This window comes from Xanthomarina sp., from assembly GCF_035306605.1.
Taxonomy (GTDB): Bacteria; Bacteroidota; Bacteroidia; order Flavobacteriales; family Flavobacteriaceae; genus Xanthomarina.
Genome location: NZ_DATGNR010000001.1, coordinates 1 through 49,202, shown reverse-complemented (window position 1 = coordinate 49,202; position 49,202 = coordinate 1). Strand labels below are relative to the sequence as shown.

Sequence of the window (49,202 nt, the reverse complement as noted above, 5' to 3'; positions counted from 1 at the left end):
TCTGTAGTTACAGAAACCGAACTCATACTACAAATTAATAATCTGCCTTAATTTAACCTTGAGAAAAGCGATGGTTGTAATGACCATCGCTTTTTGTATTTTAGCAAGGACCTAATTGTTCAAAATCATGAGAACCTATTTAATTTTTTCATTCTTTTGCTGTAGTTTTCAATGGCTTTTAGCTCAAAAAATCTCATCTCAAGATTCAATTTCTCGCGTAGCAACAATTAAACATCAAGTTGACGGAGCCGCTATTCAGTTCTTTCCAGACGCTCCACCATTAGAACAAATTGCCGGAGCACCAAAAGCTTTCTATTCTTATTATTGGGAGTTTGATGATGGCAGTTTTAGTAAAGAAGAAAACCCGAAACACCAATACAAAACACCTGGTAATTACGAAGTAAAACTTTGGGCTACCAATAATTACGACACGGGAAAACCTCCTAGTTCTAGACCCAAAAAAATTACGGTTAGTAAAACCGATCCCTCGTTAAAAGATGAAGCTTCCATGAATGAGGATTTCATACTTCAACGTAATAGAGAACCTATGCCAAATGAGGAAATGATCTTAATTGTTAGTTATAAAAACTATTTAAACTACAAAACAAACGGTAAACTTTTCCTCTTCTATAACGAACAAAAATATAAGGCCAACAATTTTAATGTTGAAGACATTAGAGCCTACAATAATGAAAAACATTTATCTAAAACCGATTTTGTTTACACTAATATTATAGACGATTCCAATTATACACTATTAGCATCACTGAATAACGATTTACTTAGTTTAAAAGGAAAACCACAGGATTCTACCATTAAAACCAACCTACCCTTAACTTTAGAATCATCAAAAGCATACTATAAAAATTACGAGGAATTTGAGATTAACAACATGGAACCTAACGAAGAACGAAATTTGTTTTTCACCTTAAGAACCCCTCCTGAAATGCTTAAAGATACGAGCGCCATAATTTCTGTCCGAGGCGTGTACGTACCCGATGTTAATTACGACAATCATAAAGTAAAAGACATGGAAATGGAAATAGTAACTTCTCATGACCCAAATAAAATGTCTACCAATAGCACCTTTATGAACTATAGATTGGTTCGCTTTAAAACCTTAAAGTATAAAATTAAATTTCAAAACAATGGCGAAGGTCCTGCAAGAACCATTCGTTTGGAAACCGATATCCCAGACATGTTAGACAAGTCGACCATAGTGGTTACCGACATGTATCCTAAATGCGAAATTTGTCCAAAAGAAGAAGTTAAATACAGTTGCCTAGATACCACCTTTACAGATACTCAAGCTATTTTTACTTTTAAAAACATTTATTTACCAGGCAGTGAACAAAAAAATGTAAAAGAGTATGATTCTACCAAAGGCTTTGTAAAATACAACATCAAATTTGCTAAAGATTTTCACAAACAAAAAACCAAAAGTCGAACAGCTATTATATTTGATAAAAATGAACCCATCATTACCAATTATTCTACAACTAGATTTATGCCTGGAATTTCTATTGGAGCAAAAGCAGGTTATAATTTATTCTCAGACTTGAATAGATCCGAAAGTTATTTTTTAGGAGCAACCATTTCACCCTATAAATCGTATCGCTGGTATTGGCAAATAGAATTACTAAACAGCTTTCATAAGTACAAAGGCAAAACAAAAATTGAAGAAACTTTAGTTTCCGGACCTCAAGGATTTCAGTTTGTTCAACGTACTACAACCAACACCAGTTATAAAAACATTGATTGGGAAATACCCATACTTATGCGCTACAACCTCAACAATTACATAGGCCTAGGAACTGGTTTCCAAGGCATGTTTTCTATTAGTGAAAAACAACAACAAGAGGTGTTAATTGAACAGTTTGAAGGAGACAGGGATGGTATGTTAATGAACAGTGCTGAATCCAGTAATGAATACTCCAATACATTTACCAACTTTAGAACCGGCTTACTGTTTGAGGCTACGGTGGGTTTTGCTCGTATAGGACCAAGTCTTGGTGCACGTTATGTACTTAATTTTAAAGAGGATTATAATTATTTACAATTGTATGCTATATGGAAATTCTAAATTTTAAAAACTCCTTTTGCAGTTCTTTCTCATGAAAAAACACCTATTTCTATTACTTCTCTGTATTGGAAATTTTGCTTTTTCGCAGAATTTAGAAGAAACTATTTATACGGCTACCGAAAAATTTATTGCAAACAAAACCCTTCAAACCCTAGAAACATTAAGCCAACAAGAAACATTATTTAAAACTCAAATCTCAACGAAGGAGGAACAATTGGCTTTTATATTCTTATTATGTAACAAAGGCTATTATTTAAAAGATTTAAACAGATTCCAAACGGCTATAAAAGCTTATGAAACAGCATGGACGTATTATAACGAGAACCAAATTTCTAAAATTTCCAATTACGATATTATTGAATATTGCTTAAAACCTCTTGGAAACCTATACACCAAAACCAATAATTACACAGATGCTGAAAATATCATAAAACAGTACCTTTCCATAGCAAAAAAAACTAAAAACAATGAACAATACATAGCAGGAATCATCAACCTTTCTGTGTTGTATCAAACTCGAGGCATGCATCAGTCGGTGGTTGATTTAATTAATCAGAATCTAGAATTTTCAGGAATTGCTCCCAAGCAAAGAGAGAAATTATACACCCTAAAAACTTCTAGTTTAATTTCTTTAAACAGCTCAAAAGCCTACTTTATAGAGAATGATTTTAAACTTCCCGAGTCGAAAAACCAATACCGTAAACACCAACTAGAATATGAATTGGCCCTAAAACAAAAGGATTACAAAACAGCTTTAGTACATTTTAATAGGTCCCAGCTATTTCAAACTAAAGATTCACTTACAAAAAGAGAACTGGCAAAAAATTATTTAAAAAAAGCACAGTTACATTATTTACTGAACGATTTTGATAAAGCTAATACTGACTTACAAGAGGCTCTACATACCTTGCTTCCAAATTTAGAACAACCCGCCTTGCCTGACAAAACTTCTTTATATGCCGAAAATACCTTTATTGATATTTTCGACATCTTGGCAAGGTTACAATCTCACCCAGAAGTAGCCATTAAATATTACGATTTAAGTTTTTACGTGTCGGATTTATTAACTGAAAACTTGACCTCCCAAGAGTCCAAAATTGCCAATCAAGTAGATAATAGAATCAGGTCTGAACACTGCATTGAATTGCTTTTTAAAATTTATCAAGAAAACTCAGATCCCGAAATTTTCAATCGCGCATTAACCTATGCCGAAACACATAAAGCATCTGCTTTAAAAGATATTTTTAAAAAGAAATCTTTATTACAAAAACATCCTAACGATAGTCTTTTATTAAAGGAACAAAAACTTTTAAGATATCAAGAACGCTTAACAGAAACACTTATTAAAACACAATTAGGCTATCAAACAACAACAAACGACAGTCTTAACAAAGAGCTTCTAAACCTAAGTATCGATTTAAAAAATCTTCGAAATAAAATTGAAGTCGCATATCCTCAAGCTATAGACAGTATAAATGTTGAGGATGTTCAAAAAAAACTACTACAGGATAAGGCCAATCTAATTGTCTATTTTTATGGCAAGAATGCTATCTATCAGTTTATTGTTTCTCAAAAAAATACAAGCTTTTTAAGAATTAATTTAACTAGTGAAACAAAAAACAGTCTCATTAATTTCATTCATTTATTTGATGGACCTTCAGCTATTAACAACAACATCAAATTGTTTAGCAACCAAGCATATAACTTGTATAAACTACTAAATATAAATGAGGTTGCTACCGCAAAAAACCTCATCGTTATTCCGGATGGTTTATTAAATTTCATTCCTTTTGATGCCTTATTAACAGCACCAACTGAAACTAGTAATTTCATGGAAATGCCTTTTTTAGTAACCCAACAAACTATAGCTTACAATTCCAGTCTTACTTTCTATTTGGAAGCGCAGTCTAATTCAAAAAACACAGGTCTATTGGGTGTATTTCCTGTATTTGAAAACACGAATCAAGTCCTTAGTTATTCTGTAAACGAAGCCCAAACACTTAAGGACGAAACAAACGGTAATATTTTAATGCATGCCAAAGCAACAAAGAAAAACTTTATTGAATCGGCATCAAAATATGCCATTTTACATTTATCCACACACGCAACTGGTGGCGATTTCACAAATCCAGCCAGCATGGCTTTTTACGATGAACCCATGATGCTAAATGAGTTGTACAGTCTAAACCTCAACCCGAAGCTTGTAGTTTTAAGTGCTTGTGAAACGGGCATTGGTAAGCTTCAAAAAGGCGAAGGCGCTATGAGTATTGCTAGGGGATTTCAATATGCTGGAGCTAAAAACCTATTGTATTCCTTGTGGCAGATTAACGATGCCTCCACGGCCCAATTAATGAGCTTGTTTTACAAAAGTTATCAGAAAACTAGGTCGCCTTTTATGGCTAACAGACAATCCAAACTCAACTACTTAAATAGTAGTTCTATAAGTAATATAAAAAAGTCACCTTACTATTGGAGTGCCTTTGTTTACTATGGAAACCTAGATCCAGAAAGAAATTCAACGCCAATATTATATTATATTCTTATCGGCTTAGCTGCTTTAATTATTGTATTTTTATGGTACAAATACAAAAGGTAATTATGAGTGATGTTCAGAGTTTAGAGTTAAAAGACTTTCTTTTAAAAAAAGGTTACGCAAAAATCAAACTTAAGCTAACCAAAACCAATCATTTTGAGATAAAAGCCACCATTAATGGCGTTAAAGGTCTTTTTATTCTTGATACAGGAGCTTCAAGTTCTTGTGTAGGTTTTGATTCCCTTGAAACCTTTAAACTAGAAGCCAAGGACTCTGAAATAACAGCAGCTGGAGCTGGTGCTACAAATATGATCACTCAGATTTCTAAAAAAAATCAAATCAAAATAGGAAAATGGAAACAAGAAAAAGTTGCTCTTATTCTATTTAATCTAAGTCATGTTAATTCTGCTTTAATAAGCCACAATGCCCAACCTGTAGACGGTATTATTGGTGCAGATATATTAAAAAAAGCAAAAGGAATTATTGACTATGAAAAAAGGTACTTATACCTGAAATTATAATATTTTATTTTTATTAACCAAAGACTCGAATTAAACAACCCCATGCAATCATCCATTATTATTGCCGATGACCATCCTCTAATCCTGAAAGGCTTAAACGATTTCCTCTTAGAAAAAAAATACAACGTTATAGCCAGTGCTGTAAATGGAAAAGAGGCCTTTGAACTTATTGAAACCCACAAACCAGAGATAGCCATTCTTGACATACAAATGCCTTACCTATCAGGCCTAGAGATAGCAGCAAAATGCCAAGAAAAAAACTACGAGACTAAAATAATCCTAATCACTTTCGAAAAAGATGAGGCTATATACAAACAAGCAAAATCTTTAAGTATTTACGGTTATGTTTTAAAAGAGTTTGCCCTTGCTGAGATTGAACATTGTTTAGAAGCTGTATCAAAAGACATACCTTATTTTAGTCAAGAATTGCTTTCCTTTTTAGAAGTTGATGAAGCTCCAGAAGAAATTGCTAGCTTAACTCCTACTGAAATAGAAGTTTTAAAACACATCTCCGAAGATCTAACGGCAAAAGAAATTGGAGAAAAGATGTTTATATCTTTCCGAACAGTTGAAAAACATAAAAGCAATATAAATAAGAAACTTAATCTAACCCCTACAAAATATAGCCTCCTATTTTGGGCAAAGGAAAACAAGAACCATTTACTATGAAATATACGTAGTACTACGTATTGTATGCTCTGTTATTAATCCCGATATTTGTGTTGCTATTAATTAATTCTTAGGGAGAATTATGGAAGCTCTTGGTAATTTATTTTATCTAGAGCTTTCTTCGTATATAGAGATTTCATTAAACACCCATCCATTTAGTTGTTTTGGACAAGCCATGGCTTATATTATACCTATAGGTATAGCGTATGTATAGCGTATATTCTATATAGATAGTCCATACTTAAGCCATACCAACCTTATGCCATCCTTAGATTCTTTTCTTGAAAACAGCTTGATAGATCTAAATACCTCCTTTATTTTTTATTAAATTAAAGTTGGTTCCTTTTGCAATGGTCCTAAAACCCTCATAAAACCTAAGAATTCTTCTACAAAACCGAAGGCTAATTTAATGCAAACCACTCAATAACACATATTTAAACCAAAAATACGTAGTAGTACGTATTGTTTCACCTGTTTATAATTCTGATATTTGTGTAGCTATTAATCATATCTCTAAGGGATAACCAACAACAACTCTGTGTGATTAAAAGGATAGAGTTGTGTTTTCCCTTAAGGGTATCAACAAACCCTAAATTTTTACAACATGGAAAATGAATCTGAATCTATTAACAAATATGCAGTTATTGGATTAATAATTTTAATCATAACCGTTATTTCACTCAATATTATTGTTAGTTTCTTTTAATTAGTTATTTATTTTAAAAAAAAAAGCGCAATCGGTAGTACCGATCGCGCTTTTCACTTTTATTAGTTTCTTTATAACTATAGCTCTAAAGCTTTTTTAATGTCGTTATTCATTAATAACTCTGTAGGATTCTCTAGTGCTTCTTTTACAGCTACTAAAAACCCTACAGACTCCTTACCATCAATTATTCTATGATCGTAAGATAACGCTACAAACATAACTGGTCTAATCTCAACTTTGCCATTTATAGCCACTGGACGCTCAACAATGTTATGCATTCCTAAAATCCCACTTTGTGGAGGATTGATAATTGGAGTTGACAACATACTTCCAAATACTCCACCATTAGAAATAGTAAAAGTACCTCCAGTCATTTCGTCTACCGTAATTTGTCCATCACGTGCGCGTAGAGCCAAACGTTTCACTTCAGACTCAACACCTCTAAAAGTTAAGTTTTCAGCATTTCTAATTACTGGCACCATAAGTCCTTTTGGTCCTGACACAGCAATTGAAATATCTACAAAATCGTAAGTAATCATTTCGTTTCCATCTATCATTGAATTAACATCTGGATACATTTTTAACGCTCTTACAACAGCCAAGGTAAAGAAAGACATAAAGCCTAGTCCTACTCCGTGTTTGTTTTTAAAAGCTTCTTTATACTCATTACGTAAAGCAAAGATTGGTGACATATCTACCTCGTTAAAAGTAGTTAGCATGGCAGTCGTGTTTTTAGCTTCTACCAAACGTTCTGCTACCTTACGACGTAACATAGACATTCTACTTCTAGAAGATCCTCTGTTCCCTCCTGTTGGTGTTCCCATTGAAGGTACAGCTTTAACAGCATCGTCTTTAGTAACACGTCCATCTTTTCCGGTACCAGCAATAGTTGAGGCATCAATACCTTTTTCAGCTAAGATTTTTTTAGCAGCAGGACTTGCCGTACCAGTTGCATAAGTTGTTGTTTCAGCCGCAGCAACAGCAGGTTTTTCCTCTTTTTTAGGAGCTTCTGCTTTTACATCTTCTTTCTTTGGAGCTGAACCTCCTTCTGGTTTAGATGCACTTGTATCGATTAAACAAACAACAGCTCCAACAGCAACAGCATCACCTTCTTCAGCTTTTAGTGTAATAATTCCACTAGCTTCAGCTGGTAATTCTAATGTAGCTTTGTCGCTATCTACCTCAGCAATAGCTTGGTCTTTCTCTACATAATCTCCATCTTGCACTAACCAAGTTGCTATTTCTACTTCTGTAATTGACTCTCCTGGTGAAGGAACTTTCATTTCTAAAATCATAATTATAATTTTATTTGTAACCTATTTGCTTACGTTGTTTTTGTTCTATTTTTTTGCCCTTCTATTATGCATCATTTAAAGTATCGGACAGGAATCTTTAAATTGTTTATTCTACTTTAGACAACCTTCTAAAGTGTATTGTAAATATCTGAAAAATGTTTTTGTTTTTTAAAAGGCAATACCTTCTTCGTGTCGTAATTATATGTGCTAGACATAGCGTCGTAATTTTTGTCGTTATTAAACGATTGAAATTCTGAAGCCACTTTTTTATAGTTATCTTTTTCTAATGAAAAATCAGCTATCGATACAAGCAATAAAAAAACGAACAAACTTTTTTTCATTTAACGTTGATTGTTTTTAGTTTTATCAAAAACAAAATCTATCACTTCTTTATGTCGTTTTTTAGAACGTACTGCGCTTCCTGCAGCTGGAGCTCCATAAGGTCTTCTTGATGCAACTCTGAAGGTTTTAGTTTCTTCCAAGTGCATTAACATATGACTGTATGCTCCCATGTTTCTTGGTTCTTCTTGAGCCCAAACAACATCGTTGGCATTTTTATATTTCTTTAAAACAGCTTGAATATCTTCTACTGGTAATGGGAATAATTGCTCAATTCTTACCAAAGCAACATCATCTCTTCCAAGTTTTTCTTGTTCTTCAAGTAGATCGTAATAAAATTTACCAGTAACAAATACTAATGTTTTAACCTTATCTGCTTTAGCCTTTGCATCGTCAATCAACATTTGAAATTCACCATTTACAAATTCATCAACACTAGATACAACTAAAGGATGACGTAATAAACTTTTTGGAGTAAATATGATTAATGGTTTTCTAAAGTTAGATTTAACCTGTCTTCTTAATATATGGAACATATTTGCAGGAGTTGTACAGTCTGCAATAAACATATTGTCTTTCGCACAAAGTTGTAAATAACGCTCCATTCTTGCTGAAGAATGCTCTGCTCCTTGCCCTTCATAACCATGAGGTAATAACATAACCAATCCGTTTTGGATTTTCCATTTATCTTCGGCCGCCGAAATATATTGGTCAATCATAATTTGAGCTCCATTACTAAAGTCTCCAAATTGGGCTTCCCAAATAGTTAAAGTTTTAGGGCTTGCCATAGCATAACCATAATCAAAACCTACAACACCATATTCTGAAAGCAACGAGTTATAAATGTAAAATTTACCTTGCTTGTCACTAATAGAGTTGTGTAATATAATTTCTTCTTCGCTGTCTTCTACTTTTACTACCGCATGTCTGTGAGAGAAGGTTCCTCTTTCCACATCTTGACCAGAAATTCTAACATCAAATCCTTCTTCTAAGATAGATCCATAAGCTAAGTGTTCGGCCATTGCCCAATCTAACTTATCATCGTTAAACATATCCTGTCTAGATTCTATTAAACGAGATATTTTACGAATAAACTTTTTGTCTTTTGGTAAAGTTGAAAGAACTTTCGTAATTTTAGCTAAGCCTTCCTTAGGATACGTAGTGTCCACAGGTTTTAACATTTTATCTTCGTCTACCGTTAAGTAGTCTTCCCATTCATTTTGCATAAATGGAGTGATTACCGTTTTTTCTACTTTACGGGAGTCTTCTAAGTTTTCTTCTAGTAAATTTTTATAATCTTTTTCTAGCTTTTCAACATAACCATCAGTAATTACACCTTCCGCTAATAACTTCTTAGCATAGATATCTCTAGGGTTATCGTGTTTTGAAATAGCTTTATATAGTTTTGGTTGTGTAAAACGAGGTTCATCACCTTCGTTATGCCCGTATTTTCTATACCCTAATAAATCGATAAATACATCACGCTTAAATTTCATTCTAAAATGAAGCGCAAATAACATGGCGTGAACTACAGCTTCAGCATCGTCTGCATTAACATGTAAAACAGGTGACAAGGTTACCTTTGCAATATCAGTACAGTAAGTACTTGACCTAGCATCTAGATAATTAGTTGTAAACCCAATTTGGTTGTTTACTACCACATGAATGGTTCCATTAGTTTTGTAGCCATCCAACTGCGCCATTTGAACAATTTCGTACACCAACCCTTGTCCTGCAATTGCCGCATCTCCATGAACAATTATTGGTAATACCTGGGATGGATTATCTGCGTACTTATCGTCTTGTTTAGCTCTTGCTATTCCTTCTACTAACGCACCAACAGTTTCAAGATGCGATGGATTAGGAGCAATATTTAAATTTATCTTTTTACCGGAATTTGTTATTCTATCGCTCGTCCAACCTAAATGGTATTTTACGTCACCATCAAACACTTCCTGCTCGTAATCTTTACCATCAAACTCGCTAAAAATATCCTTGGCAGATTTACCAAAAATATTTGTTAGGGTACTTAAACGCCCTCTATGCGCCATTCCCATAACAAATTCTTTTACATCATAATCTGCAGCAGTTTCAATTAAAGCATCTAAGGCTGGAATTAAAGACTCCCCTCCTTCTAATGAAAATCGTTTTTGACCCACATATTTAGTATGTAAAAAAGTCTCGAAAGAAACAGCTTGATTTAATTTTTTAAGAATATATTTTTTCTGATCAGTTGTAAAGTTCGGATGATTGTCGTTAACGTTTAGTTTTTCTTGGAACCACTGTATTTCCTCTGGTTGTCTTATATACATGTATTCCACCCCAATGGAACTACAGTATATTTTTTCTAAGTGAGCAATTATCTCTTGTAGGGTTTTAGGGCCACCGGTTCCAATTACTTTACCTGCGTTAAATACAGTGTTTAAATCAGCTTCAGATAAACCAAAGTTTTCCAAAGCTAAAGTAGGCGCGTATTTTCTGCGGTCTCTTACAGGGTTTGTTCTGGTAAACAAATGCCCTCGCGTTCTATAACCATCAATAAGTTTTATAACCTGAAACTCCTTTGTAAGGCTTTCCGAAACATGATCGCAAGAAATTGGCTCTCCCGATTGCTCGAGATTACCAGAAGACTCGCTACCAAAATCGAAACCTTGGAAGAATGCTCTCCAACTAGGTTCAACGGAATCCGGGTTTTGTAAATATTGATCGTATAATTCAGCGAAGTAAGCTGTATGCGCTGCATTTAAAAAGGAATACTTGTCCATATAAAATGAAAAACTAAAGCGTTTAAACTAATATTTATACAAAAGTACAACATTTAGTAAAATTAGGAATGGTTTTATTACATTTATAAGGTAGTAATTTTAATGAAAATCTCAAAATGAAAAATCTAAAGTCTATTTTCAGAAATTATAGTCTATTCACCATTGCATTTTGCCTTTTTACATCTTATTTAATGGCACAGGAAAATACGTATAATCATAAAAGCGACTTTTGGGATCATGTACGTTTTGGAGGTGGCATTGGTTTAAGCTTTCAAAATAACTATTTTAGTGGAACTTTGTCGCCAAGTGCTATTTATCAATTCAACCCACAATTTGCTTTAGGGGTTGGACTAAGTGGAACTTATAACTCTAGAAAAGACTATTACAAATCTACTATTTTAGGCGGGAGTATTATTGGACTTTTTAACCCTATTAGAGAGATTCAAATCTCGGCAGAACTTGAAGAAAACAATGTAAACATTAACTGGGACAACAGAACCGGACTAACAAATGAAAACTACTGGTATACATCATTATTTTTAGGAGCGGGATACCGCACCAAACATGTAACAGTTGGAATTAGATATGATGTATTGTACGACAAGGAGAAAAGCACATATACCGATCCATGGATGCCTTTTATACGTGTATATTTTTAAAAATTTTGAATTAATATCGTAGCCCCTAACTATATTGATGTTTAAACCATACTTTTTGCCACTCTCTTTGTAGTAATAAAAAGGTAACCTGTTCTGAAAGTAAAAAAACATCACTTCCGTCCAATTGTTTAATTTTAGTTTCTGAAACATCTATAATGTATAGCAAATTTAAGTAATCCATAAATTTCTTTTGGATCAACTTATAAAGTGTTTCATGCAACATTAGTTTTAAACTAGATGGCAATACATCATCATCAAAACTTAAATCGACGTTAGCAGACAAGAAATCCTTATTCAGTTGTTGTACTAGTTTTTTATACAAATCAACTTGTTGAGAATAATCTAATATATCTTGTGTTGAACTAAGTTCTTTCATGATTACACCTTTTCTTAATAAAAACTACACTTCTCTACTCATTAACTCTTTCCCAAAAGCAATGAGTTCAAACTTTTTATGTTCAGGAACTTGTAGATTATCTAATACTAAAAAGGCTTTATTGGTGTAGTTTTCAATTTCTTTTTGTGTAGCTTCTGCTGAACCACTAGAAACAAAAATTTGCCTTGCAGTTTTAATTTTTTCAGAATGATCAGTTGTGGTTAAACTAAATAAGTGTAGTAACTCAGTTTTTTTATCTGGTTGCGCAAACTCTACGGCTTTTAAATACAAGTATGTTTTTTTGTTTTCTATAATATCGCCACCAACCTGTTTACCGAAGGTTTCTGGATTTCCGAACACATCTAAATAATCATCTTGTAATTGAAATGCAATACCTAGATTTCTACCAAACTCATAAATTATATCTTGATCTGCTTCTGAAGCTCCAGCAACGATAGCTCCCATTTTCATAGCTGCTCCAACTAGAACTGCTGTCTTATATTCAATCATTTTTAAATATTCTGGAATAGAAACATCGTCTCTTGTTTCAAAATCAACATCAAATTGCTGTCCTTCACAAACTTCTAAAGCTGTTTTGCTAAATAATTTTGCTAGAGCTTGAAATGTATTAGGGTCGTAAGTTTCGAATAACTGATAAGCTAGAATTAACATAGCATCCCCAGAGAGAATCCCTGTATTTAAATCCCATTTTTCATGAACCGTTTCCCTACCTCTTCTTAATGGTGCGTCGTCCATAATGTCGTCGTGCACCAAAGAAAAATTATGAAACATTTCTATACTTAAAGCAGCATTCAAAGCTGCTTTATACGATCCGTTAAAAATCTCTGCCGACATTAAAGTCAATACCGGACGTAAACGCTTACCTCCTAATTGGAGAATATAGTTTATTGGATTGTAAAGAGACTCTGGTTGTCTTTTCTTCGTAAAACCGTCTAAATATGAAGTAAAAACTTCTTGATAAAATGATACTTGTTGCATCGAACAAAAATAGTGTAAATGCAGTTACTTAACCAATAAGTTTTTATAATATTAACAAATCTAAAAACCCTGGAAACTATTTTGGTTTTTAAAGTTTCCTATCGTACATTTGTCCCTCATTATGAGAGACAAAATACTTATTAATTCGGCAGATATGTTTTTAAACTTTGGGTTTAAAAGTGTAACAATGGATGATATTGCCAACAAAATTGGTATTTCTAAAAAAACCATTTACCAACATTTCGAGACAAAAACAAAGTTAGTTGAAGCTACAACTCTATATATGTTTGAGTTTATATCTCATGGCATAGATTGTATTTGTGCTTTAAACAAAAATCCAATTGATGAAATTTTTGAAATCAAAAAATTCACTATTGAGCATTTAAAATATGAGAAATCATCGCCTCAACATCAGCTTCAAAAGTATTATCCAAAGATTTTTTCTAAGTTAAGAGCCAATCAGTTTCACATCATGTTAGACTGCATTGCCAACAATTTATCTCGAGGTATAAAAGAAGGTTATTACAGAGACTCTTTAAACATTGATTTTATTTCAAGGCTATACTTTAACACGATGTTAAGCTTAAAGGATCCTGAAGCATTTCCTATAAAAGATTTTTCATTGAATTCACTTATGGATAATTATCTAGAATACCATATTCGCGGAATTAGCACGGATAAAGGAATTACAAAATTAAATAGCATACTCAACATCAATCAAAATTCATATTAGACTAGTATATTTATGAAAAACGCAACGTTAATCCTTATAAGTTTTATTTACACTTCATTTATGTTTTCGCAAGAAACTATAAATAAGTTTAGCTTACAGGAAGCCATCGATTTTGCTTTGGAAAACAACCGAACAGCTAAAAATGCCGTTCGAAACATTGAAGCCGCAAAAAAGCAAAAATGGGAAACCACAGCCACAGGGTTACCACAAATTAGTGGAAATGTTGATTATACAAATTGGCTAAAAAATCAAGTATCGATGCTTCCTGGAGAATTAGCAGGTGGAGAGCCAGGTACTTTTATTCCCGTTACTTTCAGTCCAAAACAAAGCATGAATGCTACAGCAACTTTAAACCAACTCCTTTTTGATGGCTCGTATATTGTAGGATTACAATCTGCAAAGGTGTATCTGGAAATTTCTCAGAATGCAAAAACAAAAACAGAGTTAGAAGTTCGTAAAGCTGTGATTAATGCTTATGGAAATGTATTATTGGCAGAAGAAAACTTAACTATCGTAAATAGAAACATTGAAGTTCTTCAAAAAAACTTAGATGAAACTACCAAAATTTATGAAAACGGACTAACAGAGGAAGAGAGTGTGGAGCAATTACAAATTACACTCAGTAGTTTGGAAAACCATTTAAACAATGTAGTAAGAAGTAAAAATTTAGCCTACAAAATGTTTAATATAACTCTAGGGATAGATTTACAAGAAAACACGGTATTAACCGATAATCTAGAAACCTTAACCCTTCAAAATATCTCTTTAGAATTACTTAAAACCGATGACCATATTGAAAACAACATCGATTATCAAATAGCAAAAAACCAAGAAGTATCTAAAGAACTTCTACTAAAACTAGAAAAAAGCAGTTTTCTTCCACGCCTTAGTGCTTTTGTTAATGCCGGTTATAACAGTTTTAGCGATAAATTCACCTTTACAAATAACAATCAAGAATGGTATGGCTCGTCGCTTTTAGGAGTTAGTCTATCAATTCCTGTTTTCAGTTCAGGTATGCGAAGTGCAGCTACACAACGTGCACAAATAGATGTAGAAATAGCTAAAGAAGAACTAACAGAAACAGAACAACAATTAAAATTTCAAATAGCAGCCGCCAAAAGCGATTATCAGTTCGCTATTGAAGAATATGAAAACAAACGTCAAAGTTTAAATTTAGCTGAGCGAATTGAACAAAAAAACCAAACAAAGTTTTTTGAAGGTATTGCCTCTAGTTTTGATTTAAGGCAAGCACAAACACAGCTGTACGCCACGCAACAAGAATTTCTACAATCTATGTTTAATGTTATAGCCAAAAAAGCAGAGTTGGAAACCATATTAAACACCATAAACTATTAAGCCAATTAACTATTTTATCACACCCATGAAAAACATAACAATCCTAATCATTTTAGCCTTTATCATCTCGTCTTGTGGCGACAAAAAAGCAAAGTCTTTTGATGCTGTGCTATCTTCAAATGATTTAACCGTATTAAAAGAAAAACGTAACGAAATTGATATCGAACAACAAAAACTAAATGATCAAATTGCGTTACTCAACAAGAAGATAGCAGAATTAGATACTATTAAAAGAATTCCTTTAATAACAACTTTTCAGGCTAAAACAGAGGTTTTTAATCACCAATTAGAAATCCAAGGTAATGTTACAACTAAAAGCTTAATTGTAATTACTCCAGAATACAATGGTATTTTAACCAATGTTTATGTAAAAGAAGGTCAGAAAGTAAAAAAAGGACAACTTTTAGCTAAAATTGACGATGGAGGATTAAGTCAGCAATTAGCACAACTGGAAATTCAAACCAATTTAGCTAAAACTACTTTTGAACGACAAAAACGTTTATGGGATCAAAATATTGGTAGTGAAATTCAATTTCTACAAGCTAAATCTGCTTACGAATCGCAAACAGAAGCTATTAATCAATTAAAAGAGCAAATAGCAAAAACTAACATTACAGCGCCATTTTCTGGAACTATTGACGATATTCTAACTGAACAAGGAAGTGTTGTAATAGCTGGTCAATCGCAAATCCTACGGATAGTAAATCTGGAAAACATGTATATAGAAACGGAAGTTCCAGAAAAATACATTTCAGATATTACCATAGGAAAACATGTGGTGGTAGACTTTCCTATATTAGGAAAAACCATAGAAACAAAAATCCGCCAAGTTGGGGATGTTATCAATCCGGCTAACAGAACTTTCAAAGTTGAAGTTAGTATTCCAAACGAAGACCAATCCATCAAACCAAACTTAACAGCACGCCTTAAAATTAACGATTACACCAACCCGAAAGCCATATTGATTCCTCAGAGTATTATTTCTGAAAATGCCCAAGGCGAACAGTACATTTATACCATTACCAATAAAAATTTAAAGGATGAAGGAGAGGTAAAACGTATAATTATAAAAACCGGCAAAACTCAAGGGGATGACATTGAAGTCCTTGAAGGTATTGAGGACGGTGCTGAAATTGTCCAAGAAGGAGCTAGAAGTGTTAAAGACGGACAAACAGTAAAGGTTATTGAATTGTCTAATGAAACAACAAAAAATTCTAACGACTAAAACTTTCCATAAATGACTAATAAAAAGAAAAAACAAGTCGATAAAGAATTTGGTTTAGCATCGTGGGCCATACACAACAAAACTACCATGTACGTGCTAATTCTAGTGATTTTTTATTTAGGGTTAGCGGCTTTTTTCGACATGCCTCGTGAAAGTTTCCCAGAGGTAAACGAAACCAAAATATATGTCAGTTCCATTTATCCTGGAAATACAGCAGAAGATGTTGAAAAACTAATTACTGATCCTCTCGAGGATGAGCTAAAAACAGTTAGCAACGTAGTTGAAATAACCTCAACATCACAAGAAGATTTTTCCATGATTATTGTGGAATTCGACGAGCATCTTTCGGTAGAACAAGCCAAACAAAAAGTAAAAGATGAAATAGATACCAAAACAGCCGGTGAAGATTGGCCCATGTCTAACGGAGCCAAAGTAAAACCAGATGTATTCGAATTAAGCCTTTCAGAAGAAATGCCTATTTTGAATATTAATATTTCTGGAGATTATACCGTTGAAAAGCTTAAAGAATATGGCGAATACCTTCAAGAAGAAATTGAAGATTTACTAGAAATCAAAAAAGTTGATATTCGTGGTGCTCAAGACAAAGAAGTAGAAGTTGCTGTAGACATATTTAAAATGATGGCTGCCGAAGTAACTTTTAGCGATATAATAAATGCTATTAATAACGGAAACGTAACCATGTCTGCTGGAAACTTAATAGCAAGTGGACAACGACGCACCATTAGAATTTTAGGTGAAATAGAATCTCCCGACGAACTTAAAAACTTTGTTGTAAAAGCTGAAAAAGGTCATGCTATTTATTTAAAAGATGTAGCAACAGTTACTTTTCATGAGCAAGACAAAACCACCTTTGCACGTGAATTTGGCGACCCTGTAGTAATGCTAGACGTTAAAAAACGTGCCGGAAAAAACATGGTAGCAGCAGCCGAACAAACACGCGCCATTGTTCAAAAAGCTGTAGACAATGTGTTTCCTCAAGACTTAAAGGTTACCATAGCCAACGACCAATCCTCAGTTACCATTGGTCAGGTTGATGATTTAGTTAACAACATAATTTTTGGGGTTATTTTAGTAGTAACAGTATTAATGTTCTTTTTAGGATTTAAAAACGCCATTTTTGTTGGTTTTGCTATTCCTATGTCTATGTTCATGTCGCTCATGATTTTAAACCTACTAGGCCATAGTTTAAATACTATGGTACTTTTCGGATTAATTATGGGTCTTGGAATGCTAGTTGACAATGGAATTGTAGTCGTAGAAAATGTCTATCGACTAATGGACGAAGAAGGCATGAGCAGGTTTGATGCTGCAAAATTAGGTATTGGAGAGATTGCCTTTCCTATTATCATATCTACAGCTACAACAGTTGCAGCTTTTATTCCTTTGGGCTTATGGCCAGGTATAATGGGAGAATTTATGATGATCCTACCCATTACTCTATCTATTGTTTTAGGCTCCTCTTTATTCGTTGCTATATTTTTTAACTCGGTTTTAGTATCGCAGTTTATGAATATCGAAGACAAAAACATGCCTTTAAACAAAATTATTAGAACCACTGTTATTATAGCAGTCATAGGAATTTTAATTTTCATTTTTGGAGGAGATTACCGCGCACTTGGATCTTTAATGGTTTTTACAGCCATCATGCTTTGGGTTTATCGCTTATTCTTACGTAAATGGGCTAATAGTTTTCAAACTAAAACATTGGTTAAATTAGAACGCTGGTACGAAGGCCAATTACGTTGGGCTTTATCAGGTTGGAGACCTTATGCCTTAACCATTGGAACTTTCTCCCTATTAATATTTGCTTTTGTTGCTTTCGGAATTTCTTTAAAAACCCAACGTACCAAAGTGGAGTTTTTCCCTGATAACAAACCAAACCAAATTATTGTTTATATAGAATACCCTCAAGGAACTGCCATTGAGAAAACCAATGCCATCACCCAAGAAATAGAGAAAATTGTATATAGTGTAATAGACAACGAACAATATAAAGATGGCGACTATAATTTTATGGTGGAAAGTGCGGTATCACAAGTAGGTGAAGGAGCGGGAAACCCACAAGCAGATAGCGGTTCTTCAGCAGAAATGCCACACAAAGCAAAGATAACAGCTTCCATGCGCGAGTATAAGTTCCGTCGTGGAGAAGACAGTGAGTTATTGCGTCAAAAAGTTCAAGAGTCCTTAGTTGGTATTTTTCCGGGAGTACTTATTTCCGTTGAAAAAGATCAAAACGGGCCTCCAGCGGGTTCACCAATTAATATAGAAATAGAAGGTGACGATTACGACGAACTGATAAACACAGCAGAAAACATGCGTGAATTTATCAATAACAAAAACATTCCAGGTATTGATGAACTTAAAATAGATGTCAACAAGGACAAACCAACCATGAGAGTCATGGTGGATAGAGAAAAAGCTGGAGAATTAGGCATTAGTGCTGCTCAAGTGGGACAACAATTAAGACACTCTATTTTTGGATCTAAAGCGGGTATTTATAAAGAAGGAGGCGACGATTTTGATATTTATGTGCGTTTTAATGAAGAAAACAGATACAATACAAGTGCCCTTTTCAATCAGAACATCACTTTTAGAGATAATTCCGGGCAAATAAAAAGCATACCTCTTTCGGCTGTAACAAAATATGAAAACACTTCAGGTTTTAGTGCCATTAAACATAAAAACACGAGACGTATTGTTACGGTTTATTCAGCCTTATCTCCTGGTTTTATTGATGCTGGCGCTATTATAGCTCAAATTCAAAATGAAATGAAAAGCTATAAAGGACTTCCTGAAAACATAAAAATCGATTATACAGGACAAATTGAAGAACAGAAAAAACAGCAAGATTTTTTAAATGGAGCTTTATTAACTGGTTTAGGCTTAATCTTTTTCATCTTGATATTTCAGTTTAACTCCATTTCCAAACCGGCTATAATTATGTTGGCCATTTTCTTAAGTTTTATTGGTGTATTTGGAGGTATTGTAATTACAGGAAGTTCCTTCGTAATTATGATGACCATGGTTGGTATTATTTCGCTAGCAGGAATTGTAGTAAATAATGGTGTGGTTTTACTCGATTATGCCCAATTACTTATTGATCGTAAAAAGCAACAACTAGATATAGAAGAACATGTATATTTAGATAAGGATGATTTATTTGAATGTATCGTTCGAGCTGGTAGAGCACGTTTACGACCTGTACTTTTAACAGCTATTACAACCATTCTTGGACTAATTCCGTTAGCAATTGGTTTAAACATTAATTTCTTTACCTTCTTTAAAGAGTTTGATGCTAACATTTATATGGGAGGAGATAACGTGGTTTTTTGGGGTCCATTAGCCTGGACAGTTATTTACGGATTATTAGTAGCAACATTTTTAACATTAATAATCGTTCCTGTATTGTTTTTCCTTATCACCAAATTTAAAATGTGGTTACTTAAAAAAGTTAAAAAAGAACCTGTAATTGAAGCTCTTGAAAAAAGTCATTAATTTCTTTATCAATTAAAATTACGCTCCTCTTGAGCATTAATTAATAGCCAAAAAAGCCTCGACAAATGTTGGGGCTTTTTTATTTGATAATCGGTTAACTTCCTTAAATTTGCAACCTATTTAATAACTTGGACAAACAGCCAAGTTCAAATTTTAAATTTATGTATAGAAGTCATACTTGTGGTGAATTAAGAGCATCACATATCAATAACGAAGTTACACTTTCTGGTTGGGTACAAAAATCTCGTGACAAAGGGTTTATTGTTTGGGTTGATTTACGCGACCGCTATGGAATTACTCAATTGGTTTTTGATGAAGAACGTACACCTAAAGCTATGATGGAACAAGCACAAAAGCTAGGTCGAGAGTTTGTGATTCAAGTTACCGGAACTGTTATTGAGCGTGCTTCTAAAAACCCAAATATCGCAACAGGAGAGATTGAAATATTGGTTTCTAAAATGACCGTTTTAAATGAATCTTTACTACCTCCTTTTACTATTGAAGACAAAACCGATGGTGGAGAAGATATTAGAATGAAATATCGCTACCTAGATATTAGAAGAAATCCTGTAAAAAACAGTCTGATTTTCCGTCATAAAGTTGCTCAAGAGGTAAGAAACTATTTATCTAAAGAAGGTTTTATTGAAGTTGAAACTCCATATTTAATTAAATCTACTCCAGAAGGCGCTAGAGATTTTGTTGTTCCAAGCAGAATGAACGAAGGTCAATTTTATGCACTTCCTCAGAGTCCGCAAACCTTTAAACAATTATTAATGGTTGGTGGAATGGATAAATACTTCCAAATAGTAAAATGTTTTAGAGACGAAGATTTACGTGCTGACAGACAACCTGAATTTACGCAAATTGACTGCGAAATGGCTTTTGTTGAGCAAGAAGATATTTTAAATGCCTTTGAAGGACTTACTAGACATCTGTTAAAAGAAGTAAATGGTGTTGACGTAAAAGAATTTCCTCGTATGCTGTATGATGACGCTATGCGTTTATACGGAAACGACAAACCAGATATTCGATTTGGTATGGAATTTGGCGAACTGAATGAAGTTGCACAACATAAAGATTTCAGCGTATTTAATGATGCTGAATTGGTTGTTGGTATTGCTGTTCCAGGAGGAAATGCTTACACCAGAAAAGAAATAGACAAATTGATTGACTGGGTAAAACGCCCTCAAATTGGTGCCTTAGGAATGGTGTATTCTCGTTGTAATGAGGATGGCACATTTAAATCATCAGTTGATAAGTTTTTCGACCAAGAAGATTTAGCTAGATGGGCTGAAAAAACTGGCGCTAAACCAGGCGATTTAGTTTGTGTTCTTTCAGGAGAAAAAAATAAAGTACGTGCACAATTAAGTGCTTTACGTATGGAACTTGCAGAACAACTTGGTTTACGTAAACCAAACGAATTTGCACCACTTTGGGTTATAGACTTCCCTCTTTTAGAATGGGATGAAGAAACTGAACGTTACCATGCTATGCACCATCCATTTACTGCACCTAAACCTGGACAATTAGAATTATTAGCTACAAACCCAGGAGACGTAAAAGCAAATGCCTATGATTTGGTACTGAATGGAAACGAAATAGGTGGTGGTTCTATTCGTATTCACGATAGAAAAACACAAGCTAAAATGTTCGATTATTTAGGATTTACTGACGAAGAAGCTCAAGCACAATTTGGGTTCCTAATGAATGCCTTTGAATATGGCGCACCTCCACATGGTGGTTTAGCTTTTGGACTAGATAGATTGGTAGCTATCCTTGGAGGCCAAGAAACTATTAGAGATTTCATTGCCTTCCCAAAAAACAATTCTGGACGAGATGTCATGATTGATGCTCCTGCTCCTTTAGACAATAAACAACTAGAAGAGCTAAGTTTAAAACTCAACTTAAAGTCTTAATATATTAAATCTTGTCCCGATAGCTATCGGGACATATTTTTTAGTAGTTTTAGATAATGAGAAAGAAAATTGTTAAAGTTATCTTGTACCTAGCAGTAATCCTAACAGTTATTTTGTTTGGACTATACACCTATGCCTATTTTGTAATGAATAGTTAATTGATTTAAAAACACCGAATTTTAAATGAATTTGAAATATGTAATTAAACAATTTACACTTTGGAGATATAAACACATCTCACAAAAGAACTTTGTTTTAATATTAAGCATATTTGTAGGTTTATCTACTGGAATAGCTGCGTTGACATTAAAGAACATCACCTTTTCCATTCAGTCATTCTTAAAGAAAGGAATTGTTTTTTCTGAAAATCAGCTGTATTTTATTTTGCCTTTTATAGGCTTGTTTTTTGTTTTTATTATTAAAAAATATCTGTTTACGAAGGAAATGTCACCTTCCGTACCTCCATTTATAAAACGTGCGGTTCCTTCAATTTTATATTCTCTTTTAAGGCAAAAAGGTTTATTATCCTACAAACTTATTTATCATCCTATTATCCTAGCACCTTTAACTGTTGGGTTTGGTGGTTCTGTTGGATTATTAGGCCCAGCAATGACTTCTGGTTCTTCCATAAGTTCCAATTTAAGTAGGTTATTGCGAATTGACAAGAAAACTAGAACCTTACTAATTGCTTGTGCAGCAGCTGGAGCAATAGCCTCCATGTTTAAATCGCCAATTGCAGCCATTGTTTTTGCTGTTGAGGTATTTAGCTTAGACTTAACCTTTGCATCCTTATTACCGCTACTAATAGCGTCTATTTCATCTGTATTAACCTCTTACTTCTTTTTGGGAGACGAAGTGCTTTTCGATTTCACCATAACAGATAAATTCACAATTAGAGATACTGTTTTTTACATTATTTTAGGGCTTGGCACAGGAATGGCTTCCATATATTTCACTAAAATATATTTTTCGGTCTACTCCTTCTTCGATAGATTCAAATCTAAATTTACCAAGCTTTTGGTAGGTGGTTTTGCCATTGGAGTTATGCTGTATTTTATCCCACCACTTTATGGGGAAGGTTTAAGTTTTACAAAAGATCTTTTTGAAGGCAACTATTTAAGTGCTTTGGGCACTAATTTATTCGATAAACACCTTGATAATATTTGGGTAGTAATTGTACTATTAATAGGATTTACTGTTTTTAAAGCAATAGCAATGACTACTACTTTCGCCGCTGGAGGAGTTGGTGGTGTAATTGTACCAACCATGGTAATGGGAAGTGCATTAGGAAATGTAGTTGCTAAAATAATAAACAACATTGGTCTTGGTCATCAAGTATCGGAAGCTAATTTTACTTTAGTCGGGATGGCCGGATTAATTGCAGGAGTAATCCATGCTCCTTTAACCGCCATATTTTTAATTGCCGAAATTACTGGTGGTTACGAATTGTTTTTACCACTTATGATTACGGTAGCTATTTCCTATTTAATTACTAAAAACTACATGGAATACACCATTTACACCAAGGAATTAGCTGAAAGAGGAGATTTATTGACTCACGATAGAGACCAAAATGTTTTAACCACAATGAAATTGGACAGTGTGATTGAAAAAGACTTCATCTCGCTTAATCCAGACATGTCTCTGGGAGATATGCTTTACAAAGGTGTGTCTAAATCCAATAGAAACTTATTTCCCGTGGTAGATGAAGATAATCTTTTGGTTGGTATTATTCTTTTAGATGACATTAGAGGCATCATGTTTGATCAATCCTTATACGACTCGACAACAGTTGAAACCTTTATGCAAATACCTCCTGGTTATATAAACTACGACAAGGATAACATGACTCAAGTAATGCAGAAGTTTCAAGATACAAATGCCTGGAATTTACCTGTAATTAAAAATGGAAAGTATCTTGGTTTCGTTTCAAAATCGAAATTATTAACAGCGTATAGACACGAATTACTTAACTTTACATAATGAAACCCACTCTACTTAAATATATCACATTTTTTTGTTTTATCCTTTCAGCAACCAGTATTGTTTTAGGGTATGTTCTAGAAGAAACTTACTCTCAAAAGCTAATTGGTTTTGGAGTTGTTGGATTGTTTATTATTGTATTTCCTTTATTTTCATATTACAGATGGAAAGATAGAAACCTAAAAGACTATATGATTACGAAGGAGAGTTTAGAGAAAATGCGAGAATATAAACAACAAAAAGATACTTAGTTTAAATTCCGTTTTTCTATAAAAAATCGTTTCATGAGCTCGCTAGCTTCTTCAGCCAAAACTCCTCCTACCATTACGGTTTTTGGATGCAACTTGGTTTTTAAGGCTATACAGCCTCTTTCTTCATCTCTAGCACCATATACTATTTTACTTATTTGGCTCCAATACAAAGCTCCTGCACACATTTGACAAGGCTCTAGTGTAACATAAAGGGTACAATTATTAAGATATTTACCGCCTAAAAAATTAGAGGCAGCTGTAATGGCTTGCATCTCGGCATGAGCAGTTACATCAGTTAAAAGCTCGGTTAAATTATGCGATCTCGCAATAATTCTGTTATCTATAACTATAACGGCTCCAACTGGGATTTCGCCTTTCTCGAAAGCAGCTTCTGCTTCCTGTAAGGCCTTTTTCATAAAATAAGTGTCGTTCAACAAATTTTCCATACATGTAAAAATAAAAAAAGACAGCTATAGTATTATAGCTGTCTTTAATTTATCAATTTAAAAAATCAATTAGTTCTTAATAACCTTGTGGTTTGCACTAAATGACTCTCCGTTTATAGTAAGAATATAAATTCCAGATTGTAATGTATTGATATCTAATTCAACTTGGTTGAATAACTCTACATCTTTAGAAAGCACTTGTCTTCCATTAATATCAGTTAAAGTAAGAGTTACTTTTCCGTAGTTTTTCGTGGTTTTAATAAACAAACGACCATTGGTTGGGTTTGGATATACTTTATAACTACTTGAGTTAAATTCCTCAACACTAATAACTGTACAGTTAGCTAAACTAGGATCTGTATCTGGAAGTGTTGTAAAATCCTCAATTTGGTCTGTCATATTATAAGATGTTCCTTGGCTAGCATTTGCACCAACACCCCTTCTAGCAAACACTTCCCAAATTAAACATTGGTCTTCTCCACCAGTTAATAATCTATCCGCTTCTAAAATTCCATCTCTTCCGTCTACAAATCCAGGAAAACATCCCTGTAACTTTATACCATCGAGAACAACTTGCATAACTTTATTGTTACCACCTGTACCGTTATATAAATCTGGATCAAACCCATATTTTTCAACATAAGCCCAGGTTAAGTCCCATAACATAGTAGCCCAAACAAAGCCAACCCCGTGAGGACTAACAACGTTTTGAGTATCATTTGTGTCTCCATAAGTATAGTCGTTAATGGCAAAATCTGTACTATAAGGAGCTAATCGAATTCCTATTCCATTAGTAGGCTGACCAACAGCATAAGTACCAATTCCTCTAGGAGTTTCTGGTTGATCTCCTGGTTTCATAGTTAACATTAAACCAAACCAATCTGACCATCCTTCACCCATTTGTTCTTTATTCGTTAGACCTCCAAGACAGTTCTGATTAGGACCTCCTGTTAACCTTGTAGAGATTCCATGTCCATATTCGTGGGCTACAATTCCATTATCGAAGCTACCATCTAACATATAAGAGCCTGTTCCTTTTAAGGTAACATTTACAGTTTCAGTTTGCATAGCATTAATTATAGCCTGACCATTAGAGTAATTTGTAAATACAGAAGGAATTGTAAATGGAGGGTTTGGATCACCTCCCATAATTACCCATTCCGTATAAGCAGGATCATTAGTTGGATTGTTATGGTTCACTACAATAACAGCTATTGCCCCTGCATTTTGTGCGTTTTGAATTTTATCAACAAAAGCACAGGTTCCTCTCATTACGACTGCAATTTTACCAGTAAGGTCAGCAATAGCACCACAACCTTCCGCTGGTGTAGCAGAGCCATCGTTAACTAATACTAAATCTCCAGTAACAGGGGTTTCTCCAATACCAGTAATCCCTTCTCCAGGATTAACAGCACCATACCCTCCAGCTATAGAAGTATTATTTACTGTGATTAATTCTTGGATACCTCCTGGGGCAGACCATAAATACATTTGCATTCTAGGGACTCCACCATCAACTGGAGTTGCAAAGTTAGCATTATCTGTTCCACCGCCATCATGAGCTTCAGCTCTCACAGCATCACCACCTAATCCGCCATTTCCATAGTTATTCTGTTGGAAGTTTCCAGCAGCCTCATCAAAACCATAACGGTACCAAACATCATGCATTATATTACTAACATAAAATAAATTAGTAACAGAAACATCTAGGTATCCTGAAGGCTCTTGATTTATATTTAATTCGAAATCGAAATTTAAACTAGCTCCTCCCTCTGGCGAATAGCCTGGTTGGTTTGTATTGGCTGAATCATCGTAAGCATATACATTATTTCCTCTAGTAAAGGTGTATTCTGCGCCAGCAACTCCATTCGTATCATGCCATCCATATGGTGAAGCTACATCATCTGCAGGAGAAGTCAATAAAGTTCTACCTCCAAAACTTGGAGCTTCAACTGGAAATGCAAATACATTGTATTGAGATCCGTCAGCCACAAAAGAATTTGCTCTAAATAAAGTAAAATCTTCTTTGGTATTGGTGTTTGTATGGAACGTATGATTCGAGTGATTTCCATCACCAAAATTACAAGATACAACCCAATCATTAGTGTCAATTATTTGTCCTGTAACTGCATCCACACGTACACTCCACCAGTTTTTACCACTAAGAGTATCGATGCTTAAATCCCAAGCTAGTCTTAAAGTTCCATGCTCCTCTGAGTAAGAATAAACTAACTTCACAGGGATATTGGTTTGAGATACATTTCCTCCATTATAAACAAACGCGTTGCCCTTAGCTGAAATTAGCTCTAAACCTTGCACACCTCCTAGACCTAACTGGGAAGCTGCGTTTTCTAATGCGCTTTGTGCATCAATTTGAGGGGTTATTGTATTTACTTTACTACTAATATTACTAACAAAACCATTCGCATAATATTGAACAGCATTGTCTCTTACTGCAATACTAGAAACGGCATTGAAAATATCAATTCCTTGGTAACGTTGAATTACGTATACATGATTGACTTTTGTACTTTTAGAAAAGTACTCACTTGAAACAAACAAATCCTGAATATCTTTATCTGTCAGGTCGTAGGCTTTTTGGTTTTTGATTAAATACGCTTCGATAATGCTGCCAAATTCTGAATTACTAAGGTTATGCTGAGCAAAACCTACAAATCCAAAAAACAACATACCTAAAACTAATAATCTTTGGAGGTAATTTTTTTTCATTTTATCTTGAAATTTTTTAATATGAGTTTGACAAATATAGCACCCATCTTTTTATTATTATAATATAATCATAAAAATTCTTTAAAAGACGGCATAAAGACATTAAATTAACAGTTAATTTAATAATTTTACGCGATATTTCCTACCCATGACAACAGGCTTATTAAATTCTATTGAATGTCCAGAAGATTTACGCCAACTTCAACAAGAACAACTTCCAAAGTTAGCTAAAGAATTAAGACGTTTTATTATTGACATTGTTGCAACTAAAGAAGGACATTTAGGTGCTAGTTTAGGCGTTGTAGAATTAACCATTGCTCTGCATTATGTGTTTAACACTCCCACAGATTTATTAGTTTGGGACGTTGGTCATCAAGCCTATGGGCATAAAATATTAACTGGAAGGAAAAACAACTTTCATACCAACAGACAATTAAATGGAGTAAGCGGGTTTCCTAAAAGAGACGAAAGCATTTATGACACTTTTGGAGTTGGGCACTCCTCCACTTCAATTTCTGCCGCCTTAGGGATGGCTCTTGCATCACAACTTCAAGGCAATTTAAACAAACAACATGTAGCTATCATTGGAGATGCTTCTATTGCAAGCGGAATGGCTTTTGAAGGTTTAAATCATGCTGGGGTAACAGAGGCCAATTTGTTAGTTATTTTAAATGATAATGCTATAGGTATTGATCCATCGGTTGGTGCTCTAAAACAATATTTAACTAATGTAAAAAAGGGTACGGAAAAACAAGATAATATTTTTGAAGCCCTTAATTTCAATTATTCCGGACCTATTGATGGTCATGATATTTTTAAACTAATAACTGAATTAGAACGACTTAAGACCGTAAAAGGCCCTAAATTCCTACATGTTATTACAAAAAAAGGGAAAGGCTTAAAACAAGCTGAAGATAATCAAGTTACTTACCATGCTCCAGGAAAATTTGATGCCATTACGGGAGAATTAGTTTTAAAAAGCGATTTAAAACAAGCACCTAAATACCAAGATGTTTTTGGCTTTACCATGGTTGAGTTGGCCAAAAGCAATCCGAAAATTATCGGCATTACTCCAGCCATGCCAACCGGAAGTTCCCTAAAATACATGATGCAGGAATTTCCTGAACGAGCTATCGATGTGGGAATTGCCGAACAACATGCCGTTACACTTTCGGCAGGAATGGCAACACAAGGTTTAATTCCATTTTGCAATATATATTCCACCTTTTTACAACGTGCCTACGACCAAGTAATCCACGATGTTGCTATACAAAGTTTGCCCGTAGTATTTTGTTTAGATCGCGCTGGTTTAGTAGGACAAGATGGTGCCACGCATCATGGCATATTTGATTTGGCCTATTTACGCTGCATTCCAAACCTAATTATTTTTGCACCTAGCAACGAAATAGAACTTAGAAACATACTTTATACTGCCCAACTTGGAAAGTTAAAGCAACCCCTTGCCATTAGATATCCTAGAGGAAGAGGAATTACCTTGGACTGGCAAAAGAAATTCAAAGAAATTAAAATAGGGAAAGCTAACACTTTAAGAAAAGGAAAAAGTGTAGCTGTTTTAAGCATTGGCACAATTTCTAGGAATTGTACTGAAGCTATAGGATTATTAAATCAAGAAAATGTTGTTTCGCACTACGACATGCGTTTTGTAAAACCCTTAGACAAAGAGTTGCTTCACCGCATTTGTGGCAGTTACAAAATAATTATAACCGTTGAAGATGGCTGTATAAAAGGCGGGGTTGGTTCAGCTATTTTAGAATTTGCAGCACAACACAACTATAAAAACACTTTTAAAATATTGGGAGTTCCTGATGAATTCATTGAACATGGAACAACCGAAGAGTTACAACAAGTGTGTGGAATAGATAGTACGTCTATATCTAAAACAATATCCGATTTTTTAGAGTCAACCAACTTTTTTTAAAGATTTACCTTAAAAAAACTAATCCATATCGGCGTAATATTCTTGCTTATTAACTTCATTTGCTCCGGTATCATTCAATTCATTTAACGCCAACACAGTGGCAAAAACAACAAATAGGATTACTAACGCTCCTAGGAGATTTTTCTTCATTTTAGGTAAATTTGGGGTATTAAAAAATAAAAATAGATTATTAATCTTTTTTACGCAAGAAATCTTTTAGAAAAAATAGCATTCGCATTTAATTACAAAGCTATACCCTTAATTTTCTTATATTTTAGAATGGCCTGACTGTCCGATAGCAAAGACACATAATTACACACACTTAAAAGATTGTCGTATGTAGTACCATCTTCATTGAAATAAAGATCAGGGATACTTTTAAGAATCAGTAAGTCGTAATTTGAGGCATTTCCTTCTATTTTATTTATCACAGCCTTTGTATAAACATTTAAAAGTGTACTTATAACCTCAAAACCAATTATTTCCTTATCTATAACTTCTTGCGACTGATACACCTTCTTTACACTTATGTTAATAATGTCGTTAATTTGAGCTTCATATTGGCTTTTATCTAACAAACCTGTAGAAAAGCTACCATCTAATATAGCTTCTTCATTAGTTAGGAACACATTTACTGCTTCATTAACTAGTGTATTTATAGCTAAAGCTCTCAAATAACTTATACGATCTTGGGTGTTAGAAAGAAGATGATATTTTTCAGAAATAATGGTGTGTTTAACAAGATTTATTAAATACTCTAAGGCATATTCCTCTTGTATAAGCCCTAAATTAATTCCGTCTTCAAAATCAATTATGGTATAGCAAATATCGTCTGCGGCTTCCACTAAATAGGTTAAAGGATGCCTTGAAAAGCTTAAATCTCCAGCAGCTCCTTTTTTTAGTAAGCCTAATTCATTGGCAACATCAACAAACAAATCTTTTTCACTTTGAAAAAACCCATATTTCTTATCTGAAATATGATTGGTTGGCTTTTTAGGTAAAGATTCTTTTGGATATTTAGTAAAAGCTCCTAGTGTAGCATAACTTAATCGCAAGCCTCCTTCTCTCCCAACTCTGTTTTGGGTAACAATTTTAAAACCATTCGCATTTCCTTCAAAATCACATAAATCTTGATACTCCTTTTCAGTTAATTGGTTTTTATATTGCTTTCCGGTTCCAGATATAAAAAACTCGCCTATGGCCTTTTCTCCTGAATGTCCAAATGGTGGGTTTCCAATATCGTGCGCTAAAGCTGCGGCGGCTACAATGGCTCCGAAATCGTTTGGCTGATAACCATGAATGGTTTGTAAATGGGGATATTTCTCAATTAATTTAGCTCCCACTTTTCTTCCCAAAGTTCTACCAACAACACTAACTTCTAAACTATGTGTTAATCTGGTATGTACAAAATCTGTTTGAGATAAGGGAATAACTTGAGTTTTATCTTGAAGACTTCTAAATTCAGATGAAAATATAATTCTATCATAATCAACCTCGAATCCTAATCTAGTTTCATCCTGTTCTTTTCTTAACCGTTTATTTGTATCTCCATATCGTTTTAAGGAGAGTAATTGTTCCCAATTCATAACTACTATTTATCTGCTGCAAGATACATTTTTTCGTCTTTTATATCTGCATTTAACAAATCATATATAACCTTTTCTACCCGTTTCTGTGTTAAGAAATAGTTTTCAAAAACAAAAACTTATGTAAATCCATTAATATTTAGGTAACAGTTACATGACGAACCCTTAATTCTGAATTAACACCACCTTTACATTACCACAGTTTCTTTGCATCAACAAATTATCTAAAGAATTAAACATACCAATGAAACATATTATACTCTTTTTTATCCTAATTGCTTCTTTAAATGTACATGCACAAGATACAGGCTACTTAACCGGAAAAATTTTAGATTTAGATTATAACAACGAGCCTTTAGTATTTGCCAACATATTAATAAAAGGAACAACAAAAGGTACAACCTCAGATTTTGATGGTTATTATGAAATAAAAGACATTGAACCTGGAGCGTATACCATTATATATAGTTTTGTTGGTTATGAAACTCAAGAGGTAAACGTTGAAATTATAGCTAGTAAAGAAACCGTATTAAATGTTTCTATGAAAGCTAGTGCCGCCTCTTTAGAGGAAGTTGTAATTAATACTACTACTAAAAGAGAAAGTGAAACCGCTTTACTTTTAGAACAAAAGAAAGCTGTTGAAATAAAACAAAGTATCGGAGCTGATGAGTTATCCAGAAAAGGTATTGGTGATGCTGCTGGAGCAGTTGCTAAAATTTCCGGGGTTTCAAAGCAAGAAGGCTCAAGCAATGTATACGTTCGTGGTTTAGGAGACAGATACTTAAACACTACTATGAATGGGCTTTCTCTACCTTCCAACGATGTTAATAAAAAGAATATCGATTTAAACATATTCTCATCGGATATTATTGAAAATGTATCCATAAGCAAAGCATACACTTCTAAATTTTATGGGGACTTTTCAGCAGGAAATGTAGATATCTCTTCAAAAGATTATAGCGGAAATGGTTTTTTCAATGCCTTTACTTCAACAGGATTTAACTCGAATGCGATAGATAAAAACTTTGTTCGAAGCGAAGGCACTGGGTATTTTGGTTACTACGGAAGATATAACAACAACCCTTTTGCTGTCATTTTATCTCATGGTGTGGATCCTATAAGTGTTGGAACACCAATTGGAATAGGTTATGGAGCTTCAGCCGGAAAATCCTTCAACTTTAAAAATGGATCTCGAATAAACGTATTTGCAACAGCCTCTTTTGAAAACAATTACGAATACCGAAAAGGATCAGCTGTAGACTATACCTTAACTGAGAAAAAGGCTTTTATAAATAATGCGGAAGAATACGAATACGCTACCACGACCACCGCTATGACAAATGTAAACTATCGAATTGATGATAATAACTCTGTTAAATACAATTTTCTATTCATTAATAATTCATCTGACGTAGTGGGTTATTTTGGGATAGATGGAAAAGGTAGAAATAGAGATGCACAAGCGAACACCGACAAAGGTTTTTACCAAATGAATTCGCAATTCGATCAAACACAAATTTTTGTCAACCAATTATTAGGTAAACATACTTCAGGAAAATTTACTGCCGACTGGGGTTTCGGGTATAACTCTGTATGGTCCAAACAACCAGATAGAAAACGATTGAGTATTGAAAATTATCAACTAGCACTAGATAACGACATAAATACGAATCCAGTTTTTTATAGTAATGTTGTATTTGATAACCAACGTTATTTTCAAGACATACAAGACGAAGAATACAACGGTAGAATTAACCTTGCATACAATGCAAACGAAAATTTAAAACTAAACTTTGGGTATAACGGAAGAAGTAAACAAAGAAACTTTGAAAACATTCGATATGGGTACGACATTATAGACTCTAAATATCAAATTACTGATATAAACAATTTCAATAGTGTTTTCAACTTAAACAATTTAAGCTTAAACCCTAGCGACAATGGTATTTACCAGATAAAAGTTATCAATAACATTCCTACTGTATCAAACACTAACAGACCTGGGTTGCCAGAAAACACTTATAAAGGAAAACTTGATGTTTATGCAGGTTATGTAGATGCCGAAATTAAAGCAGGAGAAAAATGGCTAATCGTACCTGGTTTCAGACTAGAATCGTTCAAACAAGACATAGATTTTGACGTTATCAACTTAGGAAATCAAGGTAAAAACAAGATTAGCTCTTATGAGAATTTCTTCCTACCAAGTTTAAATGTAAAATATGCATTAACGGACAATCAAAACCTTCGTTTTTCTGCAAGTCAAACTGTTTCTATTCCAGAATTTAAAGAAGTTGCCCCATTTGTTTACGAAGACATTTCTACAAAAATTGGGGGAAATCCAGATTTATTAGACAAAGGTTTTTCTAAAATCTTGAACTTCGATTTAAAATACGAGTGGTTTTATACCAAAAGCGAAATTATTTCTGTGGCAATATTTACAAAAGAAATAAAAGATCCTGTAAACCTAGTTGTAGGAGCAGATGCTACAGGAACACAGCGTTATTTTAGAACTGGAGACAAGGCAAATGTCTATGGTATTGAAGTGGAATTGAGAAAAAACTTAATCACAAATGAAGATGACAACTCAAAGCTTTCATTAGGATTCAATGCAACTTACATGAAAACTAAACAAGACCTGTATAACTCCATTGATGGCGCTTACTATGATGTGAGTTTTAATAAACATGAAGACAAACTTCAAGGAGCGTCTCCTTTAATCCTGAATGCAGATATTAATTACTCGCCAACATTCGGGAACTACAAACCTGTAGCCAATTTAGTATTCTCATATTTCTCTAACAGAATCGATGCTTTAGGTTCCGGACAGCTAGGAAATGTTATTGAAAAAGGAGTCCCAACCTTAGATTTTATTTGGAGAAACAACTTTAACGAAAAACTGGAAATTAACTTCAGTGTTAAAAATTTACTTAATCCAACTATAGAATATTTTAGAGAAACAACCTTAGGAGATATTGCTGTAAACTCTGCCAATGGCAAAGGAGTTACAGATTACAAAAGAGGGATGAACTTAGGGTTACAACTTAAATACAAATTTTAAACACAATTAATAAACTAAACAAAAATTAAATCAAACTAGAAAAAAATGAAAAACAACTTAATTTTAGGAATTGCACTAATAAGCATGCTTTTCTCTTGCTCATCAGACGATACATCAGACATTATCATTACAGACAATAGTGTTACCAACAACACAAATGGAGGTAATCAAACTCCAAACCCAGAAACCATTTTCCTATCTGGGACTTATACCCAAGATTTAATTCTTGATGCTAACAATACTTACAAAATAAACGGATCTTTAATCATGGCTAGCGGAACAACCTTAGAGATTCCTGCTGGAATGACTATTAAAGCACTTGCTTCAGGAGCAAATGTTTACATAGCTATTTCTCAAGGCGCCAAAATAATTGCTAATGGTTCAGCAAATAGCCCAATTGTTTTTACTTCTGATGCGTCGTCTCCATCTGCAGGAGATTGGGGAGGAATTATCCTTTTAGGTAAAGCTCCAATTAACTCTGTTACTGGAAACGCTACTTCTACTTCTGAAATTGCAAGTTTACCTTATGGAGGTACAGATGCTTCAGACGACTCAGGTATATTACGTTATGTACGTGTTGAATATTCTGGTGGTGCTGCTGATGGACAATCAGAAAACAACGGGTTCTCTTTTTACGGTGTAGGAAATGGTACTGTAGTAGAGTACATTCAAGCTTTTGAAGGTAAAGATGACGGTGTTGAATTTTTTGGAGGAACTGTAAACGCAAGTTATGTTTCAGTTGTAAATGCTCAAGACGATTCTATAGATTGGACCGAAGGATACACAGGAACTATTACAAATGCTTATGTGAAACACGGTGCAGATCACGACAAAGGAATTGAAGCTGATGGATACAATACAGATTTCAGCAATGCCGCTGGATTCTACTCAAAGCCAACAGTAACCAACTTAACAATTATAGGTCAAGGTTCTAATACAGGAAACGAAGCTATTAGATTAAGAGCTGGAACACAAGGAGTTTTTAACAACGTATTAATTGAAGGTTTTGAAGAAGCTTTCGATTTAGACGGAGATGCTGGAGATAATCCAACTGGAGTTGGGGTAATCAATGGCGATTTACACGTAAGTAATATTACCTTCACTGATGTTACTTTAAAAATGAAAAATGATACTGCTGAAACATTTACAGAATCAGATTTTATCTCAGGTGAAGGAAATGGAACAGGAACAGATTATGCTACTTGGGGAGCATCATGGACTGTTGAATAAACACAATGAATTAGACTAAAAATAAAAAAGCATCCTAATTAGGATGCTTTTTTATGTAGTATAAAACTATTTAATTTCGCAGTACAACGCTAGACCTACCAGTCCATTGGTTTACACCTGCAATTGCATTGTTGTTATAATCTACTTCATTTAGTGTTTTATCATTCCAATAAAACCATTTGCCGACTTTTTTCCCATTATCATAATTCGCAGAAACTACTTTTCTTCCTTCTGTGTCAAAACTTAACCACTCACCTTGAAGCTTTCCATCTAGAGAGTAAGCACCTTTTTGGCTTACAACTCCATTGTCGTGATAGTAAACTACTTCAATTAAATTAGTGTCTTTGTTCAGTTTTAATTCTCTTTCTTGTGCAAAAGAGCCCACAGTAATTAAAAAGGTTAGAAATATGAGTGCTTTCTTCATAATTAATTGGGTTTTTATTTGTTATAATTCAAATATAGAAATTTAGTAACATTTAAGCAACGTTTACATAACATTAATTTAACATTGGAACGCTAACTAATTGTTGTTAAGAAGGATAAAACAGTTTTTAAATAGGATTTTTAATGATTCCTTAATAGTTTCATTACATTAATATTCATTTAAAACCTGATATTTGAACTGTCTTAAGACTATTATTTATTGATTTCATATAATTATTTAGTTTTTGTCGACTATATTATCATGAATTCTAAGGCTGCTTTTGGCCAAGGCAGCCTTTTTCTTAAATTTAATATTAAGGAAACATAAATTTAACTTTATATTAGGTTCTTTGCAACGACAAAAACTAAATACCTAATATGAAATTTAAAGTAACTGTAGTTTCACTATTACTAGTTTCAGTAAATCTTGTTAACGCACAAGAAACATCCTCGTCTAAATTTGGCAATGGTGTATTTAATGTTGTTGGTCAAGATAGTTCATGGACCATGAAAATTGGTGCCAGAATGCAATTTTTAACTATAGCTAGCTGGGAAAACAACAAAGGCGAACTCATAAATGGCGAAGCTGCTTTTTCGGTGAGAAGAGCTAGATTAAAATTTGGCGGTTACGCTTTAACTCCTAAATTAAAGTATAAAATAGAATTGGGTTTATCTAATAGAGATATGGCCGGAGCTTCTGTTTATACGAGCGACACCCCAAGATTTATTTTAGATGCTGTAATGCAATGGAATTTTTATAAAAATTTCGAATTATGGTTTGGTCAAGCAAAACTCCCTGGAAACAGAGATCGTCTTATTTCCTCTGGAAGCCTTCAATTTGTTGATCGATCTATTTTAAATGCCGAATTCAATATTGATAGAGATTTAGGCTTTCAATTAAGACATCACTTTAATCTAACAGATCAATTTGTTATTAGAGAAGCCATAGCTATTTCACAAGGTGAAGGAAGAAATGTAACCACAGGAAACATTGGTGGACTTCAATATACCGGACGACTAGAACTTCTACCTCTAGGATTATTTCCAGACAAAGGTGATTATATTGGTGGAGCAATTAACAGACACGAATCTGCAAAGCTTTCTATTGGCGTATCCTATAACTTCAATAATAATGCTGTTAAAACAAAAAGCAACCAAGGCTCATACATGATAACCGATTCAGGTTACTACAAAACAAACATAACCACGCTTTTCATCGATACCATGTTTAAACATAAAGGCTTCTCTTTTATGGGTGAATATGCAAACCGAGACGCCGAAGATCCTATAGCAAAAAATGATGATGGTACTCCGACCGGCCAGATAGTTCAAGTTGGATCTGCACTTAATCTACAAGCAGGCTATTTATTTAAAAGTAATTGGGAAGTTGCAAGCCGATTTTCAAATGTAGATTTCAACTCTATTGTTAGTAATGAAAACACGGTCAACGAGTACACTTTGGGCATTTCAAAATACATTGTAGGGCACAAATTAAAGGTCCAATCAGATTTTACTTATATAGATACTGAACATTTAAATAGCAGATTAGCTTATAGATTACAATTTGAAGTACACTTTTAATTATTAACATTCTCATAACATTGTAAAGTAAAACGCGATAGATATTTGCAAATACTTATAAGAAACGAAATATATGGAAAACATATACTTATTAATGATTATCGCCCTAGCAGTTTTAGCTGTAGCAGATTTGGTTATTGGCGTAAGTAACGATGCCGTTAACTTTTTAAATTCAGCTATAGGCTCAAAAGCTATTTCATTTAGAACCATAATGATTGTGGCTAGTTTAGGTGTTGCCGTTGGTGCCGTTTTCTCTAGTGGAATGATGGAAGTTGCCAGAAAAGGGATTTTTAACCCTCATGAATTTATGTTCAATGAAATCATGATCATTTTTATGGCGGTTATGATTACGGACATTTTGTTGTTGGATTTTTTCAATACTGTTGGAATGCCAACGTCAACAACGGTCTCTATCGTTTTCGAACTTTTAGGAGCTTCAGTTGCCATGGCTTTAATTAAAGTAGCACACGATGGTGGTGGATTATCAGAAGCTATAAATTACATCAATACCTCTAAAGCTACCGAAATTATATTTGGAATTCTCCTCTCGGTCATCATTGCATTCTCCGTAGGAGCCTTGGTTCAGTGGGTTGCCAGACTTTTACTTTCATACAATTTCGAAAAGAAAGCCAATTGGGTTGGTGCTTTATTTGGCGGTATTGCTTTAACGTCTATCACTTATTTTATTTTCATAAAAGGATTAAAAGGAACTGCTTTAGCTTCCCTAGAAATTGGGTTTTTAGGAAATACCACCCTAAACTATTACATGGAATCTCATGTTTCTCTAATTATCTCTCTAAGTTTAGTCTTCTGGGCTTTCTTATCTTATCTTTTTATTACACTACTTAAAACGAATATTTACAAACTAATTATATTGGTTGGAACTTTTGCTTTAGCCTTAGCTTTTGCTGGTAACGACTTGGTGAATTTTATTGGTGTGCCAATTGCAGGATGGATATCCTATTCGGCTTGGGTAGATTCTGGTGTTGCTGCAGATGCTTTTAGCATGGGTTTTTTAGCAGATAAAGTTTCTACACCAACTATTTTATTAGTTGCTGCTGGACTAATTATGGTTGCAACCTTATGGTTCTCTAGTAAAGCCAAAAGCGTTGTTAAAACCTCGTTAGACTTATCGAGTCAAGAAGAAACCAAAGAGCGTTTTCAACCAAATTTTTTATCACGAAGTTTTGTAAGATTTGCCATTTTAGGATCGCAAATGTCGTCTTACATACTGCCTGAATCTTGGCAAGCTAAAATTGAAAAACAATTTGAAAAACCTGTTATCCCATTAAAAAGAGATAAAACATACGAGTTACCTGCATTCGATTTAGTTCGTGCTGCAGTAAACTTAATGGTTGCAGCTGTATTGATCTCTATTGCAACCTCAATGAAGTTACCATTATCTACTACATACGTAACCTTCATGGTTGCTATGGGTACATCATTAGCTGATAGAGCTTGGGGAGCAGAAAGCGCAGTTTACAGGGTGGCCGGTGTACTAAATGTTATTGGAGGCTGGTTCTTCACCGCGTTTATAGCCTTTATTTCTGCCGCTATTATTGCTTACTTCCTTAACTGGAATGTAGAAGTTATGGTGCCTATATTTTTATTAATAGCAACCTTGTTATTGGTTAGAAGCTATATTGCACATAAAAAGAAAGCACAAGAAACTAAAGAGGAAGGAAGTTTAACCCGTGCTGAGAGCAGCTCTATTCAAGGTGTCATCCACGAAAGTGCAGAAAACATTGCACATGTTATTAAACGAGGAAACAGAATTTACACCAATGCTATTAACGGTTTGGCTAAACAAGATTTAACCTTGCTTAAAAAGAATAAAAAGCAGGTTATAAAACTTTCTGAAGAAATAGATGAATTAAGAGACCATATCTTTTACTTTATTAAAAACCTAGATGAATCAAGTGTTGGCGCAAGTAGTTTCTACATTAACGTACTTGGTTATTTACAAGACATTGCGCAATCTTTAGAATACATTTCTAAAGTGAGTCATAAACACGTAAACAACAACCATAAAAAACTTAAATTCAGTCAAATAAAAGAATTAAAAGAAGTTGACGAGCGTTTTGAAAGGCTATTTGAAAATACTAGAAATGCTTTTGAATCTCAATCTTTTGAGGAAATAGGAATTATTTTAACCAGAAAATCAGAGATTGTGTCTTTAGTTAGTACTAAAATCCAAAAACAAGTGGAGCGTACTAGAACTGAAGAATCAAGCCCTAAAAACACAACACTATACTTTAGTATTTTATTAGAGACTAAGGATTTATTAGCGGCTGTTATGAATTTACTAGAAGAATACCATAGCGCATTTGATAGTACAATTAAGCCCGCTAAACTTTCAGATGAACAAACAGAATAAGCCTTGTTCCATTATAACATAATAACAAAAAAGCATCTCATTCGAGATGCTTTTTTTATAACACTTAACTTAAATTTGATTTTGCCTGACTTGCAGATAACAAAGATTCAAAATTGCAACTAAAGATGAAAGGCTAAGTTATAAACATTGTACCTGAGTTTTTAACACAAATCATATATTTCCACAAACTAGAATAAGTACTTTCAATAAAATAAGACATAAAAAAAACCAGTTTTCACTGGTTTTTTTAATTGATTAATAGCAACCATCTATAAAATGAAATGCCTATCCCTTAATTAATAGCATACCAAATATATAAAAAAAGAAACCCAATAAATTAACCAAAGTGTAGTTGGTATGAAATAATGTATAGTTGGTACAAATTATTGTATAATTGGCAATATGCTCTTTTAAAATCCAAAAAACTATCAAAAAACTACCATCCATACACAAAACCCAACCAACTATACATCCATAATAACAACCCAACAATAAATTGTTATATTTGAATATATGATAAAAGCAGTAATTGTAGACGATGAACCAAAGGCTATAAAAAGTCTTGTTTGGGAGTTAGAAAGTTTTGATAGTGATGTTTTAATAACTGAAACTTTTACTAGTCCAGAAAAAGCCATTGAGTATTTAAAAACCCATACTCCAGATTGTTTGTTTTTAGATATTAACATGCCTACTATGGACGGGTTTCAATTTTTAGATTCTATAAACCATGAAGATTACGCTGTAATTATTACCACAGCATACAACGAACATGCTTTAAAAGCTTTAAAAAACGACGCTATAGATTATCTTTTAAAACCTATAGACTCTGACGACTTAAAGGAAACCATAAAAAAAATCAGAAAATTTCACTCCAACAACTTCTCCATTTCAAAAGTGGAAGAAGTACTTTTAAACTTTAATGCCACTCAAAAACAACAAAAAATAATTGTAAACACTGAAGGCAAAATGATTTTTCTAAATCCAGAAGAAATCATGTATGTAGAATCCGATGGGAATTATTGTACTTTTCACTTAGTCAACAATCATAAAATAGTTGTTTCCAAAAAAATGAAGGACATAGACACTGTTTTACCAGAGAATTGTTTTTTTAGAATTCACAATTCGTTCGTTATAAACCTCAACAAAATAAAGGAATTTGTAAAAAGTGAAGGCTATGTAGTGATGGATTCAAATGACAAAATACCTGTTGCTAGACAAAGAAAATCAGATTTTTTAAATAAGCTTTAATGAATAGAAAAAGGGTTTCACAGAATTACAATTTTTCATTTTTAGCTAAATCTTACCTTCGATATTTTTTAGTAAGCTTCATGTTGTTTACTCTAAACACCTCTGCGCAAAATGAAGTTGGAGACCACTATAAAACCCTCGTGGAACACGTATTAAATAGAACAACCACTAACTATCAATTTTTAGATTCTGTATTTATAAAATTTTCTACAGACACACTAAAAATGAATTATCTTTTAAAAGAATCCAACGCATGTAATTTTCTAGGTGGCGAAAGCTATTCTCTAAATAAATTAGGTGAATCTTATCGAAATCTTTCAAAATATAACAAAGCTATAGAGCTACATGAAAAGGCTTTACTAAAAGCCAAACAAGCCAAGAGTAAAGAATTAGAAGCCATTAGTTTAAATATGCTTGGTGTTGTTTACAGAAGGCAGGATATTATTAGAACCGCCTTAGACTTCCACAAAGAAGCATTAGATCTAGCAGAAAGCGTTAAACCCATTACCCAGGCACTTAAACAAAGTATTGCTATTTCTCAGAATAGTATGGGAAATATTTATTTGGCGCTAAAACAATACGACATCGCATTAGATCTTTTTCACAAATCTCTATTGATAGAGAAAGAGTTGGGCAATAAATTAGGATTAGCTATTAATCATCATAATATAGGTTATGCCCAAGAGGCACAAGGCTTATTAGATGACGCATTAAAAAACTATGAAATATCCCTTAATTACAACAACGAAATAGACTCAGAGATTGGACGTGTTATTTGCTACAACAGCATAGCAAAACTAGATATTATTAAAGGTGAATATGAAAAAGCAATTCCAGTTATTGAACTTGCTTTAGAGAAGGCTAAAGTTATTAATGATAAGTATTATATTTCTAGTTCCTACTCAAATCTTGGGTTAATCCAGCTTAAAATGAAAAACTTTAAGGCGGCGTCATCAAATTTAAAGAAAGCCTTAAGAATTGCTAAGGAATACAATCTAAAATCGCAAGAGGCCGAAACCTACAACCATTTATCGCAATTGGAAGAAGACACAGGAAACTTTGAGAATGCTCTTCACTTTTACAAACAATATGTGGACTTAGACAAGGCAATTACTGGTGAAAAAAACTTTCAATATGTAACCGATTTAATTTTAAAATACGAAACCGAGAAAAAAAACAATCAAATAAATGCTCTTGCTAGTGAAAACGAAATAGTAAAATTAAAACTTGCTCAAAACAGAAGACTCTTAATGATGAGTTTGCTTGCCGCTATTGTGATAATAGGTTTTTTCATCATCCTTCAAAGACAGAGACAATTAAAAAATGAAAAGAAGATTGTAACCTTAGAGCAAGAAGTGTTAAGAAGTCAGATGAACCCACACTTTATTTTTAATTCTTTAAACTCTATAAAACTGTTTATCATAAACAACGAAAAAGAAAATGCCGTTTACTATCTTAATAAATTCTCCAAGCTTATTAGAAAAATCCTCATTGCTTCTACCGAAAAAGAAAACTCTCTACAAGACGAGCTCGATACCATGGCTCTGTATATGAATATAGAAAATATGCGTTTTTCTAATCAAATAGAATATCAGGTACAAATTGACAGAAACGTAAATACAGCACTAATTAAAGTGCCTTCGTTAATACTTCAACCTTTTTTAGAGAATGCACTATGGCACGGACTATCTTCCAAAGAAGACAACAAACGCATTGAACTGGAAGTTCACCAAAACAATTCAGATTACGTTACTATTAATATAATTGATAATGGCGTAGGGCGGGCCGTTTCTCAGAAAATTAAAGAAAAGAGAAAATTAAAACGAAAATCAGTTGGGATAGAAATTACCAAAGCACGATTGGAAAATTTTTCAAAAGGATTTATGAGTGATTATAAAATAGAAATTGAAGACCTTTTTGAAAACGGAAAGGCTTCTGGCACCATGGTAATTGTTCAAATACCTATAAAGACCACGGTTTTAAAATCAGCTTAAACAGCCTGAATTTATTTCTTATAACTCTCAGCTACTACTTCTAATTGCGCATACCAATCTTCGCCAAACTTTCGAATAAGTGCTTCTTTTACAAATTTGTAAACAGGAACCTGAAGTTCTTTTCCTAGGGTACAAGCATCATCACAAATTTCCCATTTATCGTAGTTAACAGCAGAAAACTCTGTATAATCTTTCACTCTAATTGGATATAAATGACAAGAAACCGGTTTTTTCCAATCGATAACCTTTTGGTTATACGCTTCTTCAATACCACAAAGAGCTGTTCCTTTTTTATCAAAAATAACATAAGCACAATCGGCACCATCAATTAAAGGAGTTTCAAACTCATTGAATTCTGTAACAATATAAGTCCCTTGTTGCTCAATGGCTGCAATACCTTCCGGTCGTAAAAGATGCTTAATTTTAGGATATATATCTTTAAGAATCTCCGTTTCACTTTGTTCTAGTGGAGCTCCCGCATCGCCATCTATACAACATGCCCCTTTACATGCCGACAGATTGCAAACAAAGTCCTTTTCAATAATCTCTTCCGAAACGATGGTATTTCCTAACTGAAACATAAATTTAGATGCTTATAAAAGTAATTGCAAAGATAGCTTATAAATAAAAAATTAATGCCTAAAACAAAGAATAATCATTCCAAATTAACGAAATTTGCAACAGCTTTAAATTTATGCAAAATGAAGATTTTTAAAATATTACTATCATTAATTTCAGTTGGCTTGATAATTTACAACCTAACCCAAGTTAATTTTAATGCGCCTTTTGAAGGTGACAGTATAATTGCTTTTATTACTATTTTAGCAGCAATGTGTGCTTTGGTATTATTACAAATCTTAAGGATTTCTGAAAAAATTGAAAAACAATCAAAAATTAAAAAATAATGTTTGATGTGCTAATTATTGGCGGTGGTGCTTCTGGTCTTTCATGTGCTTTAGTTTTAGGCTCGGCAAAAAACAAAGAATATGCGCAAGACAAAAAGGTTGGTATTATTGCCCATCAAAAATCTTCACATTTACAAACAGCTTTATTTAATAATGTTTTAGGCTTAAGACCTGGTACAACTGGCGCTTCCATTCTAGAAACAGGCAAAGAGCAGTTAGCATCTTTATATCCAGAAGTACAACAAATTATCAATGAAAAGGTTAAGCAGATAACTAAAACCAAAACTGGATTTTTAGTAATAACCAACAAGGCAGAATACAATTCTAAACTAGTAGTTATAACGGTTGGACATACTAATTTAATGACCATTAAAGGTTTAGAAGAGTACATAGAACCTCATCCAAGAGAAAAAATCGATAAAAACCGAATTTGGTTGAAAAACATTGATCATAAAATTGACGACGGTCTTTATGTAGCAGGAACTTTAGCTGGTTGGAGAAGTCAATTTGCCATTGCAAGTGGTAGTGGAGCCCAAGTAGCTACAGATATTTTAACTCTTTGGAATGGTGGAGAGCACACAAAAGTTCACGATAAGGTAGTAGGTTAATTATCTTTGTTGCTTAATGCAATAACCTTATCAATCATAATATCTGATTGATTTAAAACCTCTTCAAAAGCGCCATTTCCATAAAGTTGATCGGCTAGAGTAGCTTTAATATATTGCTTAACTTCTTCATTATAGGCCACAAAAGTAATATTAGCTTTAGTTTTCTCGTTCAGATAATTCTGAAACTCTAGAACTATATCGTCATTAAACTCAAACTCATTTATGAATTCGTTCCGGGGAATAGCATCATAAGCATGGCGATCTTTTTCTAATTCTTCAAAAACAAAATTGCTAATAAACCCTCGTCTGTCCAGAAAAGTTAGGGTTTCGTTTTGCATGCTTAAATCCAGTGGCACAAAAACATCAGGAATTATACCTCCCCCACCATACACTACTTTTCCTTTAGGCGTAGTAAACTTTAAAGAATCAGCCACTTCAATTTTTTCTGGATCTAAAAGCTCACCACTTTGTATACGCGAAAAATATTCATCGTAGTAATCTCCATTTCCATTTTTATACGAGCGTTGTATCGATCTACCTGTTGGTGTGTAATATCTAGAAACTGTTAATCTTACAGCGCTTCCATCTCCCAAATCCATTTCACGTTGCACCAAGCCTTTTCCGTAAGATCGACGCCCAACGATGGTCCCTTTATCATTATCCTGAAGTGCTCCTGCAATAATTTCGCTAGCTGAGGCTGAATTTTCGTCTATTAAAACAAATACTTTTCCATTTTCGAAATCTCCTTTTTTGGTAGCGAAGCTTTTATCAATATCTCCTCGTTTGTTTTTAGTAAAGAGAATTAGTTTGTCTTTCTCTAAAAACTCATCAGCTATTTGTTCGGCTACGCCTAAAAATCCACCGGGATTTCCTCGTAAATCTACGACCAACTCAGCAATTCCTTCTTTTTGTAATTTGTTAAGCTCTTTTTTAAACTCCTTATAGGTAGTTTCAGCAAAACGGTTAATTTTTATATACCCTAGTTTATCCGTAAGCTTGTACGCCGCATCCACACTTTTAATTGGAATGTGATTTCGTTTTACCTTAAAATCCAATAATTCAGGTTCGCCTCTTCTGTAAACCTTTAAATCTACTATTGTATTTAATGGACCCTTAAGTTTTTTTATAATATCATTATTACTCCATTTTTTTCCAAAAATAGAGTCGCCATTAGCCATAATAATCCGGTCTCCACCCTTTATACCTGCCTTTTCGCTCGGACCATCATCAATTGTTCTAATAACAGTAATGGTATCTTTATAGGTGTAGAAATTAATACCAATACCTACAAAATCACCTTTCATATTATCGGCCACGCGTTCCATGTCTTCTTTTGGGATGTATACAGAATGTGGATCTAGTGTATTAAGAATGCCGTTAACTGTTACGTCTACAATACTATCTGTATTAACATCTTCTATATATTCGTAATCTATATAGTCAATCAATCTGTTAAGCTTGTCCTTTTTACTGTTTTTAGTAAATATTCTATCGGAAGTATCAGAGAAATTTAATTTTCCACCAATATAAATACCTGCTGCCATTGCAACACCTACAATAAGTGGTAAATATTTTTTCTTGAATTTCATTTGTGTTTTTTATTGCTGTAAACTATTATAAATTCATTCACAACTATTATTCCGAAGGCTAAAAGCTATATCTTATGCTTTTAAGTCTGTAATGCAAACAAGCTCGATTCCGGCTTTTCTTAAAAATTGTAAGCCAGAATCATCTTTATATCCTTCTTTATAGACCACTCTAACAATACCTGCTTGATGTATTAATTTACTACATTCCTTACAAGGCGACAAAGTAATGTACAAGGTGGCTCCTTTACAAGATTGGGTAGAGGAAGCAACTTTTAAAATGGCGTTTGCTTCGGCATGCAAAACATACCATTTAGTATAACCTTCGTCATCTTCACAAAAATTCTCAAAACCTGTTGGGGTACCGTTAAATCCATCGGAGATAATCATTCTGTCCTTAACTATAATTGCACCTACTTGTTTACGTTCGCAATAAGATAGTTTTCCCCACTCTTTAGCAATTCTTAAATAAGCTTTGTCGTATTTAAGTTGTTTGTGTTCCTTCATATATTTTACAAGGTGAACTCTATATTAATTATATACAACGAAGATAGGCTGTTCCTATTTTAATTACAACTTGAGTTTTAAAGATTTATGAAAACTTTAGGTAAAAAGAACTGTTACACATTGGATATCCATACGTTTATAACTTTTTTTAAATAAAATATAAAAGCCGCATTAAATTAACTAGAAACCGACTCGATTCCTAACTTTTACTTAAGCCAAAAACCGCTATTCATAATCATAGGGATAACCAACCCAACTACGACTGCCGAAATAACCATCACCCAATCGCGTTTTGAAAATCTGAAAACGGTTTGCATAATAAACCCAAGAAACAAAACGACAAATACAATAATTATTTGCGCTAATTCAATTCCCAAAGCAAACTCTAAAAGTGTTACTAATTTATTATCGGATTGCCCCACAAGCATTCTAAACTCCCTTGCAAATCCTAAACCATGTACCAATCCGAAAAATAGAGTAGAGAAAAACAACACCCCAACCTTTTCTTTTTGAGCGCCTTTTCCTGCCGTAAACACGTTAAAAAGTGCAACAATTAATATAGTAATGGGAATTAAAAATTCCACCAATTTACCATTTACACTCACCACATTGTAGGCCGCTAAGATTAATGACAAGGTGTGCCCTAAAGTAAAAACAGTTACCAATAATAAAACACGTTTCCAATCCTTAAAAAGGTAAGGGACACTCAACACTATTAAAAAAAGAACATGATCGTAGCCATTGATATCCAATACATGATTCATACCATATTCTACGTGAAACCAGAAATTATCAAACATTATTAATTGTAGTTTTTTGGGTGCTTTCAAAGATACAATTTAAAATGAAATGTCCTTATATTGAAAATTATTTTCAAACAATAAGTTTAAAATTTAGATGGCCAAAAGCTCATCTAGATTTTAAGTAGGTGAAATCCACTATACATACGCTATACCCTTGAACAATCTACCTGACAATTGGTAATTAGAATATTAAAGATGTTAAGCCTAATAACAAACTATGCCTAAAAGAAAATTCTTAAACAAGAGTGCAAACCTAAGTCTTTCATCAAAAATAAAAACCGTGAATTAACCCCTAAAACGAACTGAGCAACAAAAATAGTACTTAAAATAAGTCCATAAAAAAACCACCTCGAATTGAGGTGGTTTTTCCATTTCTAAAAAAATTTTTATTAGGTTATTTTCTAATAAACTTGATTATTTTTTCACTAATCTAAATGTATGAGCATCTCCTCCATTTTTCAGTGTTACCAAATACACTCCTGAAGTCAAGCTTTCATTTAAAGATACAGTTAATCTATTATCACTTACGGAAAACGTATTATTATAAAACTGTCTTCCAGTCATATCTGTAATGTTTACTTCTACTTGCTCTCCATTTAACTTAGGTGCATGTACAAAGAATGTATTATCATTTAATGGGTTTGGATATAGGCGAGTATCTGAAAACATGTTGTAATCATCCACGCTAACTGTTGCTTCAGAAACTTCAACGGTATAGTCTTCAGTTTCAGAAAATGAAGAAGTAGCGACACAAGGATCTAACAAATCTCCAGATTTATTGTAGTGATATTGAACTCTCAACCTGTATGTGCCTAATGGTAAATTGGAAGGCAGTGTAAAGGCAGGAAAATCAATAGTAGTATTCGCGCCAATTGAACTAGGTAAAAAAGCCACCATTTCTGATGAATCAAAAACAAGGTTTTGGTCTAGATCGATCCAAATAGCTGCACCATGATTACCAGATCCTGTACCACTTGTTAAAGAAGCTGTATAAGGCACACCCACTTGAAGTTCAGCTGGCGCAACAGAAGTAGTATAGTCACTATATCCATTGGTTCCCTCTGAAGCAGCTGAGTCATTGTTTAAGTTATTTAATGTGAAATTACGTATCTCGTCTGAGTTATTTGATGATCCAGAAGGAATACAGTATCCTGTATAAACACTTAAAGGCCCAGCCCAATTACTTTCACCATCGACTGCACCACAATTGGCTTGCACATACACGTCATAATGTGAATCAGCACTTAAACCTCCTATTTGATAAGAGTTTGTAGATGCTACAGCTGTACTAATTTCCTCTGTATCACCTGGTGTATACCCAGGAGCTCCCCAAGAAACATTCCAAGAAGTTTCAGAATTATTTGCCACCCAAGCAATATCAGCTGTTGTGGACGTAAGGTCAGTAACCTCTAAAGATGATGGCTCTAAACAAGATGGCGCTTGCTCCCAGGTCACATCATCCCAATAATGGCTAGTTCCATTGGCTGCACTTTTAATTCCTAATCTTGCTCCAGCAGGAACCGTGTTAGGAATTACCACTGTGTATTCCGAATTTGAAGCATAGCTAGTATTGGTAATAGTAACATCTTCAATTAATGTAAAACTATTGTAGTCACTTACATCAGTAACATAACCTACCGAAAGAGCACCTGACCCCGAAGCAACTCTTGCTTTAAGTTTCAACCAATGCGTTCCGGCATTAACATTAGAGAATTCTGGTAGTGCTACAATTACAGAGTTCGAAGTAGAAGAAGTATACTGATAAATATTTCGGGTTCCTGAAGCAGGAGAAGTCGAAGATATTGTCTGACTTCCAGCTGAAGTAGCTGGAACTATTCTTTCCCAACAATCAGGAACAATACTTCCTGTAGCATAAGAATCGAAATCCTCAAACATTTCAGTTATAGCACTACAAGCGGTTTCAAAACTCAATGGACCCGCCCAACTACTCAAGTCACCATTACCACAGTCAGCTTGAACGTAAACATCATAACTTGTTTGAGGAGTTAAACCTGCTATCTGGTAAGAAGTTGTACTTGCAGTATCAGTTCCAAGATCATCTACACCCGGCGTATATCCTGGCGCTCCCCAAGAAACATTCCATGCTGTTTCTGAGTCACCAGCTGTCCAGCTAATATCTACTGAATCACTGTTTACGTTTGTAGTTGCCAAATCCATTGGTGCAGGACAGGCTGGAATTTCTAATGAAATATTATCTATAGCCGCAGGAGGTTGTGTTCCACCGCTACTATCATT

The 49,202-nt window shown here is 33.8% G+C and carries 36 protein-coding genes; 21 read left to right on the top strand and 15 right to left on the bottom strand.

The features are described 5' to 3' along the window. Positions 1–127 precede the first annotated feature (127 nt). From VKY41_RS00180 to VKY41_RS00165, 4 genes are read left to right on the top strand one after another with little or no spacing between them, the layout of a single operon-like run. Complete coding sequence (locus VKY41_RS00180) at positions 128–2,083, top strand: PKD domain-containing protein (protein WP_500812412.1); 1,956 nt, start codon at positions 128–130, stop codon at positions 2,081–2,083. Between the two features lie 31 nt (positions 2,084–2,114). Beyond that, positions 2,115–4,679, top strand: coding sequence for a CHAT domain-containing protein (locus VKY41_RS00175; protein WP_500812411.1), 2,565 nt, complete (start codon positions 2,115–2,117; stop codon positions 4,677–4,679). A 2-nt stretch (positions 4,680–4,681) separates the two neighbouring features. After that, positions 4,682–5,137 (top strand): retropepsin-like aspartic protease, encoded by a 456-nt coding sequence (locus tag VKY41_RS00170; RefSeq protein ID WP_500812410.1) that lies wholly within the window; start codon positions 4,682–4,684, stop codon positions 5,135–5,137. A 42-nt stretch (positions 5,138–5,179) separates the two neighbouring features. Continuing rightward, a complete protein-coding gene (locus VKY41_RS00165) occupies positions 5,180–5,806 on the top strand; it encodes a response regulator transcription factor (RefSeq protein ID WP_500812409.1) in 627 nt (208 codons plus the stop codon). 783 nt (positions 5,807–6,589) lie between these two features. Here the strand turns inward: VKY41_RS00165 and odhB are convergent. The 3 genes from odhB to VKY41_RS00150 form a co-directional block, all read right to left on the bottom strand. Further along, on the bottom strand, positions 6,590–7,807 hold the full coding sequence (odhB, locus tag VKY41_RS00160) for a 2-oxoglutarate dehydrogenase complex dihydrolipoyllysine-residue succinyltransferase (RefSeq protein ID WP_500812408.1): 1,218 nt from the start codon (positions 7,805–7,807) through the stop codon (positions 6,590–6,592). 128 nt (positions 7,808–7,935) lie between these two features. Then, complete coding sequence (locus tag VKY41_RS00155) at positions 7,936–8,148, bottom strand: hypothetical protein (protein WP_500812407.1); 213 nt, start codon at positions 8,146–8,148, stop codon at positions 7,936–7,938. After that, positions 8,149–10,911, bottom strand: a complete 2,763-nt coding sequence (locus VKY41_RS00150; RefSeq protein WP_500812406.1) for a 2-oxoglutarate dehydrogenase E1 component — start codon at positions 10,909–10,911, stop codon at positions 8,149–8,151. Between the two features lie 116 nt (positions 10,912–11,027). On the opposite strand from VKY41_RS00150, the gene VKY41_RS00145 reads away from it, so the two are divergent. Then, positions 11,028–11,570, top strand: coding sequence for an alpha-ketoglutarate decarboxylase (locus VKY41_RS00145; RefSeq protein WP_500812405.1), 543 nt, complete (start codon positions 11,028–11,030; stop codon positions 11,568–11,570). A gap of 25 nt (positions 11,571–11,595) precedes the next feature. Here VKY41_RS00145 and VKY41_RS00140 read toward each other — a convergent pair whose 3' ends face one another. After that, positions 11,596–11,946, bottom strand: a complete 351-nt coding sequence (locus VKY41_RS00140) for a hypothetical protein (RefSeq protein ID WP_500812404.1) — start codon at positions 11,944–11,946, stop codon at positions 11,596–11,598. Between the two features lie 24 nt (positions 11,947–11,970). Beyond that, the gene (locus VKY41_RS00135) at positions 11,971–12,945 is read right to left on the bottom strand and encodes a polyprenyl synthetase family protein (RefSeq protein WP_500812403.1); all 975 of its coding nucleotides are present in this window, start codon (positions 12,943–12,945) and stop codon (positions 11,971–11,973) included. Positions 12,946–13,066: 121 nt separating this feature from the next. On the opposite strand from VKY41_RS00135, the gene VKY41_RS00130 reads away from it, so the two are divergent. From VKY41_RS00130 to VKY41_RS00100, 7 genes are all read left to right on the top strand, one after another. Beyond that, the gene (locus VKY41_RS00130; protein WP_500812402.1) at positions 13,067–13,678 is read left to right on the top strand and encodes a TetR/AcrR family transcriptional regulator; all 612 of its coding nucleotides are present in this window, start codon (positions 13,067–13,069) and stop codon (positions 13,676–13,678) included. Positions 13,679–13,690: 12 nt separating this feature from the next. Next, a complete protein-coding gene (locus VKY41_RS00125) occupies positions 13,691–15,034 on the top strand; it encodes a TolC family protein (protein WP_500812401.1) in 1,344 nt (447 codons plus the stop codon). Between the two features lie 25 nt (positions 15,035–15,059). Next, entirely contained in the window at positions 15,060–16,259 is a 1,200-nt protein-coding gene (locus VKY41_RS00120; protein WP_500812400.1) for an efflux RND transporter periplasmic adaptor subunit, read from the top strand. 12 nt (positions 16,260–16,271) lie between these two features. Further along, positions 16,272–19,775, top strand: a complete 3,504-nt coding sequence (locus VKY41_RS00115) for an efflux RND transporter permease subunit (RefSeq protein WP_500812399.1) — start codon at positions 16,272–16,274, stop codon at positions 19,773–19,775. A gap of 161 nt (positions 19,776–19,936) precedes the next feature. Further along, positions 19,937–21,691: an aspartate--tRNA ligase gene (gene aspS / locus VKY41_RS00110; RefSeq protein ID WP_500812398.1), complete on the top strand. Its 1,755-nt coding sequence runs from the start codon at positions 19,937–19,939 to the stop codon at positions 21,689–21,691. A gap of 183 nt (positions 21,692–21,874) precedes the next feature. Then, positions 21,875–23,674, top strand: coding sequence for a chloride channel protein (locus VKY41_RS00105; RefSeq protein WP_500812397.1), 1,800 nt, complete (start codon positions 21,875–21,877; stop codon positions 23,672–23,674). After that, positions 23,674–23,925 (top strand): hypothetical protein, encoded by a 252-nt coding sequence (locus VKY41_RS00100; RefSeq protein ID WP_500812396.1) that lies wholly within the window; start codon positions 23,674–23,676, stop codon positions 23,923–23,925. The genes VKY41_RS00105 and VKY41_RS00100 overlap by 1 nt, the downstream gene beginning before the upstream one ends. Here the strand turns inward: VKY41_RS00100 and VKY41_RS00095 are convergent. Both VKY41_RS00095 and VKY41_RS00090 read right to left on the bottom strand, forming a co-directional pair. Beyond that, positions 23,922–24,371, bottom strand: coding sequence for a nucleoside deaminase (locus VKY41_RS00095; protein WP_500812395.1), 450 nt, complete (start codon positions 24,369–24,371; stop codon positions 23,922–23,924). The genes VKY41_RS00100 and VKY41_RS00095 overlap by 4 nt on opposite strands. Positions 24,372–24,440: 69 nt before the next feature. Beyond that, a complete protein-coding gene (locus VKY41_RS00090) occupies positions 24,441–27,101 on the bottom strand; it encodes a T9SS-dependent M36 family metallopeptidase (RefSeq protein WP_500812394.1) in 2,661 nt (886 codons plus the stop codon). A 148-nt stretch (positions 27,102–27,249) separates the two neighbouring features. Between VKY41_RS00090 and dxs the strand changes: the two genes are divergently transcribed. After that, complete coding sequence (dxs, locus tag VKY41_RS00085) at positions 27,250–29,040, top strand: 1-deoxy-D-xylulose-5-phosphate synthase (protein WP_500812393.1); 1,791 nt, start codon at positions 27,250–27,252, stop codon at positions 29,038–29,040. Positions 29,041–29,058: 18 nt separating this feature from the next. Here dxs and VKY41_RS00080 read toward each other — a convergent pair whose 3' ends face one another. Next, on the bottom strand, positions 29,059–29,190 hold the full coding sequence (locus VKY41_RS00080) for a hypothetical protein (RefSeq protein ID WP_500812392.1): 132 nt from the start codon (positions 29,188–29,190) through the stop codon (positions 29,059–29,061). Between the two features lie 92 nt (positions 29,191–29,282). Further along, positions 29,283–30,626: a dGTP triphosphohydrolase gene (gene dgt / locus VKY41_RS00075; protein WP_500812391.1), complete on the bottom strand. Its 1,344-nt coding sequence runs from the start codon at positions 30,624–30,626 to the stop codon at positions 29,283–29,285. A gap of 244 nt (positions 30,627–30,870) precedes the next feature. Between dgt and VKY41_RS00070 the strand changes: the two genes are divergently transcribed. Together VKY41_RS00070 and VKY41_RS00065 are read left to right on the top strand one after the other, a co-directional pair. Beyond that, complete coding sequence (locus tag VKY41_RS00070; protein WP_500812390.1) at positions 30,871–33,684, top strand: TonB-dependent receptor; 2,814 nt, start codon at positions 30,871–30,873, stop codon at positions 33,682–33,684. Between the two features lie 45 nt (positions 33,685–33,729). Beyond that, positions 33,730–34,914 (top strand): beta-helix domain-containing protein, encoded by a 1,185-nt coding sequence (locus tag VKY41_RS00065; RefSeq protein WP_500812389.1) that lies wholly within the window; start codon positions 33,730–33,732, stop codon positions 34,912–34,914. A gap of 70 nt (positions 34,915–34,984) precedes the next feature. Here VKY41_RS00065 and VKY41_RS00060 read toward each other — a convergent pair whose 3' ends face one another. After that, on the bottom strand, positions 34,985–35,338 hold the full coding sequence (locus tag VKY41_RS00060) for a toxin-antitoxin system YwqK family antitoxin (RefSeq protein WP_500812388.1): 354 nt from the start codon (positions 35,336–35,338) through the stop codon (positions 34,985–34,987). 377 nt (positions 35,339–35,715) lie between these two features. Here VKY41_RS00060 and VKY41_RS00055 point away from each other — a divergent pair, with 377 nt between their 5' ends. The 4 genes from VKY41_RS00055 (at position 35,716) to VKY41_RS00040 (ending at position 42,537) form a co-directional block, all read left to right on the top strand. Continuing rightward, complete coding sequence (locus tag VKY41_RS00055) at positions 35,716–36,918, top strand: porin (RefSeq protein WP_500812387.1); 1,203 nt, start codon at positions 35,716–35,718, stop codon at positions 36,916–36,918. A gap of 73 nt (positions 36,919–36,991) precedes the next feature. Beyond that, positions 36,992–39,295, top strand: coding sequence for an inorganic phosphate transporter (locus tag VKY41_RS00050; RefSeq protein ID WP_500812386.1), 2,304 nt, complete (start codon positions 36,992–36,994; stop codon positions 39,293–39,295). Positions 39,296–39,808: 513 nt separating this feature from the next. After that, the gene (locus VKY41_RS00045) at positions 39,809–40,543 is read left to right on the top strand and encodes a LytR/AlgR family response regulator transcription factor (protein ID WP_500812385.1); all 735 of its coding nucleotides are present in this window, start codon (positions 39,809–39,811) and stop codon (positions 40,541–40,543) included. Then, entirely contained in the window at positions 40,543–42,537 is a 1,995-nt protein-coding gene (locus VKY41_RS00040; RefSeq protein WP_500812384.1) for a tetratricopeptide repeat-containing sensor histidine kinase, read from the top strand. The genes VKY41_RS00045 and VKY41_RS00040 overlap by 1 nt, the downstream gene beginning before the upstream one ends. Before the next feature lie 11 nt (positions 42,538–42,548). Here the strand turns inward: VKY41_RS00040 and VKY41_RS00035 are convergent, their stop codons facing one another. Continuing rightward, entirely contained in the window at positions 42,549–43,118 is a 570-nt protein-coding gene (locus VKY41_RS00035; RefSeq protein WP_500812383.1) for a DUF3109 family protein, read from the bottom strand. A 120-nt stretch (positions 43,119–43,238) separates the two neighbouring features. Here VKY41_RS00035 and VKY41_RS00030 point away from each other — a divergent pair, with 120 nt between their 5' ends. After that, positions 43,239–43,442 (top strand): hypothetical protein, encoded by a 204-nt coding sequence (locus VKY41_RS00030; protein WP_500812382.1) that lies wholly within the window; start codon positions 43,239–43,241, stop codon positions 43,440–43,442. Then, positions 43,442–44,050, top strand: coding sequence for an FAD-dependent oxidoreductase (locus VKY41_RS00025; RefSeq protein ID WP_500812381.1), 609 nt, complete (start codon positions 43,442–43,444; stop codon positions 44,048–44,050). The genes VKY41_RS00030 and VKY41_RS00025 overlap by 1 nt, the downstream gene beginning before the upstream one ends. Here VKY41_RS00025 and VKY41_RS00020 read toward each other — a convergent pair. The 4 genes from VKY41_RS00020 to VKY41_RS00005 all read right to left on the bottom strand — a co-directional run. Then, on the bottom strand, positions 44,047–45,639 hold the full coding sequence (locus VKY41_RS00020) for a S41 family peptidase (protein ID WP_500812380.1): 1,593 nt from the start codon (positions 45,637–45,639) through the stop codon (positions 44,047–44,049). The genes VKY41_RS00025 and VKY41_RS00020 overlap by 4 nt on opposite strands. A gap of 72 nt (positions 45,640–45,711) precedes the next feature. Continuing rightward, positions 45,712–46,143, bottom strand: coding sequence for a deoxycytidylate deaminase (locus VKY41_RS00015; protein WP_500812379.1), 432 nt, complete (start codon positions 46,141–46,143; stop codon positions 45,712–45,714). A 206-nt stretch (positions 46,144–46,349) separates the two neighbouring features. Then, positions 46,350–46,943 carry a HupE/UreJ family protein gene (locus tag VKY41_RS00010; RefSeq protein WP_500812378.1) on the bottom strand — a complete coding sequence of 198 codons (594 nt, stop codon included), beginning with the start codon at positions 46,941–46,943 and terminating at the stop codon, positions 46,350–46,352. A gap of 417 nt (positions 46,944–47,360) precedes the next feature. Further along, the coding region (locus VKY41_RS00005) for a GEVED domain-containing protein (protein ID WP_500812377.1) at positions 47,361–49,202 on the bottom strand (1,842 nt) is incomplete at its 5' end.

What these genes read in the sequence shown, in the direction of transcription:
- VKY41_RS00180 (WP_500812412.1), top strand. Translation starts at nt 128, where the DNA reads ATGAGAACCTATTTAATTTTTTCATTCTTTTGCTGTAGTTTTCAATGG.
- VKY41_RS00175 (WP_500812411.1), top strand. Translation starts at nt 2,115, where the DNA reads ATGAAAAAACACCTATTTCTATTACTTCTCTGTATTGGAAATTTTGCT.
- VKY41_RS00170 (WP_500812410.1), top strand. Translation starts at nt 4,682, where the DNA reads ATGAGTGATGTTCAGAGTTTAGAGTTAAAAGACTTTCTTTTAAAAAAA.
- VKY41_RS00165 (WP_500812409.1), top strand. Translation starts at nt 5,180, where the DNA reads ATGCAATCATCCATTATTATTGCCGATGACCATCCTCTAATCCTGAAA.
- odhB (WP_500812408.1), bottom strand. Translation starts at nt 7,807, where the DNA reads ATGATTTTAGAAATGAAAGTTCCTTCACCAGGAGAGTCAATTACAGAA.
- VKY41_RS00155 (WP_500812407.1), bottom strand. Translation starts at nt 8,148, where the DNA reads ATGAAAAAAAGTTTGTTCGTTTTTTTATTGCTTGTATCGATAGCTGAT.
- VKY41_RS00150 (WP_500812406.1), bottom strand. Translation starts at nt 10,911, where the DNA reads ATGGACAAGTATTCCTTTTTAAATGCAGCGCATACAGCTTACTTCGCT.
- VKY41_RS00145 (WP_500812405.1), top strand. Translation starts at nt 11,028, where the DNA reads ATGAAAAATCTAAAGTCTATTTTCAGAAATTATAGTCTATTCACCATT.
- VKY41_RS00140 (WP_500812404.1), bottom strand. Translation starts at nt 11,946, where the DNA reads ATGAAAGAACTTAGTTCAACACAAGATATATTAGATTATTCTCAACAA.
- VKY41_RS00135 (WP_500812403.1), bottom strand. Translation starts at nt 12,945, where the DNA reads ATGCAACAAGTATCATTTTATCAAGAAGTTTTTACTTCATATTTAGAC.
- VKY41_RS00130 (WP_500812402.1), top strand. Translation starts at nt 13,067, where the DNA reads ATGAGAGACAAAATACTTATTAATTCGGCAGATATGTTTTTAAACTTT.
- VKY41_RS00125 (WP_500812401.1), top strand. Translation starts at nt 13,691, where the DNA reads ATGAAAAACGCAACGTTAATCCTTATAAGTTTTATTTACACTTCATTT.
- VKY41_RS00120 (WP_500812400.1), top strand. Translation starts at nt 15,060, where the DNA reads ATGAAAAACATAACAATCCTAATCATTTTAGCCTTTATCATCTCGTCT.
- VKY41_RS00115 (WP_500812399.1), top strand. Translation starts at nt 16,272, where the DNA reads ATGACTAATAAAAAGAAAAAACAAGTCGATAAAGAATTTGGTTTAGCA.
- aspS (WP_500812398.1), top strand. Translation starts at nt 19,937, where the DNA reads ATGTATAGAAGTCATACTTGTGGTGAATTAAGAGCATCACATATCAAT.
- VKY41_RS00105 (WP_500812397.1), top strand. Translation starts at nt 21,875, where the DNA reads ATGAATTTGAAATATGTAATTAAACAATTTACACTTTGGAGATATAAA.
- VKY41_RS00100 (WP_500812396.1), top strand. Translation starts at nt 23,674, where the DNA reads ATGAAACCCACTCTACTTAAATATATCACATTTTTTTGTTTTATCCTT.
- VKY41_RS00095 (WP_500812395.1), bottom strand. Translation starts at nt 24,371, where the DNA reads ATGGAAAATTTGTTGAACGACACTTATTTTATGAAAAAGGCCTTACAG.
- VKY41_RS00090 (WP_500812394.1), bottom strand. Translation starts at nt 27,101, where the DNA reads ATGAAAAAAAATTACCTCCAAAGATTATTAGTTTTAGGTATGTTGTTT.
- dxs (WP_500812393.1), top strand. Translation starts at nt 27,250, where the DNA reads ATGACAACAGGCTTATTAAATTCTATTGAATGTCCAGAAGATTTACGC.
- VKY41_RS00080 (WP_500812392.1), bottom strand. Translation starts at nt 29,190, where the DNA reads ATGAAGAAAAATCTCCTAGGAGCGTTAGTAATCCTATTTGTTGTTTTT.
- dgt (WP_500812391.1), bottom strand. Translation starts at nt 30,626, where the DNA reads ATGAATTGGGAACAATTACTCTCCTTAAAACGATATGGAGATACAAAT.
- VKY41_RS00070 (WP_500812390.1), top strand. Translation starts at nt 30,871, where the DNA reads ATGAAACATATTATACTCTTTTTTATCCTAATTGCTTCTTTAAATGTA.
- VKY41_RS00065 (WP_500812389.1), top strand. Translation starts at nt 33,730, where the DNA reads ATGAAAAACAACTTAATTTTAGGAATTGCACTAATAAGCATGCTTTTC.
- VKY41_RS00060 (WP_500812388.1), bottom strand. Translation starts at nt 35,338, where the DNA reads ATGAAGAAAGCACTCATATTTCTAACCTTTTTAATTACTGTGGGCTCT.
- VKY41_RS00055 (WP_500812387.1), top strand. Translation starts at nt 35,716, where the DNA reads ATGAAATTTAAAGTAACTGTAGTTTCACTATTACTAGTTTCAGTAAAT.
- VKY41_RS00050 (WP_500812386.1), top strand. Translation starts at nt 36,992, where the DNA reads ATGGAAAACATATACTTATTAATGATTATCGCCCTAGCAGTTTTAGCT.
- VKY41_RS00045 (WP_500812385.1), top strand. Translation starts at nt 39,809, where the DNA reads ATGATAAAAGCAGTAATTGTAGACGATGAACCAAAGGCTATAAAAAGT.
- VKY41_RS00040 (WP_500812384.1), top strand. Translation starts at nt 40,543, where the DNA reads ATGAATAGAAAAAGGGTTTCACAGAATTACAATTTTTCATTTTTAGCT.
- VKY41_RS00035 (WP_500812383.1), bottom strand. Translation starts at nt 43,118, where the DNA reads ATGTTTCAGTTAGGAAATACCATCGTTTCGGAAGAGATTATTGAAAAG.
- VKY41_RS00030 (WP_500812382.1), top strand. Translation starts at nt 43,239, where the DNA reads ATGAAGATTTTTAAAATATTACTATCATTAATTTCAGTTGGCTTGATA.
- VKY41_RS00025 (WP_500812381.1), top strand. Translation starts at nt 43,442, where the DNA reads ATGTTTGATGTGCTAATTATTGGCGGTGGTGCTTCTGGTCTTTCATGT.
- VKY41_RS00020 (WP_500812380.1), bottom strand. Translation starts at nt 45,639, where the DNA reads ATGAAATTCAAGAAAAAATATTTACCACTTATTGTAGGTGTTGCAATG.
- VKY41_RS00015 (WP_500812379.1), bottom strand. Translation starts at nt 46,143, where the DNA reads ATGAAGGAACACAAACAACTTAAATACGACAAAGCTTATTTAAGAATT.
- VKY41_RS00010 (WP_500812378.1), bottom strand. Translation starts at nt 46,943, where the DNA reads ATGTTTGATAATTTCTGGTTTCACGTAGAATATGGTATGAATCATGTA.